The 56,262-nt window shown below is 66.5% G+C and carries 50 protein-coding genes, 2 tRNA genes and 2 pseudogenes (1 of these 54 only partly in view); 29 read left to right on the forward strand and 25 right to left on the reverse strand.

Translation table 11 applies throughout. The features are described from left to right. Positions 1-304 precede the first annotated feature (304 nt). The 3 genes from IE191_RS10040 to IE191_RS10050 all read right to left on the reverse strand — a co-directional run bounded on the left by IE191_RS10040 (position 305) and on the right by IE191_RS10050 (position 2,755). A complete protein-coding gene (locus IE191_RS10040) occupies positions 305-1,303 on the reverse strand; it encodes a hypothetical protein (protein ID WP_191324244.1) in 999 nt (332 codons plus the stop codon). Then, the gene (locus IE191_RS10045) at positions 1,296-2,525 is read right to left on the reverse strand and encodes a tyrosine-type recombinase/integrase (RefSeq protein WP_191324245.1); all 1,230 of its coding nucleotides are present in this window, start codon (positions 2,523-2,525) and stop codon (positions 1,296-1,298) included. Before IE191_RS10045 ends, IE191_RS10040 begins: the two co-directional genes overlap by 8 nt. A gap of 139 nt (positions 2,526-2,664) precedes the next feature. Next, positions 2,665-2,755, reverse strand: a tRNA-Ser gene (locus IE191_RS10050). 74 nt (positions 2,756-2,829) lie between these two features. Between IE191_RS10050 and IE191_RS10055 the strand changes: the two genes are divergently transcribed. Beyond that, positions 2,830-3,783, forward strand: coding sequence for a peptidylprolyl isomerase (locus IE191_RS10055; protein ID WP_191324246.1), 954 nt, complete (start codon positions 2,830-2,832; stop codon positions 3,781-3,783). A gap of 9 nt (positions 3,784-3,792) precedes the next feature. On the opposite strand, the gene IE191_RS10060 is transcribed toward IE191_RS10055, so the two are convergent. Further along, on the reverse strand, positions 3,793-5,883 hold the full coding sequence (locus IE191_RS10060) for a RelA/SpoT family protein (protein WP_191324247.1): 2,091 nt from the start codon (positions 5,881-5,883) through the stop codon (positions 3,793-3,795). A 235-nt stretch (positions 5,884-6,118) separates the two neighbouring features. Between IE191_RS10060 and IE191_RS10065 the strand changes: the two genes are divergently transcribed. Both IE191_RS10065 and IE191_RS10070 read left to right on the forward strand, forming a co-directional pair. After that, positions 6,119-7,078, forward strand: a complete 960-nt coding sequence (locus IE191_RS10065; protein ID WP_229815235.1) for a hypothetical protein — start codon at positions 6,119-6,121, stop codon at positions 7,076-7,078. Positions 7,079-7,253: 175 nt separating this feature from the next. Beyond that, the gene (locus tag IE191_RS10070) at positions 7,254-7,850 is read left to right on the forward strand and encodes a hypothetical protein (RefSeq protein WP_191324249.1); all 597 of its coding nucleotides are present in this window, start codon (positions 7,254-7,256) and stop codon (positions 7,848-7,850) included. Positions 7,851-8,103: 253 nt separating this feature from the next. Here the strand turns inward: IE191_RS10070 and IE191_RS10075 are convergent, their stop codons facing one another. Together IE191_RS10075 and hemF are read right to left on the reverse strand one after the other, a co-directional pair. After that, the gene (locus IE191_RS10075) at positions 8,104-8,733 is read right to left on the reverse strand and encodes a GNAT family N-acetyltransferase (protein ID WP_191324250.1); all 630 of its coding nucleotides are present in this window, start codon (positions 8,731-8,733) and stop codon (positions 8,104-8,106) included. A gap of 4 nt (positions 8,734-8,737) precedes the next feature. Continuing rightward, positions 8,738-9,601 (reverse strand): oxygen-dependent coproporphyrinogen oxidase, encoded by an 864-nt coding sequence (hemF, locus tag IE191_RS10080; protein ID WP_191324251.1) that lies wholly within the window; start codon positions 9,599-9,601, stop codon positions 8,738-8,740. A gap of 73 nt (positions 9,602-9,674) precedes the next feature. On the opposite strand from hemF, the gene pdeM reads away from it, so the two are divergent. From pdeM to IE191_RS10095, 3 genes are all read left to right on the forward strand, one after another. Then, positions 9,675-10,367 (forward strand): ligase-associated DNA damage response endonuclease PdeM, encoded by a 693-nt coding sequence (pdeM, locus tag IE191_RS10085; RefSeq protein WP_191324252.1) that lies wholly within the window; start codon positions 9,675-9,677, stop codon positions 10,365-10,367. A 143-nt stretch (positions 10,368-10,510) separates the two neighbouring features. Further along, on the forward strand, positions 10,511-11,035 hold the full coding sequence (gene infC, locus IE191_RS10090) for a translation initiation factor IF-3 (RefSeq protein WP_191324253.1): 525 nt from the start codon (positions 10,511-10,513) through the stop codon (positions 11,033-11,035). Positions 11,036-11,219: 184 nt separating this feature from the next. Beyond that, positions 11,220-12,845: a hypothetical protein gene (locus IE191_RS10095; RefSeq protein ID WP_191324254.1), complete on the forward strand. Its 1,626-nt coding sequence runs from the start codon at positions 11,220-11,222 to the stop codon at positions 12,843-12,845. Between the two features lie 96 nt (positions 12,846-12,941). Here the strand turns inward: IE191_RS10095 and IE191_RS10100 are convergent, their stop codons facing one another. Genes IE191_RS10100 through grxC form a run of 3 tightly spaced genes read right to left on the reverse strand, consistent with a single transcriptional unit; the run spans position 12,942 to position 14,562 of the window. Further along, on the reverse strand, positions 12,942-13,448 hold the full coding sequence (locus IE191_RS10100; protein ID WP_191324255.1) for a DUF1178 family protein: 507 nt from the start codon (positions 13,446-13,448) through the stop codon (positions 12,942-12,944). Further along, complete coding sequence (locus IE191_RS10105; protein ID WP_191324256.1) at positions 13,445-14,290, reverse strand: carbon-nitrogen hydrolase family protein; 846 nt, start codon at positions 14,288-14,290, stop codon at positions 13,445-13,447. The genes IE191_RS10100 and IE191_RS10105 overlap by 4 nt, the downstream gene beginning before the upstream one ends. Beyond that, complete coding sequence (gene grxC, locus IE191_RS10110; protein ID WP_191324257.1) at positions 14,287-14,562, reverse strand: glutaredoxin 3; 276 nt, start codon at positions 14,560-14,562, stop codon at positions 14,287-14,289. Before grxC ends, IE191_RS10105 begins: the two co-directional genes overlap by 4 nt. 171 nt (positions 14,563-14,733) lie before the next feature. On the opposite strand from grxC, the gene IE191_RS10115 reads away from it, so the two are divergent. Continuing rightward, positions 14,734-15,195 carry an Hsp20 family protein gene (locus IE191_RS10115; protein ID WP_191324258.1) on the forward strand — a complete coding sequence of 154 codons (462 nt, stop codon included), beginning with the start codon at positions 14,734-14,736 and terminating at the stop codon, positions 15,193-15,195. Positions 15,196-15,276: 81 nt separating this feature from the next. Here the strand turns inward: IE191_RS10115 and IE191_RS10120 are convergent, their stop codons facing one another. Together IE191_RS10120 and IE191_RS10125 are read right to left on the reverse strand one after the other, a co-directional pair. Next, positions 15,277-16,671: a UdgX family uracil-DNA binding protein gene (locus tag IE191_RS10120; protein WP_191324259.1), complete on the reverse strand. Its 1,395-nt coding sequence runs from the start codon at positions 16,669-16,671 to the stop codon at positions 15,277-15,279. Between the two features lie 6 nt (positions 16,672-16,677). Continuing rightward, a complete protein-coding gene (locus tag IE191_RS10125; RefSeq protein ID WP_191324260.1) occupies positions 16,678-17,925 on the reverse strand; it encodes a putative DNA modification/repair radical SAM protein in 1,248 nt (415 codons plus the stop codon). Positions 17,926-18,071: 146 nt separating this feature from the next. Here IE191_RS10125 and IE191_RS10130 point away from each other — a divergent pair, with 146 nt between their 5' ends. After that, positions 18,072-18,965 carry an alpha/beta fold hydrolase gene (locus IE191_RS10130; RefSeq protein ID WP_191324261.1) on the forward strand — a complete coding sequence of 298 codons (894 nt, stop codon included), beginning with the start codon at positions 18,072-18,074 and terminating at the stop codon, positions 18,963-18,965. 24 nt (positions 18,966-18,989) lie between these two features. After that, a complete protein-coding gene (locus tag IE191_RS10135) occupies positions 18,990-19,472 on the forward strand; it encodes a pyridoxamine 5'-phosphate oxidase family protein (RefSeq protein WP_191324262.1) in 483 nt (160 codons plus the stop codon). An 88-nt stretch (positions 19,473-19,560) separates the two neighbouring features. Here the strand turns inward: IE191_RS10135 and IE191_RS10140 are convergent, their stop codons facing one another. After that, positions 19,561-21,093 carry an amino acid permease gene (locus IE191_RS10140; protein ID WP_191324263.1) on the reverse strand — a complete coding sequence of 511 codons (1,533 nt, stop codon included), beginning with the start codon at positions 21,091-21,093 and terminating at the stop codon, positions 19,561-19,563. A gap of 215 nt (positions 21,094-21,308) precedes the next feature. Here IE191_RS10140 and panB point away from each other — a divergent pair, with 215 nt between their 5' ends. Further along, positions 21,309-22,178, forward strand: a complete 870-nt coding sequence (gene panB / locus IE191_RS10145; RefSeq protein WP_191324264.1) for a 3-methyl-2-oxobutanoate hydroxymethyltransferase — start codon at positions 21,309-21,311, stop codon at positions 22,176-22,178. Positions 22,179-22,193: 15 nt separating this feature from the next. Here panB and IE191_RS10150 read toward each other — a convergent pair whose 3' ends face one another. Next, a complete protein-coding gene (locus IE191_RS10150) occupies positions 22,194-24,551 on the reverse strand; it encodes a patatin-like protein (protein WP_191324265.1) in 2,358 nt (785 codons plus the stop codon). A gap of 188 nt (positions 24,552-24,739) precedes the next feature. Here IE191_RS10150 and IE191_RS10155 point away from each other — a divergent pair, with 188 nt between their 5' ends. Genes IE191_RS10155 through IE191_RS10170 form a run of 4 tightly spaced genes read left to right on the forward strand, consistent with a single transcriptional unit; the run spans position 24,740 to position 31,232 of the window. Continuing rightward, positions 24,740-26,125, forward strand: a complete 1,386-nt coding sequence (locus tag IE191_RS10155; protein WP_191324266.1) for a TIGR03013 family XrtA/PEP-CTERM system glycosyltransferase — start codon at positions 24,740-24,742, stop codon at positions 26,123-26,125. Positions 26,126-26,150: 25 nt separating this feature from the next. Beyond that, on the forward strand, positions 26,151-28,271 hold the full coding sequence (gene prsK / locus IE191_RS10160) for an XrtA/PEP-CTERM system histidine kinase PrsK (RefSeq protein WP_229815236.1): 2,121 nt from the start codon (positions 26,151-26,153) through the stop codon (positions 28,269-28,271). After that, a complete protein-coding gene (gene prsR, locus IE191_RS10165; protein ID WP_191324268.1) occupies positions 28,271-29,635 on the forward strand; it encodes a PEP-CTERM-box response regulator transcription factor in 1,365 nt (454 codons plus the stop codon). Before prsK ends, prsR begins: the two co-directional genes overlap by 1 nt. After that, positions 29,619-31,232 carry a tetratricopeptide repeat protein gene (locus IE191_RS10170; protein ID WP_191324269.1) on the forward strand — a complete coding sequence of 538 codons (1,614 nt, stop codon included), beginning with the start codon at positions 29,619-29,621 and terminating at the stop codon, positions 31,230-31,232. Before prsR ends, IE191_RS10170 begins: the two co-directional genes overlap by 17 nt. Positions 31,233-31,286: 54 nt before the next feature. Here the strand turns inward: IE191_RS10170 and dnaJ are convergent, their stop codons facing one another. After that, on the reverse strand, positions 31,287-32,426 hold the full coding sequence (dnaJ, locus tag IE191_RS10175; protein WP_191324270.1) for a molecular chaperone DnaJ: 1,140 nt from the start codon (positions 32,424-32,426) through the stop codon (positions 31,287-31,289). A 120-nt stretch (positions 32,427-32,546) separates the two neighbouring features. Further along, positions 32,547-34,454, reverse strand: a complete 1,908-nt coding sequence (dnaK, locus tag IE191_RS10180) for a molecular chaperone DnaK (protein ID WP_191324271.1) — start codon at positions 34,452-34,454, stop codon at positions 32,547-32,549. A 178-nt stretch (positions 34,455-34,632) separates the two neighbouring features. On the opposite strand from dnaK, the gene IE191_RS10185 reads away from it, so the two are divergent. Next, positions 34,633-35,181: a copper chaperone PCu(A)C gene (locus tag IE191_RS10185; RefSeq protein ID WP_191324272.1), complete on the forward strand. Its 549-nt coding sequence runs from the start codon at positions 34,633-34,635 to the stop codon at positions 35,179-35,181. 4 nt (positions 35,182-35,185) lie between these two features. Continuing rightward, a complete protein-coding gene (locus IE191_RS10190) occupies positions 35,186-35,635 on the forward strand; it encodes a vgr related protein (protein WP_191324273.1) in 450 nt (149 codons plus the stop codon). On the opposite strand, the gene IE191_RS10195 is transcribed toward IE191_RS10190, so the two are convergent. The 3 genes from IE191_RS10195 to hrcA all read right to left on the reverse strand — a co-directional run bounded on the left by IE191_RS10195 (position 35,636) and on the right by hrcA (position 37,738). Then, entirely contained in the window at positions 35,636-35,887 is a 252-nt protein-coding gene (locus IE191_RS10195; protein ID WP_191324274.1) for a YMGG-like glycine zipper-containing protein, read from the reverse strand. Between the two features lie 217 nt (positions 35,888-36,104). Beyond that, on the reverse strand, positions 36,105-36,665 hold the full coding sequence (gene grpE / locus IE191_RS10200; RefSeq protein WP_191324275.1) for a nucleotide exchange factor GrpE: 561 nt from the start codon (positions 36,663-36,665) through the stop codon (positions 36,105-36,107). Further along, positions 36,662-37,738, reverse strand: coding sequence for a heat-inducible transcriptional repressor HrcA (hrcA, locus tag IE191_RS10205; protein WP_191324276.1), 1,077 nt, complete (start codon positions 37,736-37,738; stop codon positions 36,662-36,664). Before hrcA ends, grpE begins: the two co-directional genes overlap by 4 nt. 116 nt (positions 37,739-37,854) lie before the next feature. Here hrcA and rph point away from each other — a divergent pair, with 116 nt between their 5' ends. The 4 genes from rph (at position 37,855) to IE191_RS10225 (ending at position 41,403) form a co-directional block, all read left to right on the forward strand. Further along, the gene (rph, locus tag IE191_RS10210; RefSeq protein ID WP_191324277.1) at positions 37,855-38,571 is read left to right on the forward strand and encodes a ribonuclease PH; all 717 of its coding nucleotides are present in this window, start codon (positions 37,855-37,857) and stop codon (positions 38,569-38,571) included. Next, positions 38,568-39,197: an RdgB/HAM1 family non-canonical purine NTP pyrophosphatase gene (gene rdgB / locus IE191_RS10215; protein ID WP_191324278.1), complete on the forward strand. Its 630-nt coding sequence runs from the start codon at positions 38,568-38,570 to the stop codon at positions 39,195-39,197. The genes rph and rdgB overlap by 4 nt, the downstream gene beginning before the upstream one ends. A gap of 147 nt (positions 39,198-39,344) precedes the next feature. Continuing rightward, on the forward strand, positions 39,345-40,496 hold the full coding sequence (gene hemW / locus IE191_RS10220; RefSeq protein ID WP_191324279.1) for a radical SAM family heme chaperone HemW: 1,152 nt from the start codon (positions 39,345-39,347) through the stop codon (positions 40,494-40,496). Positions 40,497-40,503: 7 nt separating this feature from the next. Next, positions 40,504-41,403 (forward strand): tyrosine recombinase XerC, encoded by a 900-nt coding sequence (locus tag IE191_RS10225; RefSeq protein WP_191324280.1) that lies wholly within the window; start codon positions 40,504-40,506, stop codon positions 41,401-41,403. A gap of 69 nt (positions 41,404-41,472) precedes the next feature. On the opposite strand, the gene IE191_RS10230 is transcribed toward IE191_RS10225, so the two are convergent. The 3 genes from IE191_RS10230 to IE191_RS10240 all read right to left on the reverse strand — a co-directional run bounded on the left by IE191_RS10230 (position 41,473) and on the right by IE191_RS10240 (position 44,017). Then, positions 41,473-42,792, reverse strand: coding sequence for a sensor histidine kinase (locus IE191_RS10230; protein WP_191324421.1), 1,320 nt, complete (start codon positions 42,790-42,792; stop codon positions 41,473-41,475). Between the two features lie 117 nt (positions 42,793-42,909). Beyond that, the gene (locus tag IE191_RS10235) at positions 42,910-43,584 is read right to left on the reverse strand and encodes a response regulator transcription factor (protein ID WP_168554643.1); all 675 of its coding nucleotides are present in this window, start codon (positions 43,582-43,584) and stop codon (positions 42,910-42,912) included. A 124-nt stretch (positions 43,585-43,708) separates the two neighbouring features. Beyond that, positions 43,709-44,017 carry a hypothetical protein gene (locus tag IE191_RS10240; RefSeq protein WP_191324281.1) on the reverse strand — a complete coding sequence of 103 codons (309 nt, stop codon included), beginning with the start codon at positions 44,015-44,017 and terminating at the stop codon, positions 43,709-43,711. A 258-nt stretch (positions 44,018-44,275) separates the two neighbouring features. On the opposite strand from IE191_RS10240, the pseudogene IE191_RS21340 reads away from it, so the two are divergent. The 4 genes and pseudogenes from IE191_RS21340 to IE191_RS10250 all read left to right on the forward strand — a co-directional run. Next, positions 44,276-44,656, forward strand: a pseudogene (locus IE191_RS21340) (ATP-binding cassette domain-containing protein); the annotation flags it as partial. A 528-nt stretch (positions 44,657-45,184) separates the two neighbouring features. Beyond that, a pseudogene (locus tag IE191_RS21345) lies at positions 45,185-45,508 on the forward strand (ATP-binding cassette domain-containing protein); the annotation flags it as partial. Between the two features lie 180 nt (positions 45,509-45,688). Further along, on the forward strand, positions 45,689-46,072 hold the full coding sequence (locus tag IE191_RS21350; protein WP_373299283.1) for a hypothetical protein: 384 nt from the start codon (positions 45,689-45,691) through the stop codon (positions 46,070-46,072). A 135-nt stretch (positions 46,073-46,207) separates the two neighbouring features. Next, positions 46,208-46,921, forward strand: a complete 714-nt coding sequence (locus IE191_RS10250) for a hypothetical protein (protein WP_191324283.1) — start codon at positions 46,208-46,210, stop codon at positions 46,919-46,921. Between the two features lie 51 nt (positions 46,922-46,972). Here IE191_RS10250 and IE191_RS10255 read toward each other — a convergent pair whose 3' ends face one another. Continuing rightward, the gene (locus IE191_RS10255; protein ID WP_229815237.1) at positions 46,973-48,799 is read right to left on the reverse strand and encodes a DUF885 domain-containing protein; all 1,827 of its coding nucleotides are present in this window, start codon (positions 48,797-48,799) and stop codon (positions 46,973-46,975) included. Positions 48,800-49,016: 217 nt separating this feature from the next. On the opposite strand from IE191_RS10255, the gene IE191_RS10260 reads away from it, so the two are divergent. Continuing rightward, entirely contained in the window at positions 49,017-49,589 is a 573-nt protein-coding gene (locus tag IE191_RS10260; RefSeq protein ID WP_191324284.1) for a helix-turn-helix domain-containing protein, read from the forward strand. Positions 49,590-49,689: 100 nt separating this feature from the next. Further along, positions 49,690-50,892, forward strand: coding sequence for a glycosyltransferase (locus IE191_RS10265; protein ID WP_191324285.1), 1,203 nt, complete (start codon positions 49,690-49,692; stop codon positions 50,890-50,892). A 124-nt stretch (positions 50,893-51,016) separates the two neighbouring features. Here the strand turns inward: IE191_RS10265 and secF are convergent, their stop codons facing one another. The 3 genes from secF to yajC are packed head-to-tail and all read right to left on the reverse strand — an operon-like array spanning position 51,017 to position 53,972. Continuing rightward, complete coding sequence (gene secF, locus IE191_RS10270) at positions 51,017-51,994, reverse strand: protein translocase subunit SecF (protein WP_191324286.1); 978 nt, start codon at positions 51,992-51,994, stop codon at positions 51,017-51,019. A gap of 16 nt (positions 51,995-52,010) precedes the next feature. Continuing rightward, the gene (secD, locus tag IE191_RS10275) at positions 52,011-53,612 is read right to left on the reverse strand and encodes a protein translocase subunit SecD (protein ID WP_191324287.1); all 1,602 of its coding nucleotides are present in this window, start codon (positions 53,610-53,612) and stop codon (positions 52,011-52,013) included. Between the two features lie 36 nt (positions 53,613-53,648). Continuing rightward, positions 53,649-53,972 carry a preprotein translocase subunit YajC gene (yajC, locus tag IE191_RS10280; protein ID WP_191324288.1) on the reverse strand — a complete coding sequence of 108 codons (324 nt, stop codon included), beginning with the start codon at positions 53,970-53,972 and terminating at the stop codon, positions 53,649-53,651. Positions 53,973-54,240: 268 nt separating this feature from the next. Between yajC and IE191_RS10285 the strand changes: the two genes are divergently transcribed. The 3 genes from IE191_RS10285 to IE191_RS10295 form a co-directional block, all read left to right on the forward strand. Continuing rightward, positions 54,241-54,317: transfer RNA gene (locus IE191_RS10285), tRNA-Pro, on the forward strand. 542 nt (positions 54,318-54,859) lie between these two features. Then, the gene (locus IE191_RS10290) at positions 54,860-56,098 is read left to right on the forward strand and encodes an MFS transporter (protein WP_191324289.1); all 1,239 of its coding nucleotides are present in this window, start codon (positions 54,860-54,862) and stop codon (positions 56,096-56,098) included. Then, positions 56,091-56,262 carry the 5' portion of an SDR family NAD(P)-dependent oxidoreductase gene (locus tag IE191_RS10295; protein WP_191324290.1) on the forward strand. Its footprint extends 572 nt past the window's final position, so 172 of the gene's 744 nt are visible here — the first part of the coding sequence; the start codon lies at positions 56,091-56,093; its stop codon lies beyond the right edge, outside the window. Before IE191_RS10290 ends, IE191_RS10295 begins: the two co-directional genes overlap by 8 nt.

Genomic DNA, 56,262 nt, shown 5'->3' on the forward strand with positions numbered 1-56,262 from the left:
TCCGTCCTTCCAATGGACCAGACTCTAATCAAGCTTGGAGGAAAATCAGGGGGTCACGTCAGGCCAGCCTCGGGCTTCGGATTAGTTGGTCACCGAGTAGCTGCAACATGCGCGCTCGTGGCCGAAACGTGAGTGTGTCTGGATTGGGCATAAATTTCTCTATGCAACCTCCTTTTGAAGCCGACAATCCCAATTCAAGGAGAGGCTTGTGCGGCTTCCGTTCCGCACCGAGATTCCGGCGTTCTGTACAATGGACCGCTGGGTCGATACCATACTCCGATTGACGCGTGCCGACCTAACGGTCTCAGACGACACCGCCCCCAAGGTCGCCCGCTGCGTCCACTGCAAACCTGTATTCAACCGACCTGCCAGCAATCATCTTCTGGACCCAGTCGGCGGGCTCGTCCGAGGCCTTGCCCTCGTTGAGTTCGGTGGAGCGGAAACCTTGACCATTCCTCACCACCCGGTTGTGGGTACGCCGGGCAACTTCAGCGTTATTCAGCTTCCGGCCGTGCCATTCTGGCGCGTTCATCTCTTCCCAGACGGCGACGAGGACGGCCTGCAAAAGGGAGTGGCGATAAGAGCCTGCCGCGTATCCCTTGCGCTTCAGGCATTCCCCGATCCATTCCGCCCTTGACTGGTACGGCACGCGCTGGAAGGGGTGGCGAAGATCCGCTGTCGCCTTGAGGGCACTGGCCTCCAGCAAAGGTTCCGCCGGCAACGCGATTTCTTCAACCGTGATTTCAGCGCCACGGTAGCCATATTCGCGGCATGTGGCTCGACTGCGATCGTGGTCATCGGGTGACATAAAAAGCGGCCAGAGACGGTCTGAAAATAAGCGGGGATCGAGTTCAACGCCTCCCGCAACGGCAATGACCTGACGCGCAGCGAAACCGACAAAAACGTCTCCAGAATCAATATGATAAAGCGCGAACTGACGCATCATGGCCTTGGCCAACCATTCTGGTACCAGCCACGCCACCCCGTTCGGCGGGCGGCCAAAACGGGCAAACGCCTCCACCGACGCCCGGCACAAGACCGCGACGAACAGCAGCGCCAGAAGCGGAAGCACCACCACCGCCCACCAAATCCACGCCCGCCCCAACAGGGCCAGCACCGCTACCGCCAACACAGCCGCCACGATCACAACCGCCAGCGCCGCCACCGACTTCCATCGATCCATCCGCAACCAACCGGCCCGCGCCTCCGCCAGTTTAGCGTCAAACAGCGCCGCGCCCGCCGCGTAATCCCCAGCGCCCAACCGTTCCGCAACAAACACGCGCCCCGGCTTGCCCTCACGCATCGCCAACCTCCTGCTCCGCGTCAGCCTCATCGCCCCCTTCCGCCTTCTCCACCCGCGCGATTCGCGTCAGCAGCACCGGCCGGCCCATGCAGTAATCCGCCCAGGTGGCCATCATCACCTTGCGCTTTTCCAGCAGCTTGCCGCGGCGATAGGCGGCCTCGACCTTGTTGCCGATGGTGTGGGCCAGCGCCATTTCGGCGATCTCGTTCTCGAAATCGGTCTCCTCGCTCACCCAGTCGCGGAAGGACGAGCGGAAGCCATGCGGCACTGCCTTCACCTTCATGTCGCGACAAATCTTGGTCAGCGTCATGTCGCTCAATTGCGAATCCCGCCGCGTGCCGGGGAAGACCAGCTCGTCGGTCGCGCGGCGATAGACCGCCGCCTTTTCCAGCACCTTCAGCGCGTCATCACACAGCGGCACGACATGCTCCTCGCCCGCCTTCATGCGCTCGGCGGGGATAGTCCAGAGCTTTTCCTTGAGGTCGATCTCGCTCCACACCGCGCCGCGAATCTCGCCCGAACGCAGCGCCGTCAGCACCAGCATTTCGAACGCCAACCGCCCCACGCTCTCCCGCGATCGCAGGCTTTTCATGAAGGCAGGCACCTGATCATAGGGCAGCGCCGCCTGATGCTCGACCTTGCGCTTGGCCTTGGGCAGCGATTTGTTGAGCGCCGCCATCGCCAGCGCGTGCTCACGGTAGCCTTTGGCCACGGCCCAATCGATCACCATCGCAATGCGCTGACGCACGCGCCGCGCCGTCTCCTGCTTGGCCAACCAGATCGGCAGCAGCGCATCGCGCACATGCTGCCCCTCGATCAGCGAAACCGACATGTCGCCAATATGCGGGAAGGCATAGGTGGTCAGCGTCGTCAACCACTGGGCGGCGTGCTTCTTGTTCTTCCAGCTGGCGTGATGCTCGGCATAGACCAGCGCCGCCGCCTCGCGGAAGGTCGGGATGCCCGCTTCCTTCACCCGCTCGCGGACCGGGTCCAGCCCCGCCTCGATCTGGCTGCGCACTTTGGCCGCCGCCGTGCGCGCCTGCGCCAGCGTCACCTTCTTCGTGCTGCCCAGACCAATGTCGCGCCGCTTGCCCTTTTTCTGCACACGGCAGACCCAGGCCTTGCTGCCACCGGGCGCGACGACGAGGTAAAGCCCGTCACCATCGGCATAGCGCCCCGGCGCCCGATCAGCCTTGACGAAAGTGGCGCTGAGACGGCCCATTTTCTATCCCACATTTTCTACCACACGAGACGCGGGTTACCATGCCTTTTGATGGGGCACGATGCAACAGGAAAATGGCAGAAAACCCCTGATATTGAGGGGTTTTTGGGTCAGTTTGGTTTTCGGTGAAATACCCAGGTGGCGGAGCGGGAGGGATTCGAACCCTCGATACGCTTTTGACGTATACTCACTTTCCAGGCGAGCGCCTTCGACCACTCGGCCACCGCTCCGCATGCACTGGAAGGCGCCCACTAGCGGCCCGTGTGGGGTTGCGCAAGGGCGGTTTGGCGATCACAACAGCAAAATGTGGATACGTCCTGCCGCTTCGCTGATCCTGGCCCTCGCCCTTCCCTTTGCCCTCCCCCCTGCTGCCCTGGCAAAGCCTGCCGAACCGGCGGCGCCGCCCAGCCCGAGCGAGATCGTCGCGGCAGCGCCGGTGGGCGATTGGGTGGCGATCGCGCCGGCGCAATTGCTGGTGATGGACCTGGCGCCGACGGCCGATGGCGCGGCGCGGCAGGTGGTGATCCAGTTGCTGCCCGCGCCCTGGTCGCAAGGCTGGATCGGCAACATCCGCAAGCTGGCCGAGGCGCATTTCTGGGACGGCACGGCGATCAATCGCGTGCAGGATGGCTATGTCGTGCAATGGGGCGATCCCGATGCGGAGGACAAGGCCAAGGCGCGCGCCCTGCCCCCTACCCTGCTGAGCATTCCGCAGGGCGCTTATACGCTCACCGCCGGGGCCGCGCCGGCGCTGGAGGGGCCCCGCCTCGCCGATGGCATCTATGCGGCGGTAGCCGGCTTCTACCAGGGCTGGCCGATCGCGATGGGGCCGGGTGACACGCCCGAGACCTGGCCGGTGCATTGCTATGGCACGGTGGGTGTCGGGCGCGACATGCCGCCCGATAGCGGCACGGGCGCGGAACTCTACGCCGTGATCGGCGATGCGCCGCGCCAGCTCGATCGCAACATCGCCGTGGTCGGCCGGGTGATTTCCGGCATGGAATGGCTGTCCAGCCTGCCGCGCGGCAAGGGCGACATGGGGTTTTACCGCAAGCCGGAAGAGCGCACGCCGATCCTGAGCGTGCGCCTGGGCAGCGACGTGCCCGGCCTGCCCACCTGGCAATACCTGTCCACCGCCAGCGCCAGCTTCGCCCGCTATGTTGACGCGCGGGCCAACCGGCGCGATCCGTTCTACGTGCGCCCGGCCGGCGGCGTGGACATCTGCAACGCGCCCGTGCCGATCCGTATCAAGCCCTGAGAAACGGCGCTAGATCCGGTCAGCCTGGGCCACTGCATCGCTGGCGCGCAGGGCGCTGATGATGCGGGTGAGATGCGCCAAGTCGCGCACTTCCAGATCGACCAGATAGGTGTGGAACGGATTTTCCCGCTGGGTCATTTCCAGGTTGACCACGTTGGCATGGTTCTTGGCAAAGATGCCGGCCATTTCCGCCAGCGTACCAGGCCGGTTATAGAGCTCGGCCCGGATGCGGCCCACCGCGCCATCGGTGCGCTTGTCCCATGACAGGTCGATCCAGTCGGCATCCACGCCATCGGCCAGCTTTTCGCAGTCGATCGCGTGGACTTCCACGCCCTTGCCCGGCCGGCGCAGGCCGACGATGCGATCGCCCGGCACGGGGTGGCAACAATCGGCCAGCTTGAACGCCATGCCCGGCGTCAGGCCCCGGACGGCGATGGCGCGCTGCTGGCGCGGCCAGTCTTCGGGGTTGGGCAGGTTGGCGGTGCTGCCGGGCACCAGCGCTTCCATCACCTGGCGATCGTCCAGCTTGGCCGTTCCAATCGCCACCATCAGGTCTTCTTCACTGTTTAGTTTCAGGCGCTTGACCGCATCGGCCAGCGCTTTCTTGCCCACCGGCGTGGCCAGTCGCTCGGCAATTTCCTCATAGAGCTTGCGCCCGATCAGAGCGACTTCGGCGCGCTCCTTCTGGCGCACGGCGCGGCGGATGGCGGCGCGCGCCTTGCCCGTCACGGCAAAGCCCAGCCACGAGAGTTGCGGCTCGGAATTGCGGCTCTTGATGATTTCCACCACGTCGCCATTGCCCAGCGGGGTGCGCAGCGGCACGTGGCGGCCGTTGATCTTGGCCCCCACCGCCTGCGCGCCCAGATTGGTGTGCACGGCAAAGGCAAAGTCGATCGGCGTGGCCCCCTTGGGCAACTGGAACAGCGCGCCCTTGGGGGTGAAGGCAAAGATGCGATCCTGGTAGATCGCCATCTTGGTGTTTTCGAGCAGTTCCTCGGCATCGTGGCTGGCATCGAGAATCTCGACCAGATCACGCAGCCAGCCCACTTCCCCGTCCGGCTCGCCCCCCTGCTTGTAGGCCCAGTGCGCGGCAAGGCCGTATTCGTTGCGGTGGTGCATCTCGCGCGTCTTGATCTGCACTTCCACGCGGCGCGCATTGTTATAGATCAGAGAGGTGTGCAGGCTCTTGTAGCCGTTGATCTTGGGCGTGGAGATATAGTCCTTGAACCGCCCGGGGATCATCTGCCAGGTCTGGTGCAGCACCCCCAGTGCCTTGTAGCATTCGCCCACGTCGTCCACCAGCACGCGGAATGCCATGATATCGGTGATCTGCTCGAACGAGACGTGGCGCTCGGCCATCTTCTTCCAGATCGAATAGGGGTGCTTCTCGCGCCCCGCCACTTCCACGCGCACCCCGGCTTCGGCCAGCGCCTGCTTGATCGATAGGGCAATGTCGCCCACCTCGCCGCCGCCCTCGCTGCGGATCGCGGCCAGGCGCCCGGTGATCGTGGCATAGGCTTCGGGCTCCAGTTGCTCGAACGCCAGCAACTGCATTTCCCGCATGTATTCGTACATGCCCACGCGCTGGGCGAGCGGGGCATAGATTTCCATCGTCTCGCGCGCGATGCGGCGGCGCTTGTCCTCGCTCTTGATGAAATGGAGCGTGCGCATGTTGTGCAGCCGGTCCGCCAGCTTGACCAGCAGCACGCGCAAGTCTTCGCTCATCGCCAGCAGGAACTTGCGCAGGTTCTCCGCCGCGCGCTCGCTTTCCGTCATCGTCTCGATCTTGGAAAGCTTGGTCACCCCATCGACCAGCCGCGCCACGTCGGCGCCGAACAATCGCTCGATCTCGTCCACCGTGGCGAGCGTATCCTCCACCGTATCGTGGAGCAGCGCGGTGACGATGGTTTCCTGGTCGAGCTTCAGCTCGGTCATCAACCCGGCCACTTCCACCGGGTGGGAGAAATAGGGATCCCCACTCGCGCGCTTCTGCGTCCCGTGTTTCTGCACGGTATAGACATAGGCACGGTTGAGCATGGCCTCGTCCGCCTGGGGAGCATAGGCCAGCACACGTTCGACAAGTTCATATTGGCGGAGCATTACCTGGCCTAGATGGGGGAAATGAGGGGCCTAGGGCAAGGGGAAAGGCTGGGGGATTTTGGCGATAAGTGTGATTGAGCAGGGCAGAGCCGCGGCCCACGTCCGCCAAGGCCGGATCTCCGCCGACCGGCTGGCGCGTAACCGGTATCCACTACATGAAGCCCCGCGCTGCCTGTTGACCTGGACGAGTCGTGGAGCGGCCAGCAAGTCACGTCATTCCGGATAGATTTTCACATTGTATCTGATTGATGCGAAATATATCACCCCAACCCGACGGATCAAAGCCGGTGCACAGGTTGCGCACCGGAATGCGGGGGAATCACGAATGAAGCGCATCATCACGCTGGCGCTGGCGGCAATTGCGTCGCCCGCCATGGCGCAAACGGCTGCCCCATCGGCGCCGGCCACCACGGCTCAGGCGTCCACGCCGACCGCCATCGTCTTTTCGGAAAAAGGCGCCAACGGGATGAGCGATCTTCCCATGGGCGTCCACCGCATTCCCGACAGCGATGTGGTTGTTTCCGGATACCAGGGTGGCGGCGGGATCGGTCTACTGTTCGGCGTGGTCGGCGTGCTGGTGCAAAGCTCGATCAACGCGGGAACCGGCACGGACAAGGTCCACAACGTGGAAGACGACCTGCGCTTCGACGTTCGCGCCAAGGCTATCGAGATGACCAACGCGGTCATGGCCGGCGACCGGTTCAAGACCGCCTACACGCTCACGCCCCAGCCGGGCGGCAGCACGATGACGGTATCGCCCTATGTCGTGCTGACCTTCGTCAAGAAAACCGAGGACGTGCGCCCCTACATCGTCCTGAAGACCAAAGTTGCCACCGGCACCGACTCCGGCAAGACGATCAAGTATTTCTGCTGCGAAGGCAAAGCTATGCCGCTCGCCACCCTGACCGAAAACAACGGCGCCCGCCTGAAGGAAGTGCTCAACTCAGAGCTTGAGACCGCCGTCAACGTGATGCTGCTCGATCGCTCGCAGCCTTTCCCGCGCAACGACGAGGCCAAGCTGGAAACCAATGGCATGCTCCCGTTCGTGGGCAAGCCGCTGAAGTGGCGCGGGTTCGATCTCGGCACCTACAACAATTACCGCCTGATCGAATATCGCGGCGGATTGTTCGTGTTCTCGGGCGTGAACATCGTCGAGCCGGATGGCCTGGAAATCACGCCGGTGGTCAAGAAGTGAAGGGTGGTGCGGCGACTGCTTGAAACGCCTCATCGGGCTTTGCGGGAGACTTGGTCTGGTCGCAGAGCCCGATATGCGGCGTTCTCACGCAAGGAAGCCCGAAGACCGCATACTGCATCACTGTCGCTGATCGATTTATGTGTGCTACCCCGGATTCTCCAAGATCGGACATCCAATGATCAAGGCGATTGTTCTTCGTTGTGGCGCCCTGTTGATGACGGCCATTGCGTCATCAAGCGTGGCCAGTGCTCAAGAGGTAGGAAAAGCAGAAATCCACAACCAGGTGGCGTCTGGCAATCTTGAGTCTCTGCACAAACTCGGCTGCATTCCGCTCACCAAAGCCTCGCCGGAATACAATCCGGTCGACCTATATCGAGGGGCAAAAGTCTGCCTGGATGCCGGACGCCTGCAAGATGCGTTCGCATTGGTCAGTTTGGCAAATGTGTACGGTCGCTTCGACATGCTTCGCGTTGCTGACACGACAGCCCATCAAGCCGTTGCTGTGGCACGGATGGAAGTCTTTTCTGAAACGCCTGACGCTGTGAAGCAGGAATTCTCTGATCTCGCGGCCAAAAATATGAGTAACTCCGTCCAGCACGCTGAGCTCTGCCGCGCTGTGCAAGCACTGGGTGCCCCGACTTACAACCCGCGCTACATGGTTCAGCACGGCATGATGGCCTTCATGCAAAGAAGTGGTGATGGACTGGTGAAAGACTTTGATCGGACCAAGGCCTGGTCGGATGTCCTGACTTCCTATCTGAAGTGCGTTTAAACGGTCAGCAAGTTCTGGGTGCGGCTTGTTGAGTTGCCCGTCCTTTATGCGCAAGACCCGCGCTCCTGCCTTGGTTTAGCAGGTACTCTCCCACGTGCATGTGCACATGCCCTCCCCTAACCCCTCCCGCAAGCGGGAGGGGGATTTTCGAGCTCCCCTCCCGCTTGCGGGAGGGGCTGGGGGAGGGAATGTTGCCGCGCCAGTCGATCCGTTGGCCACATAGCCATTCCAGCTTTCCGGCCTATCCCGGACCTCACCCCAAAACCGGCACCTGCGGCGCTTCCTCGCCCAGCAGGCCCAGCCCGCGCGGGTCGGGGAAGACTTCCACGAAGCGCGCATAAGGCACAAACCCCTGCGCCATGTAGAACGGCAGCGCGCTCGGGCCGTCGAGCGTGCAGGTGTGCACCCACACACGGCTTACGCCTTCCCGCCCCCACGCCCGTTGCAGGGCGCGGCGCATCAGCCATTTGCCGAAGCCTTTGCCGGTGGCGCCGGGGATCAGGCCGAAGAAGGCGATTTCCGCCTCGCCGCCCGTGCGGAAATCGAGTTCCAGCATGCCGACCTCTACCCCGGCGCGGTCGGCCACGGCGTAAAGCTCCACATCGGAATCGTGGATGATCGCGGCGAGCGCGGCGTCGTCCATGGCGAGGCGCGACCACCACAGCCACTTGGCGCCGACGCGGCGATAGAGCAGGCGGTATTTCGCTGGCTCGGCCGCTTTCCAGCGCACCAGTTGCAGCGGCACGTCGGCTTCGGGCACCAGCCGCTTGAGGCTGGCGGGCGGCTCGCGCATCTCCAGCGCGGTGACCACGGCGGCCAGGTCGCCCGGCGCGAGCGCGTGAAAGCCCTGCCCCAGCGGCGCGGCAACGTCGGCAATCGCCATGCGTTCAGCTCCACACCGCGCGCGGCGGCAGGCTCATCAGGATGGCGTCGATATTGCCGCCGGTCTTGAGGCCGAACAGCGTGCCGCGATCGTGCACCAGGTTGAATTCGGCATAGCGGCCGCGCCATTCCAGCATCTGCAATTCCTCGCGCGCATCGAACGGCTGGTTCATCCGCCGCCGCACCAGACGGGGATAGACGTCGAGAAACGCCTCGCCCACGTCGCGGGTGAAGGCAAAATTCGCCTCGAACGCGGCGTCGTCGGCGCATTCCAGGTGATCGTAGAATATCCCGCCCACGCCGCGATGAACCTTGCGGTGGGGGATGAAGAAATAGTCGTCGGCCCAGGCCTTGAAACGGGGGTGATAGGCCGGATCGTGCGCGTCGCAGGCCGCCTTGAAGCGGGCGTGGAAATCGGCGGTATCCTGCTCATAGGGCAATGGCGGGTTGAGATCGCCGCCGCCGCCGAACCAGGCCTTGCGCGTGGTGAGGAAGCGGGTGTTCATGTGCACGGCGGGCACATGCGGATTGGCCATGTGCGCCACCAGGCTGATCCCGGTGGCGGTGAATTCCGGGTTTTCCGGATCGGCGCCATTGATGGTGCGGGCAAATTCCGGGCTGAATGCGCCGTGCACGGTGGAGACGTTGACCCCCACTTTCTCGAACACCTTGCCTTTCATCAGGCCCTGCACCCCGCCACCGCCGTTTTCCACCGGCTCGCCGTGATGCTCGCGCTGCCACGGGGTGTAGGAAAAGGCCGCGTCGCTGCCTGCCTCGCGCTCGATGCTTTCAAACTCGGCGCAGATGCGGTCGCGCAAGGATTCGAACCAGGCGCGGGCGCGAGCGGTGTGGGTGGTCCAATCGGTCATGCCATCTCCCAGGGGCCAATCAACGCCCGTGCCACGGCTTGCCAAATCGGCGGGCCTGCGGCAAGGGGAAGGCATGGTTCCCCTTTCGTTCGCTCCGTTCCCGTTCGCCGGCCAGGAATGGCTGCTCGGCCCGGCGCGAGCGCTGGTCTGGCCGGCCGAACAAGCGCTGCTGGTGGCCGATCTGCACTTGGAAAAGGCAAGCTGGTTCGCCCGCACCGGGCAGATGCTGCCGCCCTATGACAGCCGCGAAACACTCGACCGGCTCACCGCGCTGGTGCGCCACACCGGCGCACGGCGGGTGTTTTGCCTGGGCGACAATTTCCACGATGCCCACGGCCCGGCGCGGCTCGATGCCGGGGCGGCCGATCGGCTGACGGCCCTGGCGCGCCTGGTCGATTGGGTGTGGATAACGGGCAACCATGATGAAAAGGACGGTGCTGCTGCCGGAACCATGCTGCCGGAACTGACCGTTGGCGGCGTTATGCTGCGGCACGAGGCCCGGCCGGGCGAACCCCTGCCCGAACTGTCCGGCCACTTTCACCCCCGCCTGCGCGTGGCGGCGCGCGGCCGCACAGTCAGCCGCCCCTGCGCGGTGATGAGCGAGCGCAAGCTGATCCTGCCCGCGTTCGGCGCACTGACCGGCGGGCTGGACGCGGCGCACCCCGCCCTGCTCAAGGCGATGCAGCCCGCGCGCAGCATCACGGCGCTGGTGCCCACGGCCGCGCGTGTGGCGCATTTCCCACTGTGGCAGGCTGCCGCAGCTTGAAACCGCACCCTGCGGCGCCCACATATGCCCGAAGGCTCTTTATCTGCCGCGCTGTTGTGATATGAGCGCGCCTTGAGTCTCTTTCATGACTCGCACCCGGATCAACGTCAGGAGATAGCACTATAGCTCCCCCGCCCCGGCGCATGTTGGCGCCCCCCGTCAAGAGCGGCCCTCGCTACAACCAGATGATCAACGTGCCCAAGGTGCGCGTGATCGATGAAAACGGCGAGAATCTTGGCGTGATGTACACGCGTGAAGCGATCGAGCAGGCAGCCGAAGTCGGCCTTGACCTGGTCGAAGTCTCGCCCAACGCCGATCCGCCGGTGTGCAAGTTCCTCGACGTGGGCAAGTTCCGCTACGAGGCGCAGAAAAAGGCCAACGCCGCCCGCAAGAGCCAGAAGACGCAGGAGATCAAGGAGATCAAGATGCGTCCGAACATCGATGATCACGACTATGACGTGAAGATGCGCAACGTGCATCGCTTCATCGAGGATGGCGACAAGGTGAAGGTGACCCTGCGCTTCCGTGGCCGCGAACTGTCGCACCAGCAATTGGGCATGAACCTGCTCAAGCGCGTGCAGGAAGACGTGGCCGAAGTGGCCAAGATCGAGGCTTTCCCCCGCATGGAAGGCCGCCAGATGCTGATGGTTCTCGCCCCCAAGGGTTGAGCCATTGCCGCATCGGCTGAACGAAAAAGGCGCGCCTTGCCGGGCGCGCCTTTTTCGTTGCTGCGTGGCTTGCCTGGATCATACCGCCGCCCTGTTCGTTAGGCGCCGATGAATGCGCCGGCCAAGGCAGGTTCAGCCTGACCCGAATAGACCGGCGTGGTTGAGCGAAACAGGATGAACCGCCATGCGCCCCATTCGCACCACGATCATGATCGCCACGGCCAGTGCGCTCGCGCTGAGCCTGGCCGCCTGCAACAAGGCCGGCACGCCCGACGCAACCGCTTCGGCCGATGCCGCCAATGCCCTGCCCGCACTGCCGGCGGCGGTCCCGCTGCAACCCGGCGCGGCCACGGCCATGGCCCCCGCCCCGGCGGTCCAGGCCCTGCCCGTGCAGCATGCCGTGCGCGTCGCGCGGCTCACCCACCGGTCTGATGCCTATGCCTATCTCGACCGCGCGCAGGGCGTGACCCAGGCGATTGGCGACGCGCCGCCGGACTACACCTATGACGATGGCGATGTGAGCCCGTGGGTGTGGCAGACCAGCGGGGGTGACCGGCGCTATGCCGAGCCGATCGACGGCGGCTATCGCTATTATTACTATCAGGCCGGATCGGACACACCCTACCTCGTGCGCGATCCGGAATACAGCTATGCCTATTCCGGCCCGCAACTCGTGGCAGTCTACGACAGCCAAGGCAGCCTGCTGCCGCCGGATTACTATGGCGAACGGGTGGACTATGCCTCGCGCTATTATGATCGCGCCGCCTATCTCTATGATCTTTCGCGCGAACGCGAGCATCGCGGGGTGATCGCAGCCAACTGGGCCGAACGCCGCGCCGAAATCGCCGCCTCTCGCGCGCAGTGGGCGCAGGACATGGCCGAGCAAGCCGAATGGCGCGCCTACCACGATGCGCACGAGGCGCAGGAGCAGGCGCACTGGGCCGCCGAAAGCGAGCGCCGCGCCATGGAAGCGCAGCAGTTCGCGCGCTGGCAGCAGGTCGGCTTCAACTCCCCGCCGCCGCAACCGGTGGTCTATGCCCCGCCCCCGCCGCCTCAGCCCCAGCCGCGCTTTGCCGGCTGGCTGCCCCACTGGTTCGACGGCGATGGCGCGCGGCAGGCTGCCATGCAGCAACAGCGGCAGCAGCAGCAGGCGTTCTTGCAGCAACAGCAGCAGCAGCGCATCAAAGCGCAGCAGGCAGCGATGCAGCAGGCCCAGTTCCGCGTGCAGGAACAGCGGCAGCAGCAGCAGTTCGCGCAGCAGCAGCGGATCAATACACAGCAGGCCCAGTTCCGCGCGCAGCAACAACAACAGAAGTTTGCCCACCAGCAGGCGGAATTCGCCCAGCAACAGGCCCGAATGCAGGCCGCGCAGCAGATGGGCATGCAGCGCCAGGCCGAGCAGGCGCGGCTCCACGCGGCGCAGCAACAGGCGCAGCAGCAGGCGCAGCAACGCGCGCAGGCCCAGCAGGCCCGGATGCAGCAAGCGCAACAGGCGCGCATGCAGCAGGCCCAGCAGAACCACGCGCGGGAACAGGCGGCGATGGCCCAGCGCCAAGCCATGATGGCGCAACGTCAGGCTCAAGCCGCCCAGCAGCGCGAGCAGGCGATGGCCCGCCATCAGCAGGAACAGGCCCAGCACGCGCAGGAACAGGCCCAGCGCCAGGCGATGATGGCCCAACACCAGGCCCAGGCCGCGCAGCAACGCGAGCAGGCCATGGCCCGCCACCAACAGGAACAGGCCCAGCGCCAAGCGGCGCACGCCGCAGCCCAGCACGAGCACCGCGATCATCCCCATCATGAGGGTGCGTAAGACCTTGCGCTCCGCAGCGCGCGGCCGGATCTAACTGGCTACAATCCCTGGCGTGGCCTCGGACTTGATCCGGGGCCACGCTCCAACGCCATGGCCTCAGTTCGCCTCGCCGGGCGGCACCACGGGAATCAGCAGCGGCGCCACGGCGATGCCTTCTTCCAGCAGGTCGCGGGCTTCCTCGGGTGTCGCCTGGCCATGGATCGGTGCGGCGTCCTTGTCGCCATAATGCATCGCGCGCGCGTCTTCGGCAAAGGACGTGCCGACCCAGGTGGAGGACTTGATCGCCTCGGCCTGGGCCAGGGCGACCGCGCGCAGCATGGCCACCGCCTCGGGCGGGAGCGGAGCCTTGGGCGCCGCCCCAGCGGGGGCCGCCACGGCAGCAGACGCCGCGCCATCGGCGGGCGCGGCCACGGGCAGCGCCGGCGCCTGGTTGCCCTTGCGCCCCACGGCCGGCGCCATCACCGCCTTGACCACCTCGCCACTGCCGCAGACCGGGCACGTGACCAGCCCGCGCTCCTGCTGCTGCGCATAGTCGCTGGACGAGGCGAACCACCCTTCAAATCGGTGCTGGCCGGCCGAGCATTGCAGATCGAAGACAATCATGACGCGCGCGATATGGGCACAGCGCGCTTGTTGGCAAGACTGGGCAGTTGCTGCCGCACCGCCGCCGTGCGCGCGGGGTCGATCGTGGCAAAGGCCAGGCCCGCCGCCGTGCCCATGTCGAGCAGCACCTCGCCCCAGGGGTCGACCACCAGGCTATGGCCATAGGTCTCGCGCCCGTCTTCATGCTGGCCGGTCTGCGCTGCGCTGATGACAAAGGCACTGGCCTCCACCGCGCGGGCGCGCTGCATCAGGTGCCAATGCGCCGCTCCGGTGGGAACGGTGAACGCGGCGGGGATGGCGATCGCATCGCACCTGGCCTGGCCCAGGGCCTCGAACAAGGCGGGAAAACGCAAGTCATAGCAGATCGCCAGGCCCAGTCGGCCAAGCGGCGTTGCCACGGTCACGGCCTGTTCGCCGGGACGATAGGCGGCGGATTCGCGCCAGGTCTCGCCCGTTGCCAGGTCCACGTCGAACATGTGCATCTTGTCATAGCGCGCGGCAATCGCGCCGGTCGCATCGATCACGAAAGCGCGGTTGGCCCAGCGGCCATCGCGATCCTCCGGCCTGATCGCCAGCGAGCCGAGATGGACCCACAGGCCATGGCGCGCCGCCGCCTCGCGCGCAGCGGCGAGCACGGGATTGGCGTCTTCCGCCACGATATGCGGCGTGGCGCGCGCGCGATCGCGGTCGATCAGCCCCGACATCTCCGGGGTGAACAGCATCGCTGCGCCGTCACCGGCGGCGCGGGCAGCCGCATCGGCAATCGTGGCGGCATTGGCCAGCGGATCGATCCCGCTGGTCATCTGCAACACCGCCACGCGACAGGAAGACGCTGCGCTCATGCCAGGCCGAGCAGGGCGTCGAGCTTGCCGGCGCGATCCAGCGCATGGATGTCGTCGCACCCGCCCAGCGCCTGGTCGTTGACGAAGACCTGCGGCACGGTGGCCGCCCCCGGCGCGCGCTCCTGCATCTCGGCGCGCTTGGGGCCGCCCATCGTCACGTCGTGTTCTTCATAGGCGACGCCCTTTTCATCGAGCAGGGCCTTGGCCCGCACGCAATAGGGGCAGCCCCACTTGGTATAGATTTCGACTTTCGGGGTCTGGGACTGGCTCATGTTCGCTCCGGTGAAATTGGTGAAACGGGGGGCCTTGAAATGCACAACGCAGCCCACACATGGTCGTTTGTGACGAGCGCCGCAAGACGGGCTCGCCACCTTCAACCCGCCCCAGCGCCGGAGTTTCCCGGGCCGGGGTCTGTGCAGATTGCTCTTGATGAGGATATTGCCATGAACCGTTTCGATTTCACCCCCTATCGTCGCACGACCGTGGGTTTCGACCGCCTGTTCGACCTGCTCGAACGCCAGGCCCGCGCCAATGCCGGCGACAATTACCCGCCCTTCAACATCGAGCGCCAGGGTGACGATGCCTATCGCATCACGCTGGCCGTCGCCGGGTTCAAGCCGGAAGACCTCGACATCACCGCGCAGCAGAATCTGCTGGTGGTGAAGGGCAGCAAGGCCGATCTGGCCGACAAGCAGTACCTCCACCTGGGCATTGCCAACCGCAGCTTCGAGCGCCGCTTCGAACTCGCCGATTTCGTGCGGGTGAGCGCGGCCGACCTTGCCGATGGCCTGCTGACCATCGACCTGGTGCGTGAAGTGCCCGAGGCGATGAAGCCCAAGAAGGTGCTGATCGGCAACCAGAAGGCCTTGTCGGTGGTGGAAGGCGACGCCAGCGCGGCCGCCTGATCCACCGCACCGCGAAATGGTGAAGGGGCGCTGGCCACGCGGTCGGCGCCCCTTTTTGCTGCTCTCCGGCCTTGCGAGGCTTCAGGGCAAGGCCCGCACGCGATCGGCAAAGGAGGCCAGGTCCTGCACGAACCGCGCTTCTTCCGCCGCCCGTGCCGCCCCGTCCAGCCGCAGCAGGTAGCTGGGATGGCAGGTCAGCCAGATTTCGGTTCCCTCGTGGGTGGCCAGCAGGCCGCGTTCGCGCTGCACGCTGGCGGTGCGCCCGATCAGCCCGCGCGCGGCACTCGCGCCCAGCGCCAGGATCAGGCGCGGCGCCACAAGTTCGCGCTCGCGGTCCAGCCACCAGCGGCAGGTGTCGATTTCCCCGGCCGTGGGGCTTTGGTGAAGGCGGCGCTTGGGCGTCGGTTGATGCTTGAAATGCTTGACCGCGTTGGTCAGCCAGCCCTGCCCCGGATCGATCCCCACCGCTTGCAGATGGCCGCGCAGCACTTCGCCCGCCGGCCCGACGAACGGGCGGCCCAGGCTCTCCTCGGTATCGCCCGGCTGCTCGCCCACGATCATGAAGCCGCCCGCTGGTTGCCCTTCCCCGGCCACCGCGCGCGTGCCGTTGCAGCCGATCGCGCAGTGCCGGCATGACGCCAGGCCCTGGGCCAGATCGGGGAGCGTGGCCGGCGGCGGGCCGAAATCCTGCCGTCCCAGATCGACCATCGCCGCCTCGCGCGCCTGCGCCCCGGCGATCAGATCGGGGATCAGCGCCGCCTCTGGCATGTTCTTCCAGTATTTGCGCGGCATTTCCTTGAGCATCGCGCCCACTTTCAGCCGCGCCGGGTTGAAGATGTTGGCGTAATAGGTGCGCCACAGCTCTTCCAGCGGATCGCCGCCCGGCGCGTCGAGCCGGGTTGCCGGTGGCCCTTCCTCCAGCACCTGGCCGTTCCAGTGCAGCGATCCAGCCGGCGTCAGGATCGACCAGCGCATCGCGGCAAAGCGCCGGACGAAAAAGCCGGCGTTGGCGCGCAGGATATGATGATCGGGCTCGAACCAGGCGACGAAGCGCTCCGATCCGTCAGCTTCGGCCACGCCACGAAAGCGCAGGAAGGCGCGCATCTTGTGAATGTCCCGCCGCACCGGGCGGGAAAGCTGGTCCAGCCGCCGCACCAGCGGATCGGCCGCGTCCTGCGCCGCGCGCGGCTGGCTCTGCAAGCGCCAGAGCAGGCGATAGGCCAGATCGAACCGTTCGGGCGCACGGTTGAGCAGCGCCATGCGCACCAGATCGAGGAACGGCTTGCTGGCCCGCACCGGCGCGGCGCCCGGTCGCGGTGGCGGCAGGGGCATGGCCTCCTGCGCGAACAGATCGCCGGTGCCCTGCCCCGGTTCTTCCCAGGCCACCGCATCAGGCTCGATCCCGGCCAGGACCAGCGCCCGCGCCGCGCTGCGCCAGGCTTCGCTGTCATCGGGTGCCGGCAGGCAGACGCGCACGAGTAATCAGGCCCCGAACAGTTCGAGTTGCTGCGCCTTGGGCGGCGCAAGCTGGCTGCGCAAGTCAGCCCGGTCGACCAGCAGCGTCGGCCGCCAATCGGCCGTGACGATGAACGGCCGCACTTTGGCCAGCGAGGTGGTGAGCCGGCCCACGTCTTCCAGCCGCAATCGGCGTTGCCGCCGGGCAGAGAGCAGCGCGCCCACCGCGCGCACCCCCAGCCCCGGCACGCGCAGCAGCGCCTCACGCGGGGCGCGGTTTACGTCCACCGGAAAGGCCTCGCGAAAGCGCAGCGCCCAGGCCAGCTTGGGATCGATATCCAGCGGCAGCATGCCGCCCGGATCGGCCGCCTGCTGCACTTCATGCGGGGCAAAGCCATAGAAACGCATCAGCCAGTCGGACTGATAGAGCCGATGCTCGCGCATCAGCGGCGGGCGTTGCAGCGGCAGCACGGCGCTGGCATCGGGGATCGGGCTGAACGCCGAATAATAGACCCGGCGCAGGCGAAAACGGTTGTAGAGCGTGGCCGAACGGCCAACGATATCAGCATCGCTTGCCTGGTCGGCCCCCACGATCATCTGCGTCGATTGCCCGGCCGGGGCAAAGCGTGGCGCGTGGCGGAAGCGCTTGCGCGCGTCCTTCGCCTCGACAATGGCGCTGCCGATCTTGGCCATGGCCCCTTCGATCACCGGGGTGGACTTGTCCGGCGCCAGCCGCGCCAGCCCGGCCTGGGTCGGCAATTCCACGTTGATCGACACACGATCGGCATAGAGCCCGGCCCGCGCGACCAGTTCGGGATCGGCCTCGGGAATGGTCTTGAGGTGGATATAGCCGCGAAACTCGTGCTCCTCGCGCAAGATGCGCGCCGCCTCGATCAATTGCTCCATCGTGTGGTTGGAGGAACGGACGATGCCCGAGGAAAGGAACAGCCCCTCGATATAGTTGCGGCGATAGAACGCCACGGTCAGGTCCGCCACTTCCTGCGGCGTGAAGCGCGCGCGGCGCACGTTGGAACTCTTGCGGTTGACGCAATAGTGGCAATCGAAAATGCAGTGGTTGGTCAGCAGGATCTTGAGCAGCGAGATGCACCGGCCATCGGGCGCATAGGCGTGGCAGATGCCCATGCCCTCGGTCGAGCCCAGCCCCTTGCCGCCCGCGCTGTTGCGCTTGGCCGTGCCCGAAGAGGCGCAGCTTGCATCGTATTTTGCAGCATCGGCCAGAATGCCGAGGCGTTCCATCACCGTGGGTTGCGACATTTGTTCCTTATACGTTCCATCGTCACGAAAGGCCAGCGCCGATGCACGGGCGGTCCACCGCGTTTTGGGCAGGGCGCCGGAACGCACCGCCGCCTCAACCGCTTATAGGCGCGGAGGGGCAGACGATTTTGCGGAGTTTTCCGACAATGCCCATGATCAAGACGCGCGATGGCACCCGGCTTTACGTGAAGGCTTGGGGCCACGGCCCGGCAGTGGTGCTGATCCATGGCTGGCCGCTCAACGCCGATAGCTGGGATCCGGTGATGAACGCGCTGGCCCAGTCCGGCTATCGCGCCATCGCCTATGACCGGCGCGGCTTCGGCCGGTCAGACCAGCCCGGCCACGGCTATGACTATGATACCTTTGCCGATGACCTTGCCGATGTGCTGGAAGCCACCGATGCCCGCCCCGGCGCGGCGCTGGTCGGCTTTTCCATGGGCGGCGGGGAAATCGCCCGCTACCTGTCGCGCCATGGCGCAGACGGCATCGCCCGCGTGGCACTGGTTTCGTCGGTGGTGCCGTTCATGGCGCGGACCGGCGACAACCCCGAAGGCGTGCCGCCCGAAACCTTTGACCAGATGACCAATGGCATGCTGGAGGACCGGGCCAAGTTCATGGCCCACTTCCTCAAGGACTTCTATGGCGTGGGCCTGCTGACTGCCCCGGTCAGCGACGAACAGCTCAAGCTGTCGTGGAACCACACGATGCAGGCCGGCCTGCTGCCCACGCTGGCCGCCGCCAAGGCCTTTGCCACCACCGATTTCCGGGGTGACCTGGCAAGCTTTACCATGCCCACGCTGGTGATCCATGGCACGGGAGACAAGACCGTGCCGATCGAGGCGACCGGCCGCGCCGTTGCCCGCGCCGTGCCGCACGCCATGCTGGTGGAATATCCCGGCGCGCCGCACGGCGTCTTTGCCACCGAGACCGAACGGGTGATCGCCGATCTCACCGCATTCCTGGCCGGACGCCGGCCCGAAGAGCGGGACGTGGCGATCGATGCGGTAACCGCCCAGCTCATCACTGCCCCCACAATTTGATCCCCCTTCCCGAGGAGAGAAACGATGCAATATGACCAAGGCAACCCCACGGAACTGAAGGAAAAGTTCTGGAAGGAACTGGCCCACTCGCCGTTCGTGATGCTGCAACTCGATGCCGATCCCGAAAGCGCTGCGCCGATGACCGCGCAGCTCGACAAGCATGCCAACCATGCGATCTGGTTCTTCACCTCGCGCGACAACCGCTTTGCCGCGCAAGGTGCAGCCACTGCCACCTTTTCCGCCAAGGGCCATGACCTGTTCGCCCGCTTTTCCGGCGCGCTGACCGAGGAAACCGACCGCGCCGTGCTCGACCAGCACTGGAACCGCATGGTCGAAGCCTGGTATCCGGGCGGCAAGACCGATCCGAACCTGCTGTTCCTGCGCATGGACCTGGGCGAGGCGGCGATCTGGTCGGGCGAAGTGGGCGTGGTCGGCGCGGTGAAGATGGCGCTGGGCCTGCCTGTGGGCGACAGCCTGAAGGGCGGCTATGCCGAGACCAGCCTGTAAACAGAACGCGTCCGTTCCATAAAAGAAAGGCCGCCGCTTCCCCGGGGAAACGGCGGCCTTGCTGTGCTTGGCCCAGGGGCCGCGCGGGTCAGTCGTGGCTGTCAACCACGCCACGGCCGACATGGCTGTGGCGATAGCCATAGATGAAATAGAACACGAGGCCGATCGCCCCCCACACCGGCAGCACCAGCATGGCTTCGATCGGCAAGTTGAAATAGAGGAACAGGCAGCCGATCGCGGCGATCGGGCCGAACACCCAGACCAGCGGGGTGCGGAACGGGCGCACGCGCGCCGGATCCTTGACCCGCAGGATCAACACCGCCAGCGACACCATGAAGAACGCGAACAGCGTGCCCGAGTTGGAGATGTCGGCCAACTGGCCCACCGGCAGCAGCGCGGCAGCCACGGCCACGAACAGGCCGGTGACGATCGTCACGATGTGCGGCGTCTTCCACTTCGGGTGAACGGCAGCAAGGCGTTCGGGCAGCAGGCCGTCACGCGCCATCACGAAGAAGATGCGCGTCTGGCCGAAGATCATCATCAGGATGACCGACGGCAGCGCCAGGTTGGCGGCCAGGCCGATGAGATCGCCCGCACGGGTATAGTTGATCGCGCGCAGCACGTGGGCAAGCGCTTCGTTGGAGCAGACCAGCGGCTCCTTGCCCTGGGCCACCAGCGCGGCGCACTGGCGGGTGAATTCTTCCGAACCCGGCGCCACGCCCAGCGCGGTGGGCTGTGCCCCGATCGCCCCGATCGCGCCGGCGGCAACGAGCAGATAGAAGATCGTGCAGATGCCAAGGCTGCCGATCAGGCCGATCGGCACGTTGCGCTGCGGATCACGGGTTTCCTCGGCCGCGGTGGAAACCGCATCGAACCCGACATAGGCAAAGAAGATCGACGAGGCCGCCCCGACGATGCCCATGCCCGAGGTGCCGCTGCCGAACCAGCCGTTGGGCGCGAACGGCGCGAAATGCGTACCCTGGATCGCAGGCACGGTCAGGACGATGAACATGCCGAGCGCAGCCACCTTGATGGCAACGAGCACGGCATTGAGCGTGGCGCTTTCCTTGGTGCCGCGCACCAGCAGGGCCGTGACGAGCAAGGCCACGACAATGGCGGGAACGTTGATCAGGCCGGTCGAAAAATCGGCGACCGGCACAATGCCATGCAGTGACCAGGTCGGCCCTGCCTGGAATTGCGGCGGCAACTCGAATCCGGTCAGGCTTTTGAGCAACCCCATGAAATAGCCCGACCAGCCGACCGACACGGCCGAAGCCGCCACGGCATATTCCAGAATGAGCGCCCAGCCGACCATCCAGGCCAGCAGTTCGCCCACCACCGCATAGCTGTAGGTATAGGCCGATCCGGAGACCGGGACCATCGAGGCCAGTTCGGAGTAGCACAGCGCCGCCACGGCACAGACGAAGCCGGCGATGATGAAGCTGATCATCATGCCCGGCCCCGCCTTTTGCGCGGCGGCGGCGGTCAGAACGAAGATACCCGTGCCGATGATGGCGCCAACGCCCAGCAGGGTGAGCTGGACGGGACCAAGCGTACGGTGCAGCGATTTCTTTTCGGCTGTCGCCAGAATAGCGTCGAGTGGTTTGACGCGTCCAAACATTGAAATCTCCCGCCTTGGACCGGTGCGGCGGGAACCCCCACGCCAAGACGTTGCACCGGTAACCAGGTCATGGGCGGCAACGCTAGCGGCAAGCCCCGGCTTGGCAAAGGGCCTTTTTCATCCTGATGGCAGTCCGGGCGCTGCCCTTGCGGGTTTTTCCCCATGCTATAGAAGCGCGCGCCAACCTGACGGGCGTTTTTGGGAGCGAGGCCGCGATGTCCACCACGTTTCAACTCGATACCGCGACCAGCCGCGCGCATCCCACACCCGCGCCGATGAAGCGGCTGTCGGTGCCGGCGATCCGCCAGCGCAAGGTGGACGGGCACACCGCGCAGCCGATCGTGATGCTCACCGCCTATACCGCGCGCCAGGCGCAATTGCTCGACGCGCATTGCGACCTGCTGCTGGTGGGGGATTCGCTGGGCCAGGTGATCTATGGCCTGCCATCGAGCGTGCCGGTGACGCTGGACATGATGGCCGCCCATGGCGCGGCGGTGGTGCGCGGTTCCTATCACGCGGTGGTGATCGTGGACATGCCGTTCGGCAGCTACGAAGCGTCGCCGCAGCAGGCGTTCGAGGCGGCCGCGCGCCTGCTCAAGGATACCGGCTGCGCCGGGGTGAAGCTGGAAGGCGGCGCGGCCATGGCCGAAACCGTGGCGTTCCTGACCGCGCGCGGCATTCCGGTGATGGGCCATGTCGGGCTGACGCCGCAGGCGGTCAATGTGCTGGGCGGCTATGGCGCGCGCGGGCGCAGCCAGGCCGAGGCGGACAAGATCCTGGCCGATGCCCGCGCCCTGGCCGATGCCGGCGCCTTTGCCATCGTGGCCGAAGGCGTGGTGGAGCCGCTGGCCATCGCCATTACCCAGGCCGTGCCCTGCCCGGTGATCGGCATCGGCGGATCGGCCCAATGCGATGGGCAAGTGCTGGTGACTGAGGACATGCTCGGCCTGTTCGAGCGCGTGCCGCGGTTCGTGAAACGCTATGCCGAAGTGGCCACGACGATCGAGGAAGCGGCCGCGCGCTATGCCCAGGACGTGCGCGAGCGGGCGTTTCCTGGCGTGGAGCAGACCTACCAGCCCAAGTAGGCGCCGACCTGTCTTCTAGGAGATGTTGCCGCCGAACCGCTCCATCACCTCGGCGCGGATGCCGGGCACGAGGTTGCGGTCCGCTTTCAGGCGTGGTTCCTCCTCGGCCAGGATCGCCAGAAACGCATCGCGCTTGAACCCGTCGACCAGTACCGGATCGAGCGGGCGATCCAGCGTGGAACAGACCATGTCGATCAGCCGTTCCGCGCCGTTGAGGCGGCCCCAGAGATAGTCGTTCTCGCGCCAGGCGCGGCTGAAGAACGCGCCGAAATGCGTAAAGGCAATGCCCTTGAGGCAGGCCCGCGTGCCGCCGGGACGGATCGCCAAGGCATCTTCGGGCGAGATGCGATCGACTTTCACCGGATCGAATTCCCCAAGCCCATCGCCCTGAAACAGGGGCAGCGTGGCCACGTCATAGAACGGAAAACCCAGATAGGCGTGCAGGAAACGGCGACGCAGCGCCTTGTCCATCACCCCCAGCGCGTGGACGAACAGCCCGTCGACCTCGTCGTCCAGCCGCGCCAGATCGCGCCGCGCGGCAATCGCGGCCAGCACCGCGCCGGGGTCTTCGCGCACCACGGCGGCGCTGGCGGCAAAGCCCGGCCCCAGCCCGCTGAGGCTCGCGCGCGCCTGATAGAGCGCCTGCGCGCGATAGACCACGTCGCGCGCCGCCTCCCGCGCGGCCGGATCGATCCCGGCGGCCTCGTCCCAGTCGGTGGTCAGCCGCCGCGCCAGCAGTTTCAGGCGGCGGATGCGGAACGAAAGATCGTGCGCGCGGAAAAAGGCGATGGCCGGCGCCGTGGCGCCCGCCCCCCGCACACTGAGGTTGTCGAGGCCATGCTGCCCGAGATGGCGCCACAGCGCATCTTCCACCCCCTGGTTGTCGTCAGCCGGCAGGGCCTGGGTGATAACCTCGGCCAGATCGGCGACAATCCCGGCCAGCTTGACCTGGGCATAGCCGTGAAAGGCATAGCCGGCCTGCTCCGCCGCCGCCTGTTGCGCCCGTGCCCGCCAGCCGATCAGGCGCTTGGCATTGGGCCAATCGAAGAACAGCGTATGGCCAAACAGCCGCGCCACGGTCTCCTCGATCTCGCCCTGGAGCGAATCGACAATGGCGCGCAGGCGCAGCCGCTCGCGCGACTGGCGCTCCAGTGCATCGAGGTTGTCGCGGATCGGCTGCTCGCGCGGGATCGTCGAGAGCGCACCGAAAATGGCAGAGAGAAACCCGACCGGCGCCGGGTTGCGCGCTGCTTCGGCCGGGGCATGCGGCGCGGGATCGAGATAGACGAAGCGCCGGTCCACTTCGCGGCGCGAGGGGCGGCTGGCCAGTGCCGCCATGGCCGGGGCGAACGGCCGGTTGACCAGCACCGCGCCATCGACCAGCGCCGCCTGGTCGAGCGTGCCGCGCCGCCAGCGGTTGGGCATGACCCGCTGTAGAAAGGTCGAACGGCCCGGCCAGGCCTCGCCCCGCTCGGCCACCAGACGGTCGATCTCTGCCACGGTGAGCGGCGGGAAAGCGCCGGGAAAGCTGGCCGTGGCCCGCGCGGCAAAGACCAGTTCGGGCAGAGGCGCCAGCGCTTCGCCGGTATGGCCGCGCGCCTCGGCCCGAAAGCCGATGCCCAGGCGATGCTCGTTTTCCTCGACCAACGGCGGGCTGTTGAGCCGCAGCGGCGCGGGATGCCCGGCAAAGTCGGTTGCCGTCACCATCAGGTCGATCGGGTGGCCCGGCGGCAGCAGCGGCGCGGCGTTGCCGCTATGGGCCATGGCGTCCAGCGCCTCGGCCAGCAGGCGGGAAAAGCCGATGCCGCTGAACGGCGGGGCAAACCAGCGCGCGCGGATCAGGCGCGAAACCTTGCGCCGCACTTCGCCGCTCAGCTTGTTTTCGCGTGCCGGTCCGCCGACCTGGCGCGACAGTTCACCATCGGGCGCGCGCAGGGCGCTCCAGCGCAGCACCGCCCAGACCAGCGGCTGCGCCCAGAACTTGGCAAAGCGGCCCCACGGCCGCGCATCGGGATCGAGCAGCACGTCGCTATCCGCCCGGGCCAGCCACAGCCGCGTCAGCGGCTCCAGGCTTTGCCCGGTGGTCAGCGCCTGCGCCAGGAACACCGCGTTGATGCCACCGGCGCTGGCGCCCGAGAGAATATCGACCAGCACGCGCAGGCGCACCCCGCGTTCGGCGTGGATCGTGCGCAACAGCCGCATCCAGACGTCTTCGATGCCGGGCTTTGTCGCCACGCGCGGCCCGTGCTTGCCATGGATGGCGCAACTGGCGCGCGAGAGGTGCCACAATTCCTTGGTAACCCCGTGCATATAGACCGCCAGGCTGATGCCGCCGGTCGATACAAGGGCCAGACGCAGTTCTTTCTGCCGCATCGGCGCAGCATGGCAGGGATTGACGCAGGGGGCCAGTAGGGAGGAGAGGCTGTAAGCCGATCCGACGCCATTAACCGTGACCTGTCAGATTCACCGACAATTTACCCCCTTGGGCCTATCCCGCCTTTCGTCGATAAGCCCGATCGACGAGACGCCCCTGCCGGGCACTGCGGGATACCCTTGGCCTGATGATCCGCCTGTTCAAGCACTACATTCCAAATGCCGTGTTCCTGCTGGGAATCATCGATTTCTGGCTGTTGATCCTGGCCGGCGAACTGGGCTGGGTGGTGCGCGCGCACCAGATCGGCATCGACGTGGGCTATACCGGCGACAGGGTGTGGCCGCTGCTGACCTTTGCCGTGCTGGTCCACACCGCGATGGTCGCCGTCGGGGTCTATGGCTCTGACGCCTTGCGCTCCATGCGCTATGCCACGGCGCGCCTGATGGTGGCGGTAAGCCTGGGCATCATTGCCGTCTCGGTGGTCTATTTCCTGATTCCGGGGCACACCCTGTGGCGCTCCAACCTGTTTTACGCGATGGTTTTTTCGCTGGTCCTGCTGGTGGGCGTGCGGCTGGTGCTGGGCGGGTTCCTGGGCACCGCAGCGTTTCGCCGCCGCGTGCTGGTGCTGGGCGCGGGTCAGCGCGCGGCGCGCCTGCGCAAGCTGGGCGAGCGGCCTGAAGCCGGCTTTGCCATCGTCGGCTATGTGGCGATGAGCACGCAGAACCCGCTGATCGAGGAAGCCATCCGCCGCGAGGCGCTGCCCAACCTCACCCGCTTCGTGGAGAACCTGGGGGTAAGCGAAGTGGTGCTGGCGCTGGAGGAACGGCGCAATGCCCTGCCGCTGAAAGACCTGTTGCGGATCAAGACCACCGGCGTCCACGTCAACGATTTTTCCACGTTCGTGGAGCGTGAGACCGGGCGCGTCGATCTCGACACCGTCAACCCGAGCTGGCTGATCTTTTCCGACGGCTTTTCCTCAGGGAGGATGCTGTCGGGCGCGATCAAGCGCGTGTTCGACATCTGCGCCAGCCTGGTCCTGCTGTGCCTGACCGCGCCGATCATCCTGGTCTTCGCGATCCTGGTGAAGCTCGACAGCAAGGGGCCCGCGTTCTTCCGACAGACCCGCGTGGGTCTTTATGGCGAGACATTCAACCTAATCAAGCTGCGCTCCATGCGCATCGATGCCGAAGCCGGCGGCGCGCAGTGGGCAGCGCAGAACGATCCGCGCGTCACCCGCATCGGGCGATTGATCCGCAAGCTGCGCATCGACGAACTGCCGCAGACCTGGACGGTGCTCAAAGGCCAGATGAGTTTTGTCGGCCCGCGCCCGGAACGGCCCGAATTCGTCTCTGACCTGGAAGAGCACCTGCCCTATTATGCCGAGCGGCACATGGTGAAACCGGGCATCACCGGCTGGGCGCAGATCAACTATCCCTATGGCGCCTCGATCGAGGATGCGCGGCACAAGCTGGAATACGATCTCTATTATGCCAAGAACTACACCCCGTTCCTCGATCTGCTGATCCTGTTGCAGACCCTGCGCGTCGTGCTGTGGCACGAAGGCGCGCGGTAAGAGGCGCAAGGCGATGCCGGCCCCGGTGGGATGGACAGGTCTGGGCCAATGGGCCTTCGTGCTGGCCGCGTTCGGCGGGGTGGTGCTGGGCGTGTGGCAGATCGACCGGCAGCGGCGCGGCAAGCCGGTCAGCCGCGCGGCGATTCTGGCGATCCTGGTCAGCGCGGTGTGGGGGCTGCTCCAGGCAGCGGTCGGCCCGGCGCATCCGGCAGCACTGATCGCCGATGTGGCGCGCAACCTGGCCTGGCTGCTGGTGGTCTATGCGCTGTTTGCCCGAGATGGGCGGCATGAAACGGTGTCGCCGGTGCGCCCGGTGCTGGTGGTGCTGGCGGCGGTGGAGCTGCTGCAACTGGTGCTGATGGTGCTGACCTGGCGCTTTGCCGCGATTGCCCCGGCGCTGGCGATGATCTTCCAGATCGGGGTGATGCTGCGCCTGCTGGTGATCACCGGCGCGCTGGTGCTGGTGCACAATCTCTATGCCGGGGCGATGACCGCGCAGCGCGCCGCCGTGCGGTGGACCTGCGCCGCGCTGGCGGTGATCTGGGGATACGACCTCAATTTCTATACCATCGCCTATCTGGTGCGCGGCATGCCGGCCGAATTGGTGGCGCTGCGGGCGCTGGCGGCGCTGGTCGGCATCGCGCTGCTGGGCGTGGGCGTAATGCGCGAGCAGGCGAGCGGGCGCTTCTCCCCCTCGCGCACGGTGGCGTTCCAGTCGCTCTCGCTGCTGGTCATCGGCGGCTACATGCTGGTCATGGTCGGCGTGGCGCAGTCGATCGCCTGGCTGGGCGGCAGCGCGACGATGCTCACCCAGCTCGGCTTCGTCTTTGCCAGCTCGGTGCTGGTTCTCGCACTGCTGCCTTCGGGGCGGCTGCGTGGCTGGCTCAACGTGATGCTGTCCAAGCATTTCTTCCAGCATCGCTATGACTATCGCGCCGAATGGCTGCGCTTCAACGCCACGATCGGCGGCGCAGGGGCGCCCAGTGGCAATGCTGCCCCGCTGCATACCCGCGTGATCCAGGCCGTTGCCGATATCACCGACAGCGCGCGCGGCGCTCTGCTCGTCCCGGCCGATGGAGGCGAACTGGTGCTGGCGGCGCGCTGGCAATGGCCCACGCTCGACGTTCCGGCCCAAGCCCTGGGCCTGGCCGGTGCGGCCTTCTTCGAGCGGCAGGGCTTCATCGTCGATCTCGACGAAGTGCGCAGCGGCGTGGACCATCAGGGCGAAGCGCGCGCGACGCCGGCCTGGATGATCGCAGAAGAGGCGATCTGGGCGCTTGTCCCGCTACTCCATTTCGATCGGCTGGTCGGGCTGGTGGTGCTCGGACGCCCGGCCGTGGCGCGCAAGCTCGATTGGGAAGATTTCGACCTGCTGCGTGTGGTCGGGCACCAGCTTGCCAGCTATATCGCTGAAAACAATGGCCAGGTCGCCCTGCTTGAAGCCAGCCGGTTCGACGAATTCAACCGCCGCATGGCGTTCGTGATGCACGACATCAAGAACCTGGCAAGCCAGTTGGGCCTGCTCGCACGCAATGCCCAGCGCCACGCCGACAATCCCGAGTTCCGCAAGGACATGCTCGTCACGCTGAGCAATTCGGCCGACAAGCTCAACGCGCTGATCGCCCGCCTCTCCCGCTATGGCACGGGCAACGTGGACCAAGTGGCACCGGTTGACGCCGTGGCCGTGGCGCGGGGGCTGGCGGCGCGCTGGCCAGCCAGCGCCGCGATGCCCGCTGCCCCGGTCGTCGTCACCGTGCATGGGCCGTGCACGATCCTGGCCAATCGCGAGACGCTGGAGCAGGTGCTCGCCCATCTGGTGCAGAACGCGATCGATGCCAGCCCGGCGGGCCGCGCCGTGCTGGTGGAAGTGCGCAGCGATGGGCTGCACGGCTGCATCGACGTGGTCGACACCGGCAGCGGCATGAGCGCGGAATTCGTGCGCAGCGCGCTGTTCAAACCATTCGTTTCCACCAAGCCCGGTGGCTTTGGCATCGGCGCGTTCGAAGCGCGCGAGCTGGTGCGCGCCATGCGCGGGCGGCTCGATGTCGAAAGCCGGGAAGGCCTGGGCAGCCGCTTTTCGGTGCGCCTGCCGCTGGCCGTGACGGCCACCCTCTCTCACCCGCATTCCCAGCAGGACGTTGCATGATGACCGATTCCCGCCCCAAGCTGCTCATCGTGGAAGACGATCCGGGGCTTCAGGCGCAGCTCAAATGGGCGTACGAGGATTTCGAGGTGTTCATTGCCGGGGATCGCGCCACCGCGCTCACCCTGCTGCGCGCGGAAGAGCCGGCGGTGGTCACGCTCGACCTGGGCCTGCCGCCCGATCCCGATGGAGTGAGCGAGGGCTTTGCCGTGCTCGATGCGATCATGGCGCTCAAGCCCGATACCAAGGTCATCGTCGCTTCCGGCCATGGCGCGCGCGAATCCGCGCTGCGGGCGGTCGCGCAGGGGGCCTATGATTTCTATCCCAAGCCGGTGGATATCGATGCCCTGGGCCTGATCGTGCGGCGCGCGCTGCACCTGCACCGCATCGAGGCGGAAAACCGCGCGCTGGCCACCCGCGCCCCGGCCGATCACCGCGTGCTGGGCAACATGATCACCGCCGCGCCCGAAATGGTGAAAGTGGCGCGCACGATCGAGCGGGTGGCCAGTACCAATGTCTCGGTCATGCTGCTGGGCGCCAGCGGCACCGGCAAGGAACTGCTGGCGCGCGGACTGCACGAGGCTTCGGGCCGGGCCGGCGGCGCCTTCGTGGCGATCAATTGCGCCGCGATCCCGGAAAACCTGCTGGAAAGCGAGCTGTTCGGCCACGAAAAGGGTGCTTTCACCGGCGCTGTGAAGACCACCGAGGGCAAGATCGAGCAGGCCAACGGCGGCACGCTGTTCCTGGACGAAGTGGGCGACATTCCGCTGCAACTCCAGGTCAAGCTGCTGCGCTTCTTGCAGGAACGCACGATCGAGCGGATCGGCGGGCGCCGTTCGATCGCAGTGGACACGCGCATCGTCTGTGCCACGCACCAGAACCTGGAGGCGATGATTGCCGACGGGCGGTTTCGCGAAGACCTGTGGTATCGCCTGGCCGAAATCGTGGTGAAGATCCCCAGCCTGGCCGAGCGACCGGGCGATGCCACCTTGCTGGCCAAGGCCTTTCTCACCCGCTTTGCCGCGCAGATGAACCCGGCGGTCAAGGGCTTTGCCCCCGATGCGCTGGCCGCGATCGATGGCTGGGGCTGGCCGGGCAATGTGCGCGAGCTGGAAAACCGGGTGAAGCGCGCGGTGATCATGGCCGATGGCAAGCTGGTCGCGGCCGCCGATCTCGACCTGCCGACCGGCGATGCCGGCGCGGACAATCCGCTCAATCTCAAGGCGGTGCGCGAGGCCGCCGACCGCAAGGCGATCCGCCACGCCCTGGCGCGCAGCGAAGGCAACATTTCCAGCACCGCGCGGCTGCTCGGCATCAGCCGGCCCACGCTCTATGACCTGCTCAAACAGTATGACATGCACGGCTGACGCAGCGCCCGCGCGCCGAGGCCGCTGGTGGAAGCCGCTGGCCGGCGCCGCGCTCGCCCTGCTTGCCGCAGGGCCAGCGGTGGCCGATGGCCCGGCGGTGGATGCGGTGAGGGCCAAGGCGCGCGCCGCCCTGGCGCGCCGCGATCCGATCTCTGCCGAAGTGGCGCTGCGCGAGGCCTTGCGCCAGGGCGCACCGGCCGATGCGCTGCGCGCCGATCTGGCCGCCGCGCTGCTGGCGCGCGGCGCGCGCAGCGATGCCCATGCCGTGCTCGATGGCCCGGTGGGGTTCACGCCCGAGACCGCCGCGCTGGGCTGGCGCATGCGCGGCGAGTTAGCCCTGGCCGAAGGGCGCCTGCCCCAGGCGGGCCAGGCCTTCGATCAGGCGCTGCGCGTGGCGCCGGGCGATGCCGACCTGTGGGTGGCGATCGCCCGCCTGCGCTTTGCCGGGGGGGAGCAGGCCCAGGCGGTGGATGCGGCGGCGCGGGCAGTGGCGCTCGGCCCGCAAAACGCGCGGGCGCTAACCCTGCGCGGCATGCTGGTGCGCGAGCAGTTCGGGCTGCGCGCCGCGCTGCCGTGGTTCGAGCAAGGCCTCAAGATCCACCCGCAAGATCCCGATCTTCTGGCCGAATATGCCGCCACGCTGGGAGACATGGGCCAGGCGCGGGCGATGCTGGTGGTGGTGCGCAAGCTGGCCGAAGTCGATCCCGGCAACGTGCGGGCACTCTATTTCCAGGCCGTGCTGGCGGCGCGCGCGGGCAAGACCGACCTGGCGCGCACGATCCTGCAACGCACCGGCACGGCCCTGCGCGACATGCCAGCGGCCATGCTGCTGGGCGGCGTGCTGGAATATCGCGCGGGCAACCTGAGCGTGGCTGCTGGTCTGATCGGCCGGCTGGTGCGCATGCAGCCCGACAATCTCATGGCGCAGCAGTTGCTCGCCCGCATCATCGCCCGCGAAGGCGATCTGCGCCAGGTGGCCGTCCGCTGGGATGGCGTGGCGCGCCAGCCGTTTGCTCCACCCTACCTGCAAACCGTGGTCGCCCGCGCCTGGCAGAAACTGGGACAGGCGCAACGCGCGCGCGACCTCAACGATCTGGCCCTGGCGCGTGGCGGGCGGCCGTTCACGGCGATTCCGCCCGATCTGCCGCTCGGCGCGCTGGCCCTGCGCTATCAGGATGGCCCCAATTTCGCGGCGTTGGCTGTGCCCTATGTGCGCGGGCTGCTGGCGGCGCGGCAGTTTGACCAGGCGCGCAGCGTCGCCGATCGTCTGCGCGCGGCCAATCCCGGCGCGTCCGACGCCTGGCTCTTGGCCGGGGACGTGCGGATGATGGCGGGCGATAGTCGCGGCGCGCTGGAAAGCTATGACGCGGCGGCCGCGATCCGCTTCAACGAACCGGTGCTGCGGCGCATGGATGCCGCGTTGCGTGCAGTCGGCCGGGCGCGCGATGCCGACGCGATGACCGCGCGCTACCTTGCGCAGAATCCTGCAAGCCTGGTCGCCATGCGCCTGCTCGCCGCCGCCTGGGCGCAAGAGGGACGCCAGGCCGAAGCCGCCGCCATGGCGCAGGCGCTGAACGCCCGCGATCAGGCGTTGTAGAGGCGGGCCACGAAAAAAGCCCCCTCACTTGGGAGGGGGCTTTCAGAATGCGGCCTATTCGGTCAGGTCCGTCCAGGCATCCTTGATCCGCTCGAAGAAGCCTTTGGATTGCGGGCATTCCTCGCCGGTTTCGGTGCTTTGGAACTCGCGCAGCAATTCGCGCTGGCGGGCCGAAAGCTTGGTCGGGGTTTCGACCTGGATTTCCACGACGAGATCGCCCGAGCCGCGCCCTTGCAGCACGGGCATGCCCGCGCCGCGCTTGCGCAACTGCTTGCCGGACTGGATGCCGGCGGGAATCTCGATCGAATGGCGGCTGCCATCGAGACCGGGGATTTCGATCTCACCGCCCAGCGCCGCCGTGGTGAAGCTGATCGGGGCGCGGGTGAGCAGCGTGGTGCCGTCGCGCTCGAACACCTTGTGCCGGGCGATGTGGAGAAAGATGTAGAGGTCGCCGGCCGGCGCCCCGTTGGGTCCGGCCTCGCCCTTGCCGGCCAGGCGGATGCGGGTGCCGGTGTCGACGCCGGCGGGAATGTCCACCGCCAGGGTCTGGGGCATGTCCACCCGCCCTTCGCCACGGCAATGGCGGCAGGGCTTTTCGATCACTTCGCCGCGCCCGTGGCAGTTGGGGCAGGCGCGCTCGACCATGAAGAAGCCCTGCTGCGCGCGAACCTTGCCATGGCCGCCGCACAAGTTGCAGCGCCGCGCCGACGTGCCCGGCGTGGCGCCGGTGCCCTTGCACGGGTCGCAGGTCTGCGAGACTTCCACGTTGATTTCGGCGGTCTTGCCATGGAACGCCTCTTCCAGCGTCACTTCCATGTCATAGCGCAAGTCGGCGCCGCGCCGGCTCTGCTGCCGGCCACCGCCGCCGCCGAACGCGCCGCCGAAAATGGTTTCGAAGATATCGCCGATGTCGCCGAAATCACCGCCGCCAAAGCCGCCTGCACCCGGGCCGCCGGCGCCGCCCTGCTGGAACGCGGCGTGGCCATAGCGATCATAGGCCGCGCGCTTCTGCGGATCGGAGAGGCAGGCATAGGCCTCGTTGATCTGCTTGAACTTGGCTTCGGATTCCTGGCACCCCGGATTCTTGTCGGGGTGGAATTTCATCGCCAGCTTGCGGAACGCAGACTTGATGACCTTGTCATCGGCCGTCCGCTCCACTTCCAGCAATTCGTAATAGTCGGCTTCAACTGCCATAAAAATGCCCTCTCCCCACGCGGGGAGAGGGCCTGGGCGAATGCCGTTGCAAGGCGTTCCTGGTCCCCTCTCCCCTTCCCCTGCCGCGATACCCGGCAAGGGAGGGGGTCATGTTGCAGATCAAGCCTTGGTGTCGTCCACTTCCGAGAACTCGGCGTCGACCACGCCATCGTCCTTGGGAGCTTCGGCGCCCGGAGAGGCGGCACCGGCCTGTTCCTTTTCATAGATCGCCTGGCCCAGCTTCATCGCCTTGTCGGTCAGCGCCTGGGTCTTGGCGTTCATGTCTTCCACGTTGCCGCCTTCGATCGCGGTCTTGGCTTCCGCCAGGGCCGCTTCGATTTCGGCCTTCAGGCCCGCGTCCACCTTGTCGCCATGCTCTTCAAGCTGGCGCTCGGTGGCGTGGACCAGGCTTTCGGCATTGTTCTTGGCCTCGGCCGCCTCGCGGCGCTTCTTGTCGTCGGCCGCGAACTTTTCCGCATCGCGCACCATCTGGTCGATATCGGCATCGGACAGACCGCCCGAAGCCTGGATGCGGATCTGCTGCTCCTTGCCGGTGCCCTTGTCCTTGGCCGAGACGTTGACGATGCCGTTGGCGTCGATGTCGAACGTCACTTCGATCTGCGGCACGCCACGACGCGCCGGCGGAATGCCGAGCAGGTCGAACTGGCCCAGCAGCTTGTTGTCCTGCGCCATTTCGCGTTCGCCCTGGAACACGCGGATGGTCACGGCCTGCTGGTTGTCTTCCGCGGTCGAATAGACCTGGCTCTTCTTGGTCGGGATCGTGGTGTTGCGGTCGATCATCTTGGTCATGATGCCGCCCAGCGTTTCGATCCCCAGCGACAGCGGGGTCACGTCGAGCAGCAGCACGTCCTTGACATCGCCCTGGAGCACGCCGGCCTGGATCGCCGCGCCCATGGCGACGACTTCATCCGGGTTCACGCCGGTGTGCGGATCCTTGCCGAAGAAGTCCTTCACCACATCGCGCACCTTGGGCATGCGGGTCATGCCACCCACCAGCACCACGTCGTCGATGTCCTTCGCCGAAAGACCGGCATCGGCCAGCGCCTTGCGGCACGGTTCCAGCGTGCGCTCGATCAGCTTGCCGACCAGGCGCTCCAGATCGGAACGGGTGATGGTTTCCACCAGGTGCAGCGGGGTGGTGCTGCCACCTTCCATGCGCGCGGTGATGAAGGGCAGGTTGATTTCGGTGGTCTGGGCCGAGGACAGCTCGATCTTGGCCTTTTCCGCCGCTTCCTTGAGGCGCTGCAAGGCGAGCTTGTCGCCGCGCAGGTCAAGGCCTTCCTTGCTCTTGAACTTGTCCGCCAGATATTCGACCAGCGCGGTGTCGAAGTCTTCACCGCCCAGGAACGTGTCGCCGTTGGTGGACTTCACTTCGAACACGCCATCGCCGATTTCGAGGATGGAAATGTCGAACGTGCCGCCGCCAAGGTCATACACGGCAATGGTCTTGCCGTCCTGCTTGTCGAGACCATAGGCGAGCGCGGCCGCAGTCGGCTCGTTGATGATGCGCAGCACTTCGAGGCCCGCGATCTGGCCGGCGTCCTTGGTCGCCTGGCGCTGAGCGTCGTTGAAGTAGGCCGGCACGGTGATCACCGCCTGGGTGACGGTTTCGCCGAGATAGCTTTCGGCGGTTTCCTTCATCTTCTGAAGGGTATAGGCCGAAATCTGCGAGGGGCTGTAGTCCTGGCCGCCAGCCTTGACCCAAGCGTCGCCGTTCTTGCCCTTGGTGATCGTGTAGGGCACCAGCTCGGTGTCCTTCTGGGTCAGCGGATCGTCGAAGCGACGGCCGATCAGACGCTTGACCGCAAAGATCGTGTTGTCAGGGTTGGTCACGGCCTGGCGCTTGGCCGGCTGGCCGATCAGACGCTCGCCGTCCTTCGTGAAAGCCACGATCGAAGGCGTCGTGCGCGCGCCTTCCGAATTCTCGATGACCTTGGGCGTGCCCCCGTCCATCACCGCGACGCAGCTGTTGGTCGTGCCGAGGTCGATACCAATAACTTTAGCCATGTTTCCCCATATCCTTCGCGTGTTGACACCGCTTAATCGGGCGTCCCCCTTGTGGGCAGGCGCCACCTTGGCGGCTCGTTACGGGCGGGATATAGGTGCGCTTGCGCTTGGCACAAGCCCCGTGCGTGCTATGTCCGGGGCAGATTTTCACCTTGTTTGAAACGAAGGATCGCATCGCATGCGCGCATCTGTTCTCGCCGGCCCCGCCCTCGCCGCGCTGGCACTTGGCCTGTCGCTCGCCGGGTGCAGCAAGCCCGCGCCGCAGGAAAGCCCGAGCGCGGCGGCGAGCCTGGACGCAACGCCCGAAAACGCCCCCGGCACAACGCTGACCGATGCCACCGTGCAACTGCCGGCCGTGGCGGGCAACCCTGGCGTTGCCTATTTCACCCTGGCCCAGGGCAGCGGCCCGGCGCGGCAACTGGTGGCGGTGCACGTGGACGGCGCTGGCCGCGCGGAAATGCACGAGAGCAAGATGCAGGACGGCATGATGGCGATGGAGCCGCTCAAGGCGGTGCCGCTGGAATCGGGCAAGAGCGTGGAATTCAAGCCCGGCGGCAACCATGTGATGCTGTTCGACCTGGCGCCCACGCTCAAGGCCGGCGGCGTGACCGAACTGACCATCACGCTCGACAACGGCGACAAGGCGACGACCAAGGCCAAGGTGGTCGGCCCCGGCGGCGCAGCGGCCGGCGACGCGCACGACATGGGGCATATGGACCATATGTAAGCCCGTGGCCGCGCGGGGGCTGACACCCGGCGAAATCGCGCTGGGGCGCAGCGTCTATGGCGAAGCGATCGACTGGCGCCGCATCGAAATCCGGCGGCGGCGCTGGTGGCCCTTGCAACGCAAGGACGTGGTCATGGCGCCGATGGGACATATCCACATCCACCCCGCCGCCGATTTCTGGTCCGAGGATTTCGTCGGGGAGCGGCTTTCCCTGCAAGGGCTGCTCATTCACGAGTTGTGCCACGTATGGCAATGGCAGCAGGGCATTTTCCTGCCGCTGCGGCGGCATCCGTTCTGCCGCTATGACTATGTGCTGGAGCCGGGCAAGCCGTTTGCCCGCTATGGGCTGGAGCAGCAGGCCGAGATTGCGCGCCATGCCTTTCTGCTGATGCACGGCGCCAGCCTGCCCGACAGGCCGGCGCTGGCAGCCTATCGGGCGGCGCTGCCGTTCTGATCAGCAGACGCGATAGCTGCGGCCATCGGGATCGGTGCGCCAGCAATCCTTCTTGACCTGCGAACCGGCCGCCGCGCCCACCGCGCCGCCGATCACTGCACCCGTGCCGATGTTGCCACCCGAAACGCCCGCCACAGCGGCGCCGACGCCAGCCCCGGCGAGGCCGCCTTCACCGGCATAGTTGCGGGCGCAGCCGGCCAGCGACAGGGCGGCCAAGGCCATCGAAGCGGGAATCAGGAACTTGCGAGCCATGGGAAATCCTCCAACTGCCTCCCGTTGTCACGGCTTATTACGAGGGAGCGGGGGGATTGGTTCCGGGGTTTGTACGGGGATGTTGTATGAGGGTTCACACCACCCCCCGCCCCCCTCCTCTGAAGAGGAGGGGGAGATAAGGCACTGAAAGGAAAGCCCCCTCCTCTTCAGAGGAGGGGGTTGGGGGTGGTGCGAAGCCTGAAACGACTTTACCGGATCAATCCGGCTTCTTGGCAACCACGACCATCGCCGGACGCAGCAGGCGGTCCTTGATGGTGTAGCCGGCCTGGAGCTCCTGAATGACGGTGCCCGGCTCGTGCTCGGCCGAGGGCACTTCCATCATCGCCTGGTGCTGATGCGGATCGAGCGGCAGGCCCTTGGCGGCGATACGGGTGATGCCGTGGTTGCCGAAGACCTTTTCGATCTCGCGGCCCGTGGCTTCCAGGCCGGTCACCAGGTTCTTGAACTTGTCATCCTCGCGCAAATCGGCGGGAATCGATTCCAGCGCACGAGCGAGGTTGTCGGAGACCGAGAGGATGTCGCGGGCAAAGCTGGTGGCGGCATAGGCGCGCGCATCGGCAATGTCCTTCTCCAGGCGGCGGCGCACGTTCTGCGTCTCGGCCTTGGCATAGAGCACGTCCTGCTTGGCCACTTCCAGCGATTCGCGCAGGGCTGCCAGTTCGTTGGACGCGGTGTCCTGTTCCTTCAGATCCTCGGGCACGCCAGCCAGTTCGGCTTCTGCTTCGGCGTCATGGGGGCGCGTCTCGTTATCGCTCATTTGCGTGAAAATCCGTCTTGTCCGATAAGTTTGCCCAAGGATTGGGCCGTGAAATCCACCATGGGGACGACGCGCGCATAATTCAACCGCGTTGGCCCGATCACGCCGACCACGCCGACCACGCGCCCCTCCCCGTCGCGCCAGGGCGAGGCGATGACCGAAGAGCCCGACAGCGAGAACAGGCGGTTCTCGCTGCCGATGAAAATGCGCGTGGCCTGCGCCTCGCGCGCAGCGTCGAGCACACCGGCGATCGCCTCGGCGCTTTCCAGCTCATCGAGCAGCAGCCGCACGCGCTCGATATCGCCGAGCGCGGTATCGTCGAGCAGGTTGGCTTGGCCGCGCACCACCAGCACCGGGCGCTGCGCGGCGTCGATGCTCCACACCGCGAGGCCGCGTTGCACCAGATCGGCACTGGCGGCATCGAGCGCGCTGCGCCCGCCGGCGATTTCGGCGCGGATAGTGGCCAGCGCCTCGCCCAGGGTGCGCCCGGCGAGGCGCGCGGTGAGATAGTTGGACGCCTGTTCCAGCACGAAGGGCGCAATCGGCGCAGGCAGGTCGATCAGCCGGTTCTCGATCCCGCCGTCTTCTGAAACCAGCACGGCAAGCGCGCGGGTGGGAGCCAGCGAGACGAACGAGAGCTGCACCAGGCGCGGCTCGCGGCGCGGCACCATGATCACGCCCGCCCCGGCCGAGAGTTCCGACAGGGCAGAAGTCGCCGCCGCCAGCGCCGCTTCGATCGTGCCGCCGCCGGCGCGGCTGCGTTCCAGGCCGCGTTCGATCTGGGCGCGATCGGCCTGGCTCGGCTCGGCCATCTGCATGATCCCGTCAACGAACAGGCGCAGGCCCATTTCGGTGGGCATGCGTCCAGCGCTGGTATGGGGGGCGGCGAGCAGGCCGGCATCCTGCAATTCCTGAAGCACCGAGCGGATCGAGGCCGGCGAAAGGTTGACGCCGCCGGTGCCCGCCAGCGTCTTGGAGCCGACGGGTTGGCCCGAAGCGATATAGCCTTCGACCACGAGCCGAAAAATGTCGCGCGCGCGATTGGACAGTTCGGTGAGCGTGGGGCCTTGCATAACAACGCTTATGTATAACCCCCGGCGGCAGGCTCAAGGGATTTGCTTGCGGGGCGCGGCGCAATCGGCCAAGGCAGCGCGCAATTCAGCCATCCACCAGCCAAGGAAATCCTCACATGCGTCCTTCCGGCCGCGCCGCCGATCAGATGCGGGCGATCACCATCGAGACCAATTTCACCAAGCACGCCGAAGGCTCGGTCCTGATCGGCTTTGGCGACACCAAGGTGCTGGTCACGGCCTCGGTGGAAGAACGCGTGCCGCCGTTCCTGCGCGGCAAGGGCGAAGGCTGGGTGACGGCAGAATATTCGATGCTGCCCCGCGCCACCCACACGCGCGGCAGCCGCGAGGCGGCCAAGGGCAAGCAATCGGGCCGTACCCAGGAAATCCAGCGCCTGATCGGCCGCAGCTTGCGCGCCGTGACCGACCTCAAGAAGCTGGGCGAGCGCCAGATCACGCTGGACTGTGACGTGATCCAGGCCGACGGCGGCACGCGCACGGCCTCGATCTCGGGCGCCTGGGTGGCGCTGCGCCTTGCGGTGCAGAAGCTGATGGACGCAGGCGCGATCCAGGATGACCCGCTGACGCGCAAGGTCGCGGCGATTTCCTGCGGCATCGTCAAGGGCACGCCGGTGCTGGACCTCGATTACATCGAAGACAGCTCGGCCGATGCCGACGCCAATTTCGTGCTGATCGAAGGCGGCCATATTGCCGAAGTGCAGGCGACGGCCGAAGGCGCGACGTATGACGAAGAAGCGCTGCTGCGCCTGCTGCGCCTGGCGCGGCTGGGCTGCAACGACATCTTTGCGGCGCAGGAAAAGGCTGTCGCGCGGTGACACGCAAGCTCACCCCCGGCAAGCTGGTCATTGCCACGCACAACAAGGGCAAGCTGAAAGAGATGCAGGCTCTTTTGGCTCCCTATGGCATGGAGTGCCTCTCTGCCGGGGAACTGGGCCTGCCAGAGCCGGCGGAAACCGGCACCACCTTTGCCGAAAACGCGCTGATCAAGGCGCATGCCGCGGCCAAGGCGGCCAATCTTCCCGCGCTTTCGGACGACTCCGGGCTGAGCGTGGCAGCTTTGGGCGGCGCGCCGGGGGTCTATACCGCCGATTGGGCCGAAGCCGCGCCGTTTGAAGGCGGGCCGGGGCGCGACTGGTACATGGCCATGGGCAAAGTGGAAGGCAAGCTGGCCCAGCTTGGCCCCGACACCCCGCGCGACGCCTGGTTCACTTCGATGCTCGCGCTGGCCTGGCCCGATGGCGAGGCGCAGACGTTTGAAGGGCGAATCGACGGCACGCTGACCTGGCCGCCGCGAGGCACGCTGGGCTTTGGCTATGATCCGGTGTTCGTGCCGGCGGGCGAGACGCAGACCTTTGCCGAGATCGATCCGGCCCAGAAGAACGCGATGAGCCATCGGGCCGTGGCGTTTGCCAAGCTGGTGGCGGTGCAGTTTGCGGGTTAGGTTGCTGGGGTTGCTTTAGGCTCAGCACCACCCCCCGACCCCCTCCTCTAAAGAGGAGGGGGCTTTATCGCACCTCTCCCCCCTCCTCTTTAGAGGAGGGGGTCGGGGGGTGGTGAGACACCTGGCACGACCCTATCTGGAGTAAGAATGCCCCCCCTCGCCCTCTATATCCACTGGCCGTTCTGCCTCGCCAAGTGCCCCTATTGCGACTTCAACAGCCATGTCCGCGCCAAGACCGACATGGCCGCATGGGAAGCGGCGCTGCTGACGGACATGGCGCACGAGGCGGCCCTGCTGCCGGGGCGGGAGTTGACCTCGATCTTCTTTGGCGGGGGCACGCCCTCGCTGATGCCGCCGGCGCTGGTGGCGCGGCTGATCGAGGCGGCCGGGCGGCACTGGCGCCTGGCGGACAGCATCGAGATCACGCTGGAGGCCAATCCCTCGTCGGTGGAAGCGGCCAATTTTGCGGCGCTGGCCGGTGCGGGCATCAACCGCGTGTCGCTGGGCTTGCAGGCGCTGGATGACCAGACGCTGCACTTCCTGGGGCGCCTGCACGATGCCGCAGAAGGGCTCGCCGCGCTCGACGTGGCGCAGCGCCATTTCGCGCGGGTGACGTTCGACCTGATCTATGCCCGGCCTGGTCACACCCCGGAAACCTGGGCGGCCGAACTGGAACGCGCGCTGGCGCTCGGCACCGGGCACATGTCGCTCTATCAATTGACGATCGAGCCGGGCACCCGCTTTGCCACGCTGGTGCGCGAGGGCAAGTTCACCCCGCTGGACGACGATGCCGCCGCCGATCTCTTTGCCCTGACGCGCGAGCGCATGACGGCGGCAGGCCTGCCCGCCTATGAAATCAGCAACCATGCCCGGCCGGGCGAGGAAAGCCGCCACAACCTGACCTATTGGCGCTATGGCGACTATGCCGGGATCGGGCCGGGCGCGCATGGGCGGCGGCTGGAAACCGCGACGGTGCGACACCGCAAGCCCGAAAACTATCTGCGCGCGGTGGCCGAGCAAGGCCATGGCCTGGTGGAACAGCGCGCGCTGGGCCGGGCCGAGCAGGCCAGCGAAGCGCTGCTGATGGGCCTGCGCCTGGACGAAGGGGTGGATGTTGCGGCCCTTGCCCGGCGCTTTGGCCTGCCCGGGACCGCGCTGATCGATCCGGCCAAGCGCGCTTTTCATGCACGCGGCGGCTTGGTGCACGAGGATGGCACGCGCCTGATCGTGACCGAGGCGGGCATGCCGCTGCTCGATGCGCTGCTGGCCGAACTGGTGCCGGCAGACCTGGTAGCTTGAGCGCGGGATGGACCGGGCCGAACTTCTGCTTGCCTGGCACGATCACCTGGCCCTGTCGCTGCGCCGCTCGCCGCATACCGTGCGTGCCTATCATCGCACAGCGCAGCGCCTGCTCGATGCCCTGCCACCGGAGCAGGACTGGGCCAGCCTCGCCCGGCTCGACGCGACGCGCTTGCGCCAGCACCTCGCCGAGCGGCGCGCCGATGGCCTGGTCAACACCTCCGCCGCGCGGGAACTGTCCGCGCTAAAAGCCTTCCTCGCCTTTGCCCGCGCCCGGGCGGGCCTGCCCGATGCCGCCGCCCCGCGCCTGCGGGGGCCTCGCGTGAAGAAGGGCCTGCCCCGCCCGGTGTCGCCCGACGATGCAGTCGCGCTTGCCGAGATGGTTTCCGACGAGGCGGCCCCGTGGATCGCGGCGCGCGATCGCGCGGTGCTACTGCTGCTCTATGGCGCAGGCCTGCGCATTGCCGAGGCGCTGGCCCTGCCCGCCAGCGTGCTGCCGCTGGGCGAGACACTGACGATCACCGGCAAGGGCGGGCGCCAGCGGGTGATCGCGCTGTTGCCGGCGGTGCGCGAAGCCGTGGCCGACTATGCCGCGCAAGTGCCTTGGCCTCTGAGCAAGGAAGCACCCCTGTTTCGCGGCGCCAAGGGCGGGCCGCTGGCGGCCGGCATGGTGCAACGCGCGATGGCGCGTGCGCGCGTGGCGCTGGGCCTGCCGCCCACGGCCACGCCCCATGCCCTGCGCCACAGCTTTGCCACGCACCTGCTGGGCGCGGGCGCGGACTTGCGCAGTTTGCAGGAATTGCTGGGCCACGCCAGCCTGTCGTCTACCCAGATCTATACGCGGGTGGATGCGGCGACTTTGCTGGATGCCTATCGCAATGCGCATCCGCGGGAGCGTGAGAGTTAGGGGTTGCTCACCCCCTCCACCACCGCTTCGCGGCGGTCCCCCTCCCCCCGCTTTGCGGAGGGAGGATCTTTATTTGGCGCGGGGGAGCCTTAGCGTTGTGAGCAGGCCGCCGAGGTCTTCGCTTTCCGATAGCGTCACGGCGCCGCCATAGAGTTCGGCCACGTCGCGGACGATGGCCAGGCCCAGGCCCGTGCCGGGCTTGCCGGTGTCGAGCCGCGCGCCGCGATCGAAAATGCGTTCGCGCTCGGCCTCGGGGATGCCCATGCCGTCATCCTCCACCCAGATGTCGCAGAATTTGGGATCGGTGGGCACGGCATCGATCGTGATGAACACCGAGCCGCCGCCATACTTGGCCGCATTCTCGACCAGGTTGCCAAGGATTTCGTCCAGGTCCTGGCGCTCGATCGCCACGCTCGCCTCGCGCTGGCCATCGAGATCGAAGCGCACTTCGGGATAGAGGCGGGTGACGGCGCGCACCACGGCATCGGCGCTTTCCCACACCATCGCGCGCGACAGGCCGGTGGCGCGGCGGCCCACGGCGCGGGCGCGGGCGAGATGGTGATCGACCTGGCGGCGCATCACCGCTGCTTCGCGGATCACCGTGTCCGACAGATCGGGCGCGTGGGCGGTGGCCGCGTTCATCACCACGGTTAGCGGGGTTTTCAGCGCGTGGGCCAGGTTGCCGGCATGGGTGCGCGCTTCTTCCGCCTGCTTTTCCGAATGGGCGAGCAGGAGGTTGATTTCCTCCACCAGCGGCTGGACTTCGAGCGGCAGCGGCTCGTTCACGCGCGGCGCGCCGCCTTCGCGCATCGCGGCAATCGCACGGCGCACGCGGCGCAAGGGGCCAAGGCCATAATAGGTCTGGAGCCCGGCCATGATGAACAGGCCCATGCCCAGCACCAGGAACGACCAGACCAGAATCGCGCGGATGCGGGTGATCTGTGCGTCGAGCTCGCCCCGGCTGGCCGCGACGGAGAACTGCCACAGCGTGTTGCTGCCCGGCAGGATCACCGAGCGTTCGATCATGCGCAGCCGCTCGTTGTCGCCAAACTGGTTGGAATCGTAGATGTGCGGCGCGGTGTCGACGTGGTCGGACTGCAACTTGAGCGTGCGGTCCCACAGCGAGCGCGAGGGGAAATCATCGTGCCCCTGCCCGGAAATCTGCCAATAGAGGCCGCTGTTGGGCTCCAGGAATCGCTGGTCGCCCAGGGGACGGTTGAAGAACACTTCCCCGTCCGGGCCGATTTCGGCCGAAGCGACCATGGCGGTGAGCATGTTGCCCAACTGGTCGTCGAAATTGCGGGTGACGAGGCCGGTCAGCGTGTGATCGAGCGCCAGGCCACCGCCGACGAGCAGCACGGTGACCCAGGCGAACGCGATCATCAGCATGCGCCGGGACAGCGATCCGGTGTGCTGGCGCCCGCCTGCCGTGGCAGCGGCGGCTTCGGCGCGGTGGCGCCCGAAGCCCAGCCGCAGCAGGAGGCGGGCCAGCCGGTTCACGCCCGCTTAGCCGCGCACGGCCGCCGGATCATCGAGGCTGTAGCCAAGGCCCCGGATCGTGGTGATCACATCGGCACCCAGCTTCTTGCGAATGCGCGTGACGAACACTTCGATCGTGTTGGAATCGCGATCGAAATCCTGATCGTAGATGTGCTCGATCAGTTCCGTGCGGCTCACCACCTTGCCCTTGTGATGGAGCAGGTAGGACAAGAGCTTGTATTCCTGCGCGGTCAGCTTGACCGGCTCGCCCTTGAGCGTGACGCGGCCCGAGCGGGTATCGAGGCGCACGTCCCCGGCGATCAGTTCCGACGAGGAATTGCCCGAGGCGCGACGGATCAGCGCCCGCAGGCGGGCGATCAGTTCCTCGGTCTGGAACGGCTTGGCCAGGTAATCGTCGGCCCCGGCATCGAGGCCCGCGACCTTGTCGGACCAGCTATCGCGCGCAGTCAGGACCAGCACCGGGAACTTGCGGCCTTCCTTGCGCCACATGCCCAGCACGGTGAGGCCATCGATTTCCGGCAGGCCGAGATCGAGAATCACCGCATCGTAGTCTTCGGTCGAGCCGAGGAAGTGCCCATCCTCGCCATCGGTAGAAAGGTCCACGGCATAGCCGTTCTGTTCGAGCGTGGACTTGAGCTGCCGCCCCAGGGTCGGTTCGTCCTCGACGATCAGGATACGCATGACAATTGGCCCCTTCTGGCGACGCTTCCGCCAAGTGCGGTGCGGCGCGAACGTGCTATGGTTGACTGGCTAGATGGCGACAGGAACCTGAACGGTCAAGAAACGGTTCCCGGTGCCTTGCGGATCAGCGCGATTCGCCCATCACCTGGCCGGTGCGGCCATCGACATCCACGAACACCACGCGCCCTTCGCGGATGAACTTAAGGCGGTAGGCCCGCGCCTGCGGATCGTATTCAGGCCCCAGATACTGCGCGCCGCGCATCATCGGCAGGACTCGCGCCTCGATCTCGCGCAGCGAGCGGACATGGCCAGCCGCCAGATCCTGGCGCGCGCGGTCCTGCTCGTTGCGAATCTGGGCGAGCGCGGGCGGCGCAGCGGTGGCCAGGGCCAGCAGGCTGGCGGCAGAAAGAGGCAGGCGGCGGAGCATCGTCATCCCTTGTGCCTGCAACAATCCTATTGAACAAGTTGTGAATAGCACCGTTTCGCCATGTTCAGGTGGACCTGTGGCCAGCGGGCCCGCGCCGAATTTGTTTGGAAATCCGGCTTTGCCGGATTTGCGGCACCGGCCCACTCCCCCACCCGACCTCCCATAGGGTACTATCGTTGGGAGGTCGGGTGGGGGAGTGGGCCGGTGCCGCAACGAAAATGCGCCTTTGCGCATTTTCCAAACAGTCTCTAAGCGCAGCGGCCTATGGCAGCACCGATCCTGAGCTGGGAAGGGCTGGGCCTGCATCAAGGCACCGGCTGGCTTTTCCAGGACCTCGACATTCAAATCGCCCCGCGTGACCGGCTTGCCCTGATCGGGCGCAATGGCGCGGGCAAGAGCACTCTGCTCAAGCTGATTGCCGGCACGATCGATGCCGACAAGGGCAAGCGCTCGGTCCAGCCCGGCGCGCGTGTGGTGACGCTGGAGCAGGACCCGTTCTTCAAGGGCCATGCCACGCTGCGCGATTTCGCCCTGCACGGCACCGATGCGCCAGAACCGCACGAAGTGGAAGCGATTGCCGACCAGTTGGGCATCGACCTGTCGCGCGGGGCGGAAAACGCCTCGGGCGGGGAGCGACGCCGCGCTGCCCTCGCCCGCGCGCTGGCGCAGGATCCCGATGTGCTGCTGCTGGACGAGCCGACCAACCACCTCGACCTGGCCGCGATCGAATGGCTGGAAGACTGGCTGCAACGGTTCAACGGCGCTTTCGTGGTCATCAGCCACGACCGTACGTTCCTCACCCGGCTGACGCGCGCGACGCTGTGGCTCGACCGGGGCAGCCTGCGCCGCAAGGAAGTGGGCTTTGGCGGCTATGACGCCTGGATGGAGCAAGTCCACGCCGAGGAAGCGCGCGCAGCCGACAAGCTGGACGCCAAGCTAAAGATCGAAGAGCACTGGCTGCAACGCGGGGTGACCGCGCGGCGCAAGCGCAACATGGGCCGCCTGGAAAAGCTGCACGCAATGCGCGCCGAGCGCGCGGCGATGACCGGGCCGCAGGGCGCGGCCAAGCTCGCCATTGCCAGCGACGACAGCAAGACCAAGTCGGTGATCGTGGCCGACCACGTGACCAAGCGCTTTGGCGAGCGCACGATCATCAAGGACTTCTCGCTGCGCATCCAGCGCGGCGACCGCATCGGTCTGGTCGGTTCCAACGGCGCGGGCAAGACCACGCTGCTCAAGATCCTGACCGGCGAACTGGCGCCCGACGAAGGCACGGTGACGCTGGCCCAGACACTGGACGGTGTGGTGATCGACCAGCAGCGCAGCCTGATGGCGCCCGACAAGCGCGTGCGCGACGTGCTGGCCGAAGGCGGCGACTGGATCGACGTACGGGGGGTGCGCAAGCATATCCACGGTTATCTGAAAGACTTCCTGTTCGATCCCGGCCTGGTGGAAGCGCGCGTCGGCACGCTGTCGGGCGGGGAACGCTCGCGCCTGTTGCTGGCGCGCGAATTCGCCCGCTTTTCCAACCTGCTGGTGCTGGACGAGCCGACCAACGACCTCGATCTGGAAACGCTCGACCTGTTGCAGGAGGTGATCGGCGATTACGACGGCACCGTGCTGATCGTCAGCCACGACCGTGACTTCCTGGATCGCACGGTGAACATCACCCTGGGCATGGACGGTTCGGGCAAAGTGGACATCGTGGTGGGCGGCTATGCCGACTGGGAGCGCCAGCGCAAGGCGCGCCTGGCCGCGCAGCCCAAGGTGGGTGCCAGCAAGAGCGCCGAGACCGCCGCGCCGCCCCCTCCTCCCCCGCCGCCGCGCAAGGCGAAGCTGAGCTACAAGGACCAGCGCGACTACGACATGCTGCCCAAGCGGATCGAGGAACTGGACGCCGCGATTGCCCGCGACGAGGCGGCGCTGGCCGATCCCGCGCTCTACACCCGCGATCCCAAACGCTTTGCCGCGCTGAGCGATGCCATCGCCAAGGCGCGCAGCGAAAAGGAAGCGGCCGAGGAACGCTGGCTGGAACTGGCCGAGCAAGTGGAAGGCGCCTGAAACAGAGCGCAAAGGTCATGAAGCAATGGTTTGCATCGGCGCCCCGGACATAAGCAGCCAGGGCTAGGCGCGCGGCAAGGCGATGGGAGCAGACGGCGTGTAAACCGGCAGGGTATCCATAGGGGAAACCTGCCGATGTCCACGATTTCCGCCCTGTCCACTGGCTCCATCACCCAGCGCCCATCGCCGCGCAGCCGGATGGACGAAGACATCACCGCCGCCGTCAAGGCCGGGGTTCTGAGCCAGACCGACGCCAGTGCGATCGAAACCGCGCTCGACAAGATCGACAGCTCGCTGCAATCGGGCGACAGCAGCCAGACCGGCGGCACGCTCGATCCCAAGCAGATGAAAGCGCGCGTCGACAGCCTGATCGACCAGCAGGTTAAGGACGGCACGTTGACCAGCGACCAGGCCGACGAGTTGAAAGCGTTCTTCGCGGCCGGACCGAGCGAGCAGGACGGCAGCAGCCCGGATGGCACCAGCGCGGCAGGCGGGGCGGTCGGAGGCACTTCGGCAGCAGCCGGCGGCGCGCGCGGCGGCGGGGGCGCCGGTGGGGCCAGCAGCAGCGGCACCGACACGACGACCGACACCGACGGCGACGGAATCCCCGACTATATCGACCCGCAGCCGACGGTCTACAACGCCAGCGACACCGACAGCACCGCCACGAGCAGCAGCAAGAGCGGCGACAGCGATGGCGATGGCGATGCCGACGACAGCAAGCTGTCCGCGCTCAAGGCCTTCCTGCAAAACCTGCGCCAAGGCCAGGACAAGGGCACTTACGCAGTGGGTGTCCAGAGCCAGCCCGGCAGCGCGAGCGGCGGCCAGATCATCAACCAATATGCCTGACCGGCAGGCCGGGGGTGGCACATACCGCCGCCTCCGGCTCCCGATTGGCCATCACGCGCCGCGCAGGCGCTCGGCAATGCGTTCGTCGATGCGCGCTTCCAGCATCGAGAGGGGCATGGCCCCTTCCTTGAGCACGGCGTGGAACCAGGGCAGGCTGAACTTGTCGCCCAGCGCGGCCTGCGCCTTCTTGCGATTGGCCACCCATGCGGTGTGGCCGATCTTGTAGCTGCACGCCTGGCCGATCATCGTGCAGTAGCGCTCGATCTCGCGCTGGCTGCGCGCCTGGGTGAAGCCGGTCTTTTCCACCATGTAGGCGGTCGCCTTCTCGCGGCTCCAGCGATAGTGGTGAATGCCAGTGTCGACCACCAGGCGCACCGCGCGGAACAGGAACGACTGGAGATAGCCGGCGCGCTCGATCCCGTCATAGCCGCCCAGTTCATCGCCCAGTTGCTCGGCATAGAGCGCCCAGCCCTCGCCATAGGCGGAAATGAAGTAGTCGCGCAAAATCCACGGCAGTTCGCCACCGCCCTGGGCATAGCCGCCCTGGAGGTGATGGCCGGGGATGCCCTCGTGATAGGTGAGCGAGGGCAGCGTATATTTCGGCCAGTCGTTCACCGACTTGAGATTGATCCAGTAGATCGCCGGGCGCGACCCATCGAGCGGGGCGCTGTTGTAATAGCCGTTGGGCGCGCCATCCTGGATATCGGTGGGCACCGCGCGGATCACCAGCGGATCGTTGGGGATGTCGGCAAAGGCGCGCGGCAGCTTTTCGCGCATGGCGGCAACGCTCTTGTTGAGCCCGGCAATCAGGTCGGTGCGGCCCTGCGCCGTATCGGGATAGAGCTGGTCGGCGGCGCGGTTGAGCGCCGAAAGGCGCTGCCCCACGCTGCCGGTGGTGTGGCCCGCCGCCTTGAGCACGCTGTCGAGCTGGGCAGTGATGTCCGCCACCTGGTCCAGGCCCATCTGGTGGACCTGTTCCGGCGTCAGCGTGGTGGTGGTGGCAGCGCCCAGCGCGGCGGCGTAGATGTCTGCGCCCTGCTTCAGGCGCCAGATGCCATCGCCAGCCGGCGACTTGGCGCGCAGGCGGCGGTGCAGCGCGATCTGGCGATCGAGCGCGGGATAGACCTTGTCCTGCACGATGGCGGTGGCGCGGCGCTGCCAGTCTCCGGCCAGGCCCTTTTCCTGGGTGCGGCGCACAAGGGAAGTGACCAGGCCGCTCTGCGCCGGGGCCACGCTGCGCAGCTTGCCCATCTGGCCCAGCGCCAGATCGATCGCCCAGGCTGGCGGAATGCGACCCTTGCCCGCCTGGCGCGTTACTTCGGCGGTTTCATCGTCGAGCACCACGGCAAAGGCGGCAAGGCGATCGAGATAGGCCTCGGCATCGTCCAGCGTGGCAATAGGATGCTGGTTGTCGAGGAAATCGGGGATGGAGAAATAGGCGCCGCGCTGCTGGTCGACGGTAAACGGCGTCTGCGGATCGTGGATATCGAACGGCGCGCCGGCCATTTCCTCGCCGAGGCGATGCAGCACGATAGCGCGATTGCGCTTGTTCGCTGCGCTCAGCCCGGCGGGATCGAATGCGGATACGGCGGCGCGGGCGTCACGATAGAACGCCAGGCTGGCCTCGCGCGCGCCCTGCCCCGCGCCATCCAGGCGATGGCGCAGCGGCGCACGCACGCCGGTGTCTAGGCCCAGGCCCGTCGCCCGCTCTGGCTCGATCAGCAGGCTGGACCAGAAAATCCGATCCAGCAGGGAAACAAATGCAGTGTCACCAGTATCTTGCGCAAAGGCCAGACCCGGCATGCCAGCCAACCAGGTGCCCGCCATGGCACCACCGGCCAGCGAGAGGAAACCGCGTCGTTCCAAACCGTGCATCATCTAAAGGGGCGCTCCCTGCCGTCTTTGTTTCAGATGTGACGAAGTGCCATGCCCACCGGGGAGCGACAATGAAAATGCCACCTCAATCGATGAAATCACGATACAGATCGACGAACGACAATCGCCGCGAACAATTGTGGATCGATGCTTGCCCTGCCATGCAAACTACGGGTAAGAAAGAACAAGACCTGATGCCTGTAGCTGTGGGCCTTCCCTGATGATCAACCGCATTCGCGAAATTCGCAGGCAAAAGGGGCTCACGCTGGCCGACGTTGCCGCACGTTGTACGCCAGCCACCACGGCGCAGACGATCGGCCGCCTGGAAACGGGCACCCGGTCGCTTTCGCTCAAATGGATGAACCGCATTGGCGCGGCGCTGGGCATCGATCCCGAACTGCTGGTCCGCGCGGGTGACGACGCGCAAGCGCAGGTGGTGGCGCGGCTTACCCCCACCGGCACCGAGCCGATGCCCGCACCCACGCCGGCGCAATTGCCCGACGCCCTGCTGGGCCGCGAAGGCCTGCTTGCGCTGACCATTGAAGCAAGTGCGGGAGACTGGCGCGCCGGCGACCAGGTCTGGTTGCGGCGCCTGGAAGCGGCGGAAATCGGACGCGGGCTCAACCGCGATGTGCTGGCCCCGCGTCCGGGCGGGCGCTTCGCCTTTGGCCGCATGATCGACCATCGCGACGGCCGCGTGGCGCTGCTGCCGCCCGGGCCGGGCCAACGGCAACTGGTGATCGATCGCCCGGCATGGGTCGCGGTGGCCGAGGTTCTGGTGCGCCCACTTTAAGCGCGCGACACGGCGCTACCCGCCGTTGTCCCGATCGTTTTTATCCGGATTGGCGTGCTTGTTCTCGCAAGCGCAGCATTTTCAGGCTACGATCTGCGGCATGACCTTGCGCCTGCTCAGCCTGTCCACGCTCTATCCGGCCTCGGTAAGGCCGGGGTTCGGGCGGTTCGTGGCGCGCCAGATGGAAGCGCTGGCGGCGCGGCCCGACTGGGACGTGACGGTGATCAACCCGATCGGGCTGCCTCCCCTGCCCGCCGCGCTGATGCCGCACAGCTACGAATCGCTGCGTGCCATCCCGATGATGGAACGGCGCAGCGGCGTACCGGTGCACCATCCCCGTTTCACCCTGCTGCCGGGCCTGTCCGGCCGGATCAACCCAGCGCTGATCACGCGCGCGGTTCTGCCGCTGGCGCGCCGCCTGCATGCCGAGCAGCCGTTCGATCTGGTCGATGCGCAGTTCTTCTATCCCGATGGCCCGGCTGCCGCGCGGATCGCCCGTGCGCTGGGCCTGCCCTATGCAATCAAGGCGCGCGGATCGGATATCCACGTGTGGGGGCGCAACCCCGCCGCGCTGCGCCAGATGCAGGATGCCGCGCGCGGCGCGGGTGCGCTGCTCAGCGTGTCGCAGGCGCTGGCCGACGACATGGCCGATCTGGGCCTGCCCGAATCGGCGATCACGGTGCACTATACCGGGCTGGACCGGGGCCGCTTCCACCCCCGCCCGCGCGCCGCCGCGCGCACGATCCTGGCCGAGCGCTTTCACCTGCCGCCCGAAGGCCCGCTGGTGGCCTGTGTCGGCGCGCTGATCCCGATCAAGGGACAGGCGCTGGCGATCAAGGCCCTGGCCGAACCGGGCATGGAAGGAATTGCCCTGGCCATAGCCGGCACCGGCCCCGATGAAGCCGCCCTGCGCACACTGACGCGCCAGTTGGACGTGGCGCATCGCGTCCATTTCCTGGGCGGGCTGGGCCATGATTTCATGCCGGTGTTGATGGCCGGGGCCAGCGCCATGGTCTTGCCTTCGGAACGCGAGGGACTGGCCAATGTGTGGATCGAGGCACTGGCCTGCGGCACGCCGCTGGTCATCCCCGACATCGGCGGCGCGCGCGAAGTGGTGACGAGCGCGGCGGCCGGGCGCATCGCCGCGCGCGAACCGGCCGCGATCGCCCGCGCTCTGGCCGCCCTGATCGCGCAACCGAGCGCGCCCGAAGCCGTGGCCGCATGCGCCGCCCGGTTCAGTTGGGAAGCCAATGCGGCGGCCCTGGCGGGGATTTACCAGAAGGTTGCAAAAAGCGCGGTGTAAGGCACCACCACCCCCTAACCCCCTCCTCTGAAGAGGAGGGGGAACCCAGGCGGGCATAAAAAAGCCCCCTCCTCTTTAGAGGAGGGGGCTGGGGGTGGTGCGAAACCTTACGCGACCAAGGCCATCAGGCCCCTTCGCGAGCCAGGCGCTCCTGCTTTTCCAGCGCGGTTTCGGTGGGCACGAAGCTCTTGGGATTGACCTTGAGCCAGATCAGGATCGGCGCGGCCATGTAGATCGAGCTGTAGGTACCAACGAAGATGCCCAGCGTGATCGCGGCAGTGAAGCCGAAGATCACTTCCGGCCCGAAGGCGAGCAGCGCCACCAGCGTGATCAGCATCGACAGCGAGGTGACGATGGTGCGCGCCAGGGTTTCGTTGACCGAGAGATCGAGCAGCTCGGGCAGCGGCATCTTGCGATACTTCTTCAGGTTTTCGCGCACACGGTCATAGACCACGATGGTATCGTTGAGCGAATAGCCGATCAGGGTAAGCAGCGCGGCCACGATATTGAGATCGAACTCCATCTGGGTCAGCGCGAACATGCCCAGCGTCAGCACCACGTCGTGCACCAGGCTGAACAGCGCGCCGATGCCGAACTGCCATTCAAACCGCATCCAGATATAGGCGGCCACAGCCAGCGCGGCAAAGCCCAGCGCCTTGAACGCGTCCCAGCCGAGTTCCTTGGACACCTTGCCCGAAACCGAATCGACGCCGTCGATCCGCGCGTCGGCATGGTGGCTCTTGATGTCGGCCGTGATGGTGCGGGCCATCTTGTCCGATTGCGCGGCATCGTGTTCCGCACCCTCGGGCAGCTTCATCCGGATCGAGATCTCGTTGGGCTTGCCATAGCGCTGGATGATCGGCTCGCCATAGCCGAGCTTGGCCACTTCGCTGCGCAGGTCGGCCACGGGGGCCTCTGCGCTGCGCTCGAACGTCACGCGGATCATCTGGCCGCCGACGAAATCAACGCCCAGGTTAAGGCCCTTGGTGAACACGAGGCCGAGCGAGGCCGCCATCAGCAGCAGGCTGCCGAAATAGAATGGCACGCGCCACTTGAGGAAGTGGATGTTGGTGTTGTCGGGAACGAGCTTCAGGAGTTTCATGGTCTGCGCTCCCCTCTCACAAATGCAGGTCGGTCGGGCGGGCGCGACGCAGCCACTGCGCCACCCACATGCGGGTGAGCCACATCGAGGTGTAGACCGAGGTGGCAATGCCGATCATCAGCACGACGGCAAAGCCCTTGACCGGGCCGGTGCCGAAGCTGGCCATCAACACCGCGGCGATCACGTTGGTGACGTTGGCGTCGAAAATGGCGCGGCTGGCTTCCTTGTAGCCGGTCTCGACCGCCGCCACGACGCGGCGGCCGCGATGGCGTTCTTCCCGGATGCGTTCGTTGATCAGCACGTTGGCGTCCACCGCCGCGCCGATGGTGAGCACGAAGCCGGCAATGCCCGGCAGGGTCAGCGTGGCGCCGATCGTGGCCATCACGCCCAGGATCATCAGCATGTTCATGACCAGCGCGACGCAGGCATAGACGCCAAGACGGCCATAGGTGGCAATGATGAACACGACGAGCGCGAGCGTACCCACGGCCATGGCGATCACGCCCTTGCGGATCGAGTCCGCGCCCAGGTCAGGCCCGACGGTGCGCTCTTCCACCACCTTGAGATCGACCGGCAGCGCGCCCGAGCGCAGCGAGATCGCCAGTTGCCCGGCGCTTTCGGCGGTGAAGTGGCCGGAAATCTGCGCGCTGCCGCCCAGGATCGGCTCGTTGATGTTGGGCGCGGACAGCACCTTGCCATCGAGGATGATGGCAAAGGGCTTGCCCACGTTCTGCGTGGTCAGCTTGGCAAACTTGGCGCCGCCTTCGGTGTTGAACGTGATGTTCACCACCGGCTCGTTGGTCTGCGGGTTGTTGCCCGCCTGCGCGTTGGTCAGTTCATCGCCGCGAATGCCGCCCAGGCGCTTGACCGCGATCGGCGCGCCGCCGGTCTTGGGATCGGCATAAGGCACGATCTGGCTGCCCACCGGGGCAATGCCGCGCGCCAGGTCAGACGGCAGCGCGCTCTGGTCCACCAGCTTGAATTCGAGCTTGGCGGTCTGGCCCAGCAAGGCCTTGAGCTGCTGCGGGTCTTGCAGGCCGGGCACCTGCACCACGATGCGCTGCGCGCCCTGGCGCAGGATCGTCGGCTCCTTGGTGCCCAGGCCGTCGATGCGCTTGCGCACCACTTCCACGGCCGTGTCCATCGCCTGGCTCACGGCCTGGTCGATGCCTTCCTGGGTGGGGGTGAGGACGAAGCGGTTGCCGTCCACCACCTGGATGTTCCAGTCACGCTGCCCGGTCAGCCCCGCGCCGCTGGTCAGCGGCAGGATCGCTTCGCGCACGGCATCGACCTTGGTGACATCCTCGACCAGGAACGTCAGGCTGCCGTTGTTGTTGCTGATATCGCTGATGCGGATGGTCGCATCGGTCGTCTTCAGCTTGTTGCGCACGGATTCGTCCATGGCTTCCAGCCGCTGCTGGCGCACTTGCGACGGATCGGCCTCAAGCAGGATGTGGCTGCCACCGGCCAGGTCCAGGCCCAGGTTGATCATGGGCGAAGGCAGGGCCGAGGGCCAGGTGAGGCCGGCGACGGAACAGAGCGAAGGCAGCGATGCCAGGGCGACCAGAATGGTCACCCCCCAGAGCATCAGCACCTTCCAGCGCGGGAAATCGAGCATGGGCGGGGTATCCGAGGTCTATAAGGCCGGGAACGGTCAGTCGTTGGCGGCGCCGCTGCCCGGAGGCACGACTTCGCCCAGAGTGGAGCGCACGGCCTTGACCCGCACGTTGGGAGCCAGCTCCAGATCGACGTAATGATCGTCGAGCCGCACGATCTTGCCCACCAGGCCCCCGGCGGTGACCACCTGATCCCCCTTTTGCAGGGTGGCGAGGCGCTGCTGGTGTTCCTTCTGCCGCTTCATCTGCGGGCGCAGGATGAGGAAGTAGAAGATCACGGCCATGGCCACCAGCGGCAGGAACTGGAGGTAGGCGGGGGGCGAAGCCGCATTGGCGGCGGCGGCGGAAAGAAGGCTGATCATGACAGGACCGTTCGTGGGATCGGTGGACAGGGTTTGCAACCCCCGGCACGGCACGTTTGGCCGCACCAGCCTCCGATTGTTGCAATTGGGCCGGGCTGCTAGCAGTTTGGGCACGGCAAGGCAATGAAGCCTCTCGGAAGCCGCCGGTGGCCGGCGACACGTGCCCTGGCTGCGGCACAATCCACAGGCAAATCCCGCACCCCGCAAAAAGTTGGCTGCCAGGGGGCTTGCCATCCCCCGGCGATCCGCCTAGAGGCGCCCCACCGGTCGGGACGTAGCGCAGCCTGGTAGCGCATCACACTGGGGGTGTGGGGGTCGGAGGTTCGAATCCTCTCGTCCCGACCAATTTTCCGAAAATCTAGTCGACAGCTCACCCCTGCGGGGGCGCCGCAATCTTGCGCTGGTGGCGCAGACCGACAGTCTGGAAAAACAGCTTCCCCATCCCGCGAAAACAGCGACCACGTGGCTGCGCGCAGGCGGCCTTGAGCCCAATCCCCCCCCTCCCCCGCAGCCTCCAAGCCGCAATCCGGTTTGCCCGATAGCCATCCATCGCCAATTTGGGTTTGTCGAACCCAGGCCGGATGGGGCATGGGTTTGCAAAGAAATCGGGAGAGAAATACCGGCGCAGAACCGCGCCATGTCCGATGGTGGAAGGGATGGCAGCGACTTTTGGAACGGCCAAAGCGGCTGAACCAGGCCGGCTCTCCACCTTGTGACGCACCCCATGCGAGGGGGCATTCCGCCAACAAGCAAGATGTTAAACCGGCAGGCTTGGCCGGTGTTGGCCGACCAGCGGCGCCGGCCTGCCCAGTGCCATCCCCAACGAAGTGCGATCCCCAACAAAGTGCGATCCCCCACAAGGAGCGTGCGCCCCCCATGGAGCACAGATGAGGCAGAACGAAGAACCAGGTGTGATGACGGGCATAGCCTTGCTGTTGCCGATCACGCTGTCGACCATGGCGATCGTCCTGCTCGCACCCGTCCTGCCCGGAATCCTGGCCGAATTTTCCGGTGTACCGGGACATGAATACTGGGTGCCGATGATCCTGACGATCCCGGCGCTGTGCATTGCCCTGCTCTCGACCTTCGCCGGCCTGCTGGGTGACGTATTCGGGCGGCGGCGCCTGCTGATGGCGTCCTTCGTGATCTATGCCGCTGTCGGCGTGGCCCCGGTGTTTCTGCGTGGCCTGTGGGCAATCCTGATCAGCCGCGTGGGCGTGGGCATTGCCGAGGCCCTGATCATGGTGCTTTCGACCACGATGATCGGGGATACCTTCCAGGGCCGGGCGCGCGACAAGTGGCTGGCCGCGCAGACGGCGTTTGCTTCGCTGTCGGCGCTGCTGTTCTTCAACATTGGCGGACAGTTGGGCAGTTTCGGCTGGCGCACGCCGTTCTGGGTCTATCTTTCGGCGCTGCTCATGCTGGCCCTGGTGCTGGTCTATACGCGGGAGCCCAAGAGCGACGTGCCGCATGGCCAGGCGGCCAAGATTCACGCGCATGCGTCGTCGGCAGGCTGGGCCGGGTTTCCCTGGGCCCGCATGCTGTTGATCCTGGCGATCACCGTCTATGGCGCGATCTTCTTCTACACCGTGCAGATCCAGGCTTCATCCGGCCTGGCCGTGCTCGGCGTGACCAATCCGGCGCGCGCGGGCTTCCTGACTTCCATTGCCAGCATCGGCGTGCCGCTGGGCACCTTTGCCTATTCGCGCATCGGCCGCTGGCCGGTGCAGCGCCTGCTGACTATCGAGTTCGCCTTGCTGGCGGTCGGCTTCCTGCTGATGGGCCGGGCAAACACCGCCGGCACATTCATGGTCGGGTGCTTTGTCAACCAGTTGGGGGCCGGCCTGCTGCTGCCCACGCTGTTGGTCTGGGCAATGAGCCTGCTCGCCTATGAAGTGCGCGGGCGCGGCGCCGGCATGTGGCAAAGCGCCTTTGCCCTGGGGCAGTTCCTCAGCCCGGTGATCGTCACCTTGGCCGCGACGCATGTCGGTGGCGTGTTGAACGCTTTTGTCGTGTTTTCCTGCGGCGCCGTGGTCGGGCTGGTGGTCCTGCTGTTGTGCGCCAGCAAGATCGCCCGGATGGGCGATGTGGACGGGGCCAGCCTGCTGGCGAACCTCCATGGATAAGCGGGCCATCGATAGGCGACTGGTGGATAGACGACTGGCTGGCAAAGTGGCCGTCGTGACCGGCGCGGCCAATGGCATCGGGGCGGGCGTGGCCCAAGCCTTTGCCGACCAGGGCGCCACGGTAATCCGCGTAGACCTGGACGGGTGCGAGAACACCTGCGATC

The sequence above is a fragment of the Novosphingobium pokkalii genome (assembly GCF_014652855.1).
GTDB classification, from domain to species: Bacteria; Pseudomonadota; Alphaproteobacteria; order Sphingomonadales; family Sphingomonadaceae; genus Novosphingobium; species Novosphingobium pokkalii.

Coding starts and splice junctions, on each gene's coding strand:
- IE191_RS10040 (WP_191324244.1), bottom strand. CDS start 1,303: ATGCGTGAGGGCAAGCCGGGGCGCGTGTTTGTTGCGGAACGGTTGGGC.
- IE191_RS10045 (WP_191324245.1), bottom strand. CDS start 2,525: ATGGGCCGTCTCAGCGCCACTTTCGTCAAGGCTGATCGGGCGCCGGGG.
- IE191_RS10055 (WP_191324246.1), top strand. CDS start 2,830: ATGTGGATACGTCCTGCCGCTTCGCTGATCCTGGCCCTCGCCCTTCCC.
- IE191_RS10060 (WP_191324247.1), bottom strand. CDS start 5,883: ATGCTCCGCCAATATGAACTTGTCGAACGTGTGCTGGCCTATGCTCCC.
- IE191_RS10070 (WP_191324249.1), top strand. CDS start 7,254: ATGATCAAGGCGATTGTTCTTCGTTGTGGCGCCCTGTTGATGACGGCC.
- IE191_RS10075 (WP_191324250.1), bottom strand. CDS start 8,733: ATGGCGATTGCCGACGTTGCCGCGCCGCTGGGGCAGGGCTTTCACGCG.
- hemF (WP_191324251.1), bottom strand. CDS start 9,601: ATGACCGATTGGACCACCCACACCGCTCGCGCCCGCGCCTGGTTCGAA.
- pdeM (WP_191324252.1), top strand. CDS start 9,675: ATGGTTCCCCTTTCGTTCGCTCCGTTCCCGTTCGCCGGCCAGGAATGG.
- infC (WP_191324253.1), top strand. CDS start 10,511: ATGTTGGCGCCCCCCGTCAAGAGCGGCCCTCGCTACAACCAGATGATC.
- IE191_RS10095 (WP_191324254.1), top strand. CDS start 11,220: ATGCGCCCCATTCGCACCACGATCATGATCGCCACGGCCAGTGCGCTC.
- IE191_RS10100 (WP_191324255.1), bottom strand. CDS start 13,448: ATGATTGTCTTCGATCTGCAATGCTCGGCCGGCCAGCACCGATTTGAA.
- IE191_RS10105 (WP_191324256.1), bottom strand. CDS start 14,290: ATGAGCGCAGCGTCTTCCTGTCGCGTGGCGGTGTTGCAGATGACCAGC.
- grxC (WP_191324257.1), bottom strand. CDS start 14,562: ATGAGCCAGTCCCAGACCCCGAAAGTCGAAATCTATACCAAGTGGGGC.
- IE191_RS10115 (WP_191324258.1), top strand. CDS start 14,734: ATGAACCGTTTCGATTTCACCCCCTATCGTCGCACGACCGTGGGTTTC.
- IE191_RS10125 (WP_191324260.1), bottom strand. CDS start 17,925: ATGTCGCAACCCACGGTGATGGAACGCCTCGGCATTCTGGCCGATGCT.
- IE191_RS10130 (WP_191324261.1), top strand. CDS start 18,072: ATGCCCATGATCAAGACGCGCGATGGCACCCGGCTTTACGTGAAGGCT.
- IE191_RS10135 (WP_191324262.1), top strand. CDS start 18,990: ATGCAATATGACCAAGGCAACCCCACGGAACTGAAGGAAAAGTTCTGG.
- IE191_RS10140 (WP_191324263.1), bottom strand. CDS start 21,093: ATGTTTGGACGCGTCAAACCACTCGACGCTATTCTGGCGACAGCCGAA.
- panB (WP_191324264.1), top strand. CDS start 21,309: ATGTCCACCACGTTTCAACTCGATACCGCGACCAGCCGCGCGCATCCC.
- IE191_RS10150 (WP_191324265.1), bottom strand. CDS start 24,551: ATGCGGCAGAAAGAACTGCGTCTGGCCCTTGTATCGACCGGCGGCATC.
- IE191_RS10155 (WP_191324266.1), top strand. CDS start 24,740: ATGATCCGCCTGTTCAAGCACTACATTCCAAATGCCGTGTTCCTGCTG.
- prsR (WP_191324268.1), top strand. CDS start 28,271: ATGACCGATTCCCGCCCCAAGCTGCTCATCGTGGAAGACGATCCGGGG.
- IE191_RS10170 (WP_191324269.1), top strand. CDS start 29,619: ATGACATGCACGGCTGACGCAGCGCCCGCGCGCCGAGGCCGCTGGTGG.
- dnaJ (WP_191324270.1), bottom strand. CDS start 32,426: ATGGCAGTTGAAGCCGACTATTACGAATTGCTGGAAGTGGAGCGGACG.
- dnaK (WP_191324271.1), bottom strand. CDS start 34,454: ATGGCTAAAGTTATTGGTATCGACCTCGGCACGACCAACAGCTGCGTC.
- IE191_RS10185 (WP_191324272.1), top strand. CDS start 34,633: ATGCGCGCATCTGTTCTCGCCGGCCCCGCCCTCGCCGCGCTGGCACTT.
- IE191_RS10195 (WP_191324274.1), bottom strand. CDS start 35,887: ATGGCTCGCAAGTTCCTGATTCCCGCTTCGATGGCCTTGGCCGCCCTG.
- grpE (WP_191324275.1), bottom strand. CDS start 36,665: ATGAGCGATAACGAGACGCGCCCCCATGACGCCGAAGCAGAAGCCGAA.
- hrcA (WP_191324276.1), bottom strand. CDS start 37,738: ATGCAAGGCCCCACGCTCACCGAACTGTCCAATCGCGCGCGCGACATT.
- rph (WP_191324277.1), top strand. CDS start 37,855: ATGCGTCCTTCCGGCCGCGCCGCCGATCAGATGCGGGCGATCACCATC.
- hemW (WP_191324279.1), top strand. CDS start 39,345: ATGCCCCCCCTCGCCCTCTATATCCACTGGCCGTTCTGCCTCGCCAAG.
- IE191_RS10225 (WP_191324280.1), top strand. CDS start 40,504: ATGGACCGGGCCGAACTTCTGCTTGCCTGGCACGATCACCTGGCCCTG.
- IE191_RS10230 (WP_191324421.1), bottom strand. CDS start 42,792: ATGCTGATGATCGCGTTCGCCTGGGTCACCGTGCTGCTCGTCGGCGGT.
- IE191_RS10235 (WP_168554643.1), bottom strand. CDS start 43,584: ATGCGTATCCTGATCGTCGAGGACGAACCGACCCTGGGGCGGCAGCTC.
- IE191_RS10240 (WP_191324281.1), bottom strand. CDS start 44,017: ATGACGATGCTCCGCCGCCTGCCTCTTTCTGCCGCCAGCCTGCTGGCC.
- IE191_RS21350 (WP_373299283.1), top strand. CDS start 45,689: ATGGACGGTTCGGGCAAAGTGGACATCGTGGTGGGCGGCTATGCCGAC.
- IE191_RS10250 (WP_191324283.1), top strand. CDS start 46,208: ATGTCCACGATTTCCGCCCTGTCCACTGGCTCCATCACCCAGCGCCCA.
- IE191_RS10255 (WP_229815237.1), bottom strand. CDS start 48,799: ATGATGCACGGTTTGGAACGACGCGGTTTCCTCTCGCTGGCCGGTGGT.
- IE191_RS10260 (WP_191324284.1), top strand. CDS start 49,017: ATGATCAACCGCATTCGCGAAATTCGCAGGCAAAAGGGGCTCACGCTG.
- IE191_RS10265 (WP_191324285.1), top strand. CDS start 49,690: ATGACCTTGCGCCTGCTCAGCCTGTCCACGCTCTATCCGGCCTCGGTA.
- secF (WP_191324286.1), bottom strand. CDS start 51,994: ATGAAACTCCTGAAGCTCGTTCCCGACAACACCAACATCCACTTCCTC.
- secD (WP_191324287.1), bottom strand. CDS start 53,612: ATGCTCGATTTCCCGCGCTGGAAGGTGCTGATGCTCTGGGGGGTGACC.
- yajC (WP_191324288.1), bottom strand. CDS start 53,972: ATGATCAGCCTTCTTTCCGCCGCCGCCGCCAATGCGGCTTCGCCCCCC.
- IE191_RS10290 (WP_191324289.1), top strand. CDS start 54,860: ATGAGGCAGAACGAAGAACCAGGTGTGATGACGGGCATAGCCTTGCTG.